General features: G+C 35.0%; 47 protein-coding genes and 1 tRNA gene (1 of these 48 running past the window's edge). 27 read left to right on the top strand and 21 right to left on the bottom strand.

Annotated features, from left to right (window positions below):
• Positions 1-329: the final stretch of a thiamine ABC transporter substrate binding subunit gene (locus X925_RS03320; protein ID WP_121959128.1), read on the top strand. Its footprint begins 649 nt before the window's first position; the window shows 329 of its 978 coding nt (coding positions 650-978); its start codon lies off the left edge, out of view; the stop codon is at positions 327-329.
• Between the two features lie 4 nt (positions 330-333).
• Positions 334-1,872, top strand: a complete 1,539-nt coding sequence (locus X925_RS03315) for an iron ABC transporter permease (RefSeq protein WP_121959127.1) — start codon at positions 334-336, stop codon at positions 1,870-1,872.
• Here X925_RS03315 and X925_RS03310 read toward each other — a convergent pair.
• Positions 1,869-2,582, bottom strand: a complete 714-nt coding sequence (locus X925_RS03310) for a hypothetical protein (RefSeq protein WP_121959126.1) — start codon at positions 2,580-2,582, stop codon at positions 1,869-1,871. The genes X925_RS03315 and X925_RS03310 overlap by 4 nt on opposite strands.
• A 197-nt stretch (positions 2,583-2,779) precedes the next feature.
• Here X925_RS03310 and X925_RS03305 point away from each other — a divergent pair, with 197 nt between their 5' ends.
• From X925_RS03305 to X925_RS03290, 4 genes are read left to right on the top strand one after another with little or no spacing between them, the layout of a single operon-like run.
• Positions 2,780-2,992 carry a DUF2281 domain-containing protein gene (locus X925_RS03305; RefSeq protein ID WP_121959125.1) on the top strand — a complete coding sequence of 71 codons (213 nt, stop codon included), beginning with the start codon at positions 2,780-2,782 and terminating at the stop codon, positions 2,990-2,992.
• Entirely contained in the window at positions 2,958-3,215 is a 258-nt protein-coding gene (locus tag X925_RS03300; protein WP_121959124.1) for a PIN domain-containing protein, read from the top strand. The genes X925_RS03305 and X925_RS03300 overlap by 35 nt, the downstream gene beginning before the upstream one ends.
• A gap of 50 nt (positions 3,216-3,265) precedes the next feature.
• Entirely contained in the window at positions 3,266-3,628 is a 363-nt protein-coding gene (locus tag X925_RS03295; protein WP_121959123.1) for an encapsulin-associated ferritin-like protein, read from the top strand.
• A 31-nt stretch (positions 3,629-3,659) separates the two neighbouring features.
• Positions 3,660-4,457 (top strand): family 1 encapsulin nanocompartment shell protein, encoded by a 798-nt coding sequence (locus X925_RS03290; RefSeq protein WP_121959122.1) that lies wholly within the window; start codon positions 3,660-3,662, stop codon positions 4,455-4,457.
• A 108-nt stretch (positions 4,458-4,565) separates the two neighbouring features.
• Here the strand turns inward: X925_RS03290 and dnaA are convergent, their stop codons facing one another.
• Positions 4,566-5,930, bottom strand: coding sequence for a chromosomal replication initiator protein DnaA (dnaA, locus tag X925_RS03285; protein WP_121514296.1), 1,365 nt, complete (start codon positions 5,928-5,930; stop codon positions 4,566-4,568).
• 286 nt (positions 5,931-6,216) lie between these two features.
• On the opposite strand from dnaA, the gene X925_RS03280 reads away from it, so the two are divergent.
• From X925_RS03280 to X925_RS03265, 4 genes are read left to right on the top strand one after another with little or no spacing between them, the layout of a single operon-like run.
• Positions 6,217-6,906 carry an ABC transporter permease gene (locus X925_RS03280; protein WP_369973993.1) on the top strand — a complete coding sequence of 230 codons (690 nt, stop codon included), beginning with the start codon at positions 6,217-6,219 and terminating at the stop codon, positions 6,904-6,906.
• Between the two features lie 13 nt (positions 6,907-6,919).
• The gene (locus tag X925_RS03275) at positions 6,920-7,795 is read left to right on the top strand and encodes an ABC transporter permease (RefSeq protein WP_012209569.1); all 876 of its coding nucleotides are present in this window, start codon (positions 6,920-6,922) and stop codon (positions 7,793-7,795) included.
• 5 nt (positions 7,796-7,800) lie between these two features.
• Positions 7,801-8,790, top strand: coding sequence for an ABC transporter ATP-binding protein (locus X925_RS03270; protein WP_121567506.1), 990 nt, complete (start codon positions 7,801-7,803; stop codon positions 8,788-8,790).
• A complete protein-coding gene (locus X925_RS03265) occupies positions 8,783-9,796 on the top strand; it encodes an ABC transporter ATP-binding protein (RefSeq protein WP_103064742.1) in 1,014 nt (337 codons plus the stop codon). Before X925_RS03270 ends, X925_RS03265 begins: the two co-directional genes overlap by 8 nt.
• A gap of 3 nt (positions 9,797-9,799) precedes the next feature.
• Here the strand turns inward: X925_RS03265 and murJ are convergent, their stop codons facing one another.
• The 4 genes from murJ to X925_RS03245 are packed head-to-tail and all read right to left on the bottom strand — an operon-like array spanning position 9,800 to position 13,812.
• On the bottom strand, positions 9,800-11,284 hold the full coding sequence (murJ, locus tag X925_RS03260) for a murein biosynthesis integral membrane protein MurJ (RefSeq protein WP_121959121.1): 1,485 nt from the start codon (positions 11,282-11,284) through the stop codon (positions 9,800-9,802).
• 20 nt (positions 11,285-11,304) lie between these two features.
• The gene (gene upp / locus X925_RS03255) at positions 11,305-11,934 is read right to left on the bottom strand and encodes a uracil phosphoribosyltransferase (protein WP_121959120.1); all 630 of its coding nucleotides are present in this window, start codon (positions 11,932-11,934) and stop codon (positions 11,305-11,307) included.
• A gap of 27 nt (positions 11,935-11,961) precedes the next feature.
• Entirely contained in the window at positions 11,962-12,897 is a 936-nt protein-coding gene (locus X925_RS03250) for a 1-phosphofructokinase family hexose kinase (RefSeq protein WP_121959119.1), read from the bottom strand.
• A gap of 18 nt (positions 12,898-12,915) precedes the next feature.
• Positions 12,916-13,812, bottom strand: a complete 897-nt coding sequence (locus X925_RS03245) for an aldo/keto reductase family oxidoreductase (RefSeq protein ID WP_012209575.1) — start codon at positions 13,810-13,812, stop codon at positions 12,916-12,918.
• A 373-nt stretch (positions 13,813-14,185) separates the two neighbouring features.
• Here X925_RS03245 and X925_RS03240 point away from each other — a divergent pair, with 373 nt between their 5' ends.
• The 7 genes from X925_RS03240 to X925_RS03210 all read left to right on the top strand — a co-directional run bounded on the left by X925_RS03240 (position 14,186) and on the right by X925_RS03210 (position 26,700).
• The gene (locus X925_RS03240) at positions 14,186-14,707 is read left to right on the top strand and encodes a vitamin B12 dependent methionine synthase activation region (protein WP_012209577.1); all 522 of its coding nucleotides are present in this window, start codon (positions 14,186-14,188) and stop codon (positions 14,705-14,707) included.
• A complete protein-coding gene (locus X925_RS03235; RefSeq protein WP_121959118.1) occupies positions 14,700-17,024 on the top strand; it encodes a homocysteine S-methyltransferase family protein in 2,325 nt (774 codons plus the stop codon). The genes X925_RS03240 and X925_RS03235 overlap by 8 nt, the downstream gene beginning before the upstream one ends.
• 302 nt (positions 17,025-17,326) lie before the next feature.
• Positions 17,327-18,652 carry a type I glutamate--ammonia ligase gene (gene glnA, locus X925_RS03230; protein ID WP_121959117.1) on the top strand — a complete coding sequence of 442 codons (1,326 nt, stop codon included), beginning with the start codon at positions 17,327-17,329 and terminating at the stop codon, positions 18,650-18,652.
• Positions 18,653-18,770: 118 nt separating this feature from the next.
• Positions 18,771-23,351, top strand: a complete 4,581-nt coding sequence (gene gltB, locus X925_RS03225) for a glutamate synthase large subunit (RefSeq protein WP_199171467.1) — start codon at positions 18,771-18,773, stop codon at positions 23,349-23,351.
• A gap of 30 nt (positions 23,352-23,381) precedes the next feature.
• Positions 23,382-24,902: a glutamate synthase subunit beta gene (locus X925_RS03220; RefSeq protein WP_121959115.1), complete on the top strand. Its 1,521-nt coding sequence runs from the start codon at positions 23,382-23,384 to the stop codon at positions 24,900-24,902.
• A gap of 135 nt (positions 24,903-25,037) precedes the next feature.
• Complete coding sequence (locus X925_RS03215) at positions 25,038-26,363, top strand: ammonium transporter (protein ID WP_121959114.1); 1,326 nt, start codon at positions 25,038-25,040, stop codon at positions 26,361-26,363.
• A 1-nt stretch (position 26,364) separates the two neighbouring features.
• Positions 26,365-26,700, top strand: coding sequence for a P-II family nitrogen regulator (locus X925_RS03210; RefSeq protein ID WP_121959113.1), 336 nt, complete (start codon positions 26,365-26,367; stop codon positions 26,698-26,700).
• Positions 26,701-26,762: 62 nt separating this feature from the next.
• On the opposite strand, the gene X925_RS03205 is transcribed toward X925_RS03210, so the two are convergent.
• The 11 genes from X925_RS03205 to X925_RS03155 form a co-directional block, all read right to left on the bottom strand.
• Complete coding sequence (locus tag X925_RS03205; protein WP_121959112.1) at positions 26,763-27,539, bottom strand: inositol monophosphatase family protein; 777 nt, start codon at positions 27,537-27,539, stop codon at positions 26,763-26,765.
• Between the two features lie 164 nt (positions 27,540-27,703).
• Positions 27,704-29,308, bottom strand: coding sequence for an alpha-amylase family glycosyl hydrolase (locus X925_RS03200; RefSeq protein WP_121959111.1), 1,605 nt, complete (start codon positions 29,306-29,308; stop codon positions 27,704-27,706).
• Between the two features lie 17 nt (positions 29,309-29,325).
• A complete protein-coding gene (locus tag X925_RS03195; RefSeq protein WP_121959110.1) occupies positions 29,326-30,399 on the bottom strand; it encodes a glucose-1-phosphate thymidylyltransferase in 1,074 nt (357 codons plus the stop codon).
• The gene (locus X925_RS03190; RefSeq protein WP_121959109.1) at positions 30,396-32,291 is read right to left on the bottom strand and encodes a nucleoside-diphosphate sugar epimerase/dehydratase; all 1,896 of its coding nucleotides are present in this window, start codon (positions 32,289-32,291) and stop codon (positions 30,396-30,398) included. Before X925_RS03190 ends, X925_RS03195 begins: the two co-directional genes overlap by 4 nt.
• Positions 32,275-33,528, bottom strand: coding sequence for a DegT/DnrJ/EryC1/StrS aminotransferase family protein (locus X925_RS03185; RefSeq protein WP_121959108.1), 1,254 nt, complete (start codon positions 33,526-33,528; stop codon positions 32,275-32,277). The genes X925_RS03190 and X925_RS03185 overlap by 17 nt, the downstream gene beginning before the upstream one ends.
• A gap of 110 nt (positions 33,529-33,638) precedes the next feature.
• Positions 33,639-34,493 carry a hypothetical protein gene (locus tag X925_RS03180; RefSeq protein ID WP_121959107.1) on the bottom strand — a complete coding sequence of 285 codons (855 nt, stop codon included), beginning with the start codon at positions 34,491-34,493 and terminating at the stop codon, positions 33,639-33,641.
• 26 nt (positions 34,494-34,519) lie between these two features.
• Positions 34,520-35,785 (bottom strand): histidine--tRNA ligase, encoded by a 1,266-nt coding sequence (gene hisS, locus X925_RS03175; RefSeq protein WP_121959106.1) that lies wholly within the window; start codon positions 35,783-35,785, stop codon positions 34,520-34,522.
• Between the two features lie 323 nt (positions 35,786-36,108).
• The gene (locus tag X925_RS03170; RefSeq protein ID WP_103078789.1) at positions 36,109-36,480 is read right to left on the bottom strand and encodes a S1 RNA-binding domain-containing protein; all 372 of its coding nucleotides are present in this window, start codon (positions 36,478-36,480) and stop codon (positions 36,109-36,111) included.
• Between the two features lie 244 nt (positions 36,481-36,724).
• Positions 36,725-36,940, bottom strand: a complete 216-nt coding sequence (gene rpmE / locus X925_RS03165) for a 50S ribosomal protein L31 (protein ID WP_103076638.1) — start codon at positions 36,938-36,940, stop codon at positions 36,725-36,727.
• Between the two features lie 84 nt (positions 36,941-37,024).
• Positions 37,025-37,453, bottom strand: coding sequence for a hypothetical protein (locus tag X925_RS03160; protein WP_103078790.1), 429 nt, complete (start codon positions 37,451-37,453; stop codon positions 37,025-37,027).
• A gap of 105 nt (positions 37,454-37,558) precedes the next feature.
• Complete coding sequence (locus X925_RS03155; RefSeq protein WP_121959105.1) at positions 37,559-40,465, bottom strand: PolC-type DNA polymerase III; 2,907 nt, start codon at positions 40,463-40,465, stop codon at positions 37,559-37,561.
• Between the two features lie 909 nt (positions 40,466-41,374).
• Between X925_RS03155 and X925_RS03145 the strand changes: the two genes are divergently transcribed.
• From X925_RS03145 to X925_RS03140, 3 genes are all read left to right on the top strand, one after another.
• Positions 41,375-44,569, top strand: a complete 3,195-nt coding sequence (locus X925_RS03145; protein WP_121959103.1) for a glycosyltransferase — start codon at positions 41,375-41,377, stop codon at positions 44,567-44,569.
• Between the two features lie 910 nt (positions 44,570-45,479).
• Positions 45,480-45,629 carry a hypothetical protein gene (locus tag X925_RS10225; RefSeq protein WP_158245393.1) on the top strand — a complete coding sequence of 50 codons (150 nt, stop codon included), beginning with the start codon at positions 45,480-45,482 and terminating at the stop codon, positions 45,627-45,629.
• Positions 45,630-45,704: 75 nt separating this feature from the next.
• The gene (locus tag X925_RS03140) at positions 45,705-45,980 is read left to right on the top strand and encodes a hypothetical protein (protein WP_146026676.1); all 276 of its coding nucleotides are present in this window, start codon (positions 45,705-45,707) and stop codon (positions 45,978-45,980) included.
• 146 nt (positions 45,981-46,126) lie between these two features.
• On the opposite strand, the gene X925_RS10590 is transcribed toward X925_RS03140, so the two are convergent.
• Both X925_RS10590 and X925_RS03130 read right to left on the bottom strand, forming a co-directional pair.
• Complete coding sequence (locus tag X925_RS10590) at positions 46,127-46,351, bottom strand: hypothetical protein (protein ID WP_369973992.1); 225 nt, start codon at positions 46,349-46,351, stop codon at positions 46,127-46,129.
• A gap of 34 nt (positions 46,352-46,385) precedes the next feature.
• A complete protein-coding gene (locus X925_RS03130) occupies positions 46,386-46,571 on the bottom strand; it encodes a hypothetical protein (protein WP_121959101.1) in 186 nt (61 codons plus the stop codon).
• 260 nt (positions 46,572-46,831) lie between these two features.
• Here X925_RS03130 and X925_RS03125 point away from each other — a divergent pair, with 260 nt between their 5' ends.
• The 4 genes from X925_RS03125 to X925_RS10220 all read left to right on the top strand — a co-directional run bounded on the left by X925_RS03125 (position 46,832) and on the right by X925_RS10220 (position 50,677).
• The gene (locus X925_RS03125; RefSeq protein ID WP_121959100.1) at positions 46,832-48,694 is read left to right on the top strand and encodes a DEAD/DEAH box helicase; all 1,863 of its coding nucleotides are present in this window, start codon (positions 46,832-46,834) and stop codon (positions 48,692-48,694) included.
• Between the two features lie 599 nt (positions 48,695-49,293).
• Positions 49,294-49,428, top strand: coding sequence for a hypothetical protein (locus X925_RS10520; RefSeq protein ID WP_255408251.1), 135 nt, complete (start codon positions 49,294-49,296; stop codon positions 49,426-49,428).
• A 384-nt stretch (positions 49,429-49,812) separates the two neighbouring features.
• On the top strand, positions 49,813-50,346 hold the full coding sequence (locus X925_RS03120) for a hypothetical protein (protein WP_103899096.1): 534 nt from the start codon (positions 49,813-49,815) through the stop codon (positions 50,344-50,346).
• 175 nt (positions 50,347-50,521) lie between these two features.
• On the top strand, positions 50,522-50,677 hold the full coding sequence (locus X925_RS10220) for a hypothetical protein (RefSeq protein WP_158245392.1): 156 nt from the start codon (positions 50,522-50,524) through the stop codon (positions 50,675-50,677).
• Between the two features lie 338 nt (positions 50,678-51,015).
• On the opposite strand, the gene X925_RS03115 is transcribed toward X925_RS10220, so the two are convergent.
• Positions 51,016-51,834, bottom strand: a complete 819-nt coding sequence (locus X925_RS03115) for a flagellin (protein ID WP_103899097.1) — start codon at positions 51,832-51,834, stop codon at positions 51,016-51,018.
• A gap of 235 nt (positions 51,835-52,069) precedes the next feature.
• Between X925_RS03115 and X925_RS03110 the strand changes: the two genes are divergently transcribed.
• The 3 genes from X925_RS03110 to gdhA all read left to right on the top strand — a co-directional run bounded on the left by X925_RS03110 (position 52,070) and on the right by gdhA (position 56,570).
• Entirely contained in the window at positions 52,070-54,706 is a 2,637-nt protein-coding gene (locus X925_RS03110) for a glycosyltransferase (RefSeq protein WP_121959099.1), read from the top strand.
• A gap of 60 nt (positions 54,707-54,766) precedes the next feature.
• A tRNA-Val gene (locus X925_RS03105) sits at positions 54,767-54,841 on the top strand.
• Positions 54,842-55,205: 364 nt separating this feature from the next.
• Entirely contained in the window at positions 55,206-56,570 is a 1,365-nt protein-coding gene (gdhA, locus tag X925_RS03100; protein WP_121959098.1) for an NADP-specific glutamate dehydrogenase, read from the top strand.
• 24 nt (positions 56,571-56,594) lie between these two features.
• Here gdhA and X925_RS03095 read toward each other — a convergent pair whose 3' ends face one another.
• Positions 56,595-57,458, bottom strand: coding sequence for a deoxyribonuclease IV (locus X925_RS03095; RefSeq protein ID WP_121959097.1), 864 nt, complete (start codon positions 57,456-57,458; stop codon positions 56,595-56,597).
• Positions 57,459-57,671 lie beyond the last annotated feature (213 nt).

Below are 57,671 nucleotides of genomic sequence, written 5' to 3'. Positions count from 1 at the left end.
ATAGTGCATACTCACAATATTACTATGGATCTAGTAAGTACAAGGTTTTTATCCCCAAAGAAGGTGCTTATGTTCAGATAGAAGGTGCCGGTATCGTTAAAGGTACTGATAATTTAGATTTGGCTCAGAAATTCATAGAATTTATATTGACAGAAGATTTTCAAAAAGAAATACCTTTAAAACAATGGATGTTCCCAGTAATTGATGTTGAACTCCCTGAGGTTTACCAATATGCAGAGGTTCCCGAAAAAATTCTGACTATTCCAGCCCAAGAAATTTCAAACAATCTAGAAAGATGGCTGAAAGAATGGGAGGCTCTATTATACTGAACTTATGAACAATAGAAGAAGCAAGAATTTACTGTTTATTTTATTTTTGTGTTTATGGTTAATACCTTTTTCTTTTTTATTTAAAGATTTTTTTCGTTTAGAAGGTTTAGCGAATTTCTTGGATCCGCGTACGTGGCGGATCCTTGGTTTTACTTTTTATCAAGCTATTCTTTCATCTGTGTTGTCATTGGTTATAACTTTAATTCCAGCGTATTTTGCTTCAAGAAATGAAGGGATCATATCCAAATTATTAGACAACACGATTTTCATCCCTTTCTTTTTCCCACCCGTCTCGGCAGTTATGGCTTTCACTCTTGTTTATTCTTCAGTTGGTATACTTTCAAAATTAGGTTTTAATTTAAATATTATGTACACGTTGAAAGCGATAATTTTAGCTCATATCTTTTATAACTCTCCCATATTTGTTCGTTACATATCGGAGGCTCTTAGAAGGGTGCCAGCAAGTTTTATTGAAACAGCCAGTATGGAAGGAGCGGGAAAATTTAAGACTTTTATAAACGTAGAATTACCTTTGATCATTCCATCCATTTCAAGGGCTTTATTTCTAGTATTTACATATAATTTCACAAGTTTCGCGATTGTTTTGAGTTTAGGTGGAGTAAGATATTCTACTTTGGAAGTAGCTATTTCTACAACATTAAGAAGCTCCTTGGACTTTCCCAAGGCTTTATCTTATGCATTAATTCAACTCATAATCCTCACGATGCTTAATATCTTTATATCAAAATTTGAACCTATATCTTTCGAATTTGAGCCATTATCTCAAAAAAAATCCGGATACCTAAGCAGGACAATATCGATATTTTACTTAATCTTTGAATATTCTATCGTCTTAATTGGTATTGCAGCTTCTTTTTTCGATTTTATAAATATGAAATTTGATATATCTTCATTTTTGAATTTATTCTCTAAAGAGTTGAATAGTGTATATCCAGTTGTTAGATCGATTTTAAATTCCTTTTTAGTATCCACGATATCAGCTTTCTTTGCTGTAATAACAGCATATTTTTTATTAAAAAATTACAGTAAGCTCATCAATGTCAGTGTAATGGCTACTTTAGGAATATCATCTGCATTTTTAGGTATGGCTTTACTTTATTTAAATATACTATTTAATATTCCGTACGTATTGTTGTTGATTTTGGGATATTTCTTGATAACCATACCTATCGCGTATTCATTTTTGTTCCAACCGATACGCGGATTTGACAATAAAATAGTTGAAGCCGCAAAGATAGATGGGGCAAACAAACTGACTATCTTTCTAAAAGTAGAATTACCTCTTCTGCTTTCTTCCATTACGAGTGCGTTTCTTCAGATATTTGCAATAATTTTTGGTGAATTTACCATCAGTTATACTATGCAAGTAAGGGATTACTTTCCTCTTGTAAGTGTGGTTAACTATTCTCTTTCCTCAGGGAGATTGTATCAGGAAGCAAATGCCTTAAGCGGGCTGAACATAATTATAATCTTCTTTATCTTTTATATTAGCAATAAATTTGCAAAAAAGTCGGAAATTTAAATATTATCTTTTTCAACTACAGCAATAGCGAACTCCGTAATAAAATATGCTTTCATCATATAATATTTTTCGTTTTCCTCATTACTTAAAACCTCTTCAAACAATTTATCGTTAGAAATATTAAGTTTATTCCTCAATATAACTAACATATTAAATTCTCTAATCTCATCTATTTCAAAATATTTTATGAGCCCGGTGGTCTTTAAATAATTATTTACGGCGGTTTTTATGTAATCATATATCTTTTGTTTTATTGGTAAAAATTTAAAAAAATTGCTTCTCATCAAACTAGCAACCTTCATTGCTCCAACTTTTCTAATAGATAAAAGTTCAAAAACGTTATCGTATTTAAAATCAATATACATTCCAAAAAATTTACCGCTCAATCTCCCTTTGGCATCTTTTTCTTTCAACATCTCACTGTTGATAGTTAATGCGAAAGGAAATATAGTTATAGTCTCTAAGAAGTTATCGAAATTAATTTCTAAATCATCGATATTATAATTTAATTTTTCCTCCACTTCCGACCTTACACTGATCTCTGCTTCTTTGAATTTATAAGCAGCCTCTTTTAGATTTTCTATAATCTCGTCCATTTCACTGGGATCTGCGTTTTTTAAAAATTCAAGATTGAACTTTTGAAGCTCTGGATGTTCCTTAAACAATCTATCTAAAAATTTTTTAAAATCTTCATCATCGTAATCGCTCATAATACATTCCTCCAAACAAAGTTTCAAAGAAAATATGTCTCATCTACGTTAATTATAACATATATTGTGATCTATCTAGGAATTTTTTGAAAAAAATAAAAAAATGGTATAATTTTAAATGAAAAAGTAAATTTGTAGGGTGCTATATAAAAAGTTTCTAGAGATAGTCAATCAAAAATAAAAAGGAGGGAAAGATTATGCATGATAAAGAAATCGAGGGAAAAATGAAAAAGCTTCCCGAAGATTTGAGGAGAGAGGTTTTAGATTATGTGGATTTTCTACTAAGTAAGTATCAAGGCAGAGAAAATTCGAGAGGTAAATTCAAGTTCGACTGGGAAGGAGGTCTATCAGAGATAAGAGAGGAATTTACTTCTGTTGAGCTGCAACACAAGGCTTTGGAGTGGAGATAATGTTTTTAGTGGATACGAACGTATTTTTAGAAATTCTCCTAACGCTAAACTTCTGTTTTTGCCAATGGAACTGTACAGGGAAGTTGTAAATGTAAGAAAAATCCTGAAATTAGATTTTGATGATACCTATCAATATAGCATAGCTAAATACCATGGATTGAAAATAGTTACAATGGACAAGGATTTTGAGAGGATAAAGGATGTAGAAACTTTGTTTTTGTAGGACGTTGCTTAAAAGAGCAATCAATCAAAAATTAAAAGGAGGGAAACTAAATGCAAGATTACCACGAACCTTATGAAGAACTAAGTGACAAAGATCGTTCTTATGTATACGCATTAAACAGTTTAAAAGAGGAGATTGAAGCAATAGATTGGTACAACCAAAGGGCGGCTGTTTCTAAAGATCCAACTATCAAAGAAATTATGGAGCACAATAGAGATGAAGAAATTGAACATGCGGTAATGCTTATCGAGTGGTTAAGAAGAAACATGGATGGATGGGATGAAGAACTGAAGACTTATCTTTTCACAGAAAAACCATTGCTAGAAGTAGAGGAAGAAGCTGTTGAAGGAGAAAGCAAAGAAGAGTCTTCTTCAAATAGAAAAGGTGATTTGGGACTAAGAGGATTGAAGTAGAAAAAATTTCAAAGATGAAGGAGGGTAAAAAATGGATTTTCTTAAAAGAGAGTTAGCTCCAATAACTGAAGAAGCTTGGGAAGAATTAGACGAAAGGGCAAAGGAGATTTTTAAGAACAAATTAAAAATAAGACCAATTATTGATGTAGAAGGTCCTTATGGATGGGAATATTCTTCATACAATTTAGGTACAAACGAACTCGTTGAAAACCCGAGAGATGGATTGGGATGGGGAATAAGACAAGTTTTACCTATAGTAGAGATTAGAAACCCATTTGTTTTGAAACAATGGGAGCTTGATAATATCGAAAGGGGTTTAAAAACTCCGGATTTGGAAGGGTTAGAAACCGCTGCTAAGCAGTTGGCTTCGTTCGAAAATAAATTAATTTTAAAAGGCATAGAAAAAGCCAATATAATTGGGTTGCAAACGCTTGCTAAACAAAATTCAGTGGAAAGTTCTAAAGAAAGCGTTAAAGATTTTGTTAAATCTTTATTTGAAGTAAAAAAGAGATTCATGGAGCAAGGGATTGAGGGACCGTATACCTTAGTGATCAACAAAGAACTATGGCAAGATTTGTTTACCATGAATCTATCTTATCCTTTGGATTTAGTTGTTAAAGAAATTATAGACGCCAAAGTTAAACCTATGCATGAAGTAGATGAAAGTTTTGTAATCTCTAACCGTGGTGGAGACTTTAAATTAATTTTAGGTCAAGATATTTCCTTAGGATATGAAAGCAAATTTGACGAGCAACTCAAATTTTTCTTCACTGAAAGTTTAACCTTCCACGTAGTAACACCGGAAGCTATAGTTGGTTTAGAAATGTAAATTACTTTTAAAAAACATTTGCTGAAACAACCTGCTTATTATAAATAAAAAAATCGGCCTCAATTTGTTCTCGGTTAAATCATAATTTGAGGCCGATTTCTTCTATTTTTATAAAGTAAGAATACCTTTTTCGTCTTCCAATTTGTTCTTGATGTTATTGATCTTATTTTTTATCATTTCATTTCCCATCAACAAAGAATGTTCTATTTTTTTGATGGAATGAATAATAGTAGAATGATTTTTATCTAATTTTTCGGAGATATCTTTAGTTTTCAACTTCATAGTAGTCTTAAAAAGATAAGCTAAAACTTGACGTGCTAATGCTATTTCTTTTTTTCTAGATGATGAGAAGATATCCTTTCTATTTATATTGAATTCAGCGGCGACCAGATCTATAACGGTATCTATTTTCACAGTTTCAAGAACTTCTGGTGACTGGAACCTAACCTTGTTTGCGTTCATTCTCATCATTGAATTGACTATCGTTTTTGCAGATTCAATATTCACTGGCGCACCCGAAATTTGACTTTGCAATAAAAGGTTCATAATGGCGCCGCGAAGTTTTCTTAAATTTGTATCGACGTGTTCAGCCAAGTAATAAGCAACATCATCGGTAAGTTGAAGAGAGATCATTTGTGCCATTTTCTTAGCTATTAAGTACTTTGTTGCCTTATCAGGTGCTTGTATATCAGTTATCAAACCCATTTCAAACCTACTAATCAATCTAGGATGAAAGGTTGCCAATTCGTCGGGCGTTCTATCGGAGCATATTACTATCTGTTTTCTTGAGTTAAAAAGAGAATTAAAGGTATGAAAAAGTTCGCTTTGTACGGTATTTTTTCCAATTAAAAATTGAACATCATCTATCAATAAAAAATCTACATTTCTTCTAAAGCGTTCTCGGAAGTTCTCCATATCACTAGCTCTTATTCCATCCATCATTTGATTCATAAAATCTTCGGCTGTTACATACTTAACCTTCAAATCAGGGGCATTTTCCATCAAAAAGTTCCCTATTGCATGTAAAAGATGTGTTTTACCTAGTCCAACATCTCCATATATAAATAAAGGATTATATTTGCCAGGATTCTTGCAAACTTCCAAGGCTGAATAATAAGCTATTCTATTGGAATTTCCCGTAACAAAGCTGTCAAAGGTGAACTCAGGATTAAATTCTGATAGTTTCAAAGGTCTGTTTTTTATTATTGGACCATTTACTGCATTTTTTTGTTCTTTGCTAATAGGGATTTCCTTAAAAACAACCTCTACAGACTTACCTAAGATATTATTTATAGTTTCTTTTATTATTGAACCGAATCTTTTCTCGACAGCTTCTTTAATAAATAAATTTCCTAATCCAACAACGACCTTTTTGTCTTCTAATTCCAAAATTTGAGCCGTTGTTAGCCAATTATTCCAGGTATCTCTAGACATGTTGGAACGAAGTTTTTCTATTAGTTCATGCTTTTCCATTATTTTCACCCCTTGGAATAAAACCCAATATATACTTTATCATAAGGGGTCAACTTAATCAAGAAAATTTTTGATTAAAAATCTGATTAAAGGCTATTTATGCTAAATCTAGAACATAAAATTTTTAGATCCCTCATCTTAAAAAGATTTAAGAGACAACTTGAAGAACAAAAATTGTTAAATCTTTGTTTTAAAAAATAAAAATGTATAATATACAAACGTATTAATTTTTGAATAATAAGAAATGTTAATATATATTATGTTAATTTAAAATAACTTAATTTAAATAATAATATTTTTTGTTATTAGGATAATTCCCGGAGATCCCGTTGCAGCGATGTTAGGTGGAAGAGCTTCTCAAGAGGTTATTGAAGCCAGGAGAGCAGAACTAGGACTTAACGATCCCATATTGGTTCAATTTTTTAAATACGTAGGGGGACTGTTCAGAGGTGACTTGGGAACTTCAACAATGACAGGAAGACCTGTACTTGATGAGATATTAGAAAGATTTCCCGCTACACTTGAATTAACAATTTTTGCGTTTATTGTAGCAGTAGTTATAGGGATCTTTTGGGGTTCAAAAGCCGCACAAAAAAGAGACAAACTTATCTCAAGTATTTTTTTAAGAATGGTTCGAAATAATACAATTTTAACGTTAACCTCTGATTATGTTAAATCTGCTAAAGCAAGGGGGATACCTGAAAATAGAATATTATACAGGCATGCTTTAAGGAACGCTTTAGTTCCTATTTTAACAGTAATGGGATTACAGCTCGCACTATTGATGGCTGGAGCTGTTTTAACTGAAACGACTTTTTCTTGGCCAGGGATAGGGAGTTACCTCATCATGAAAATCAGATACAGAGATTTTCCCGCCATTCAAGGAACGATAGTTTTTTTCGCAATTTTCGTAATTATAATTAACATCATAGTAGAAATTATCAACGCGTTAATAGACCCAAGAGTAAGGTACTGAGGAGGGTATAAAATTGGAAGAACATAAATTCATTTCATCGAAGATTGGAAAGGGCTTCTCCAGATTCTTTAGAGGTTCCAATGCATGGCTTACCTTCATAGGTATGGTTATTTTAATTTTTTACATTTTTTTAGCCATTTTTTCACCTCAAATAGCTCCTTACGACCCTACAGAAAGGGTTGGAAGATCTTTAACCCCTCCGAGTAATGAATTTTGGTTTGGAACAGACAACCTCGGTAGGGACGTATTTAGTAGGGTTGTTTATGGGGCTAGAATAGCCTTAACAATAGCTTTTGTTTCTGTGGCAATAGCTTCTGCTATTGGTATACCGTTAGGTTTATTATCTGGATTTGTGGGCGGAATATTCGATAGAATAATGACCATAGTTATGGATGCTATATATTCTTTTCCAGGTTTGATTCTTGCCATAGCGATAGCTGCATTTTTAGGGCCGGGTATCATGAATATCGCAATTTCTATAGCCGTTGTTTACATACCCACATACTTTAGGGTCATTAGAAATCAAGTATCTTCAGTTAAAAATGAACTTTATGTCGATGGAGCCAGAGCTATAGGCGCTTCAAACTTATCTATTTTGGGAAGGTACATACTTCCAAATGTACTTCCATCCGTAGTGGTTGTGCTTTCTATGAACCTGGCAGACGCCATAATGACAGAAGCTGGGTTGAGCTTTTTGGGATTAGGCATAGCTCCTCCAACTCCCGATTGGGGTTTTGATTTGAGCAACGGTCAAAGATTCATTTTGAGTGGTGCTTGGTGGGCTTTGACGTTTCCCGGTGTTGCTATAATGACTGTTACACTAGGATTTTCCATGTTCAGCGAAGGTTTGAACGAGATGCTGAATCCTACAATTAGGGAAAGAAGGTAGTAAGAGTGCTTGAAGTGAAAAATCTGAAAGTTTATTATAAAAGTGAAGAAGGGATTATAAAAGCGGTTGACGATGTTAGTTTTAAGGTAAAAGACGGAGAAACCCTGGGCCTAGTGGGAGAATCGGGCTGTGGGAAGTCTACCTTAGGACAAGCTATAATGAAAATATTACCGTTAAATGCACGATTGTACGGCGAAATTATATTAAATGGTCAAAATATTATTAAAATGAACGAAAAACAAATGCGAGAAATTCGTGGTAGAGATATTACCATGATCTTTCAAGATCCGATGACTTCTCTCAATCCCATCATGAAAGTCAAAGACCTGTTTGTTGAAATTGTAAGAGCTCATTTTCCCGATATATCTAAAGAAAAAGCTATAGAAATGGGTGGTGGTGTCCTAAAGGATGTGGGAATAGACCCAAGTAGGATGAACCAATATACATTTCAATTCAGTGGTGGTATGAGACAAAGGGTGATGATCGCCCTAGGTCTTGTTTTAAAGCCGTCCTTTGTTATTTCTGATGAGCCAACAACTTCTTTGGATGTCATAGTTCAAGCACAAATAATAGAGTTGATGAATAAATTAAGGGATGAATATCAAATGTCTATGTTGCTTATAACACATGATTTAGGTGTAGTTGCTCAACTTGCAGATAAGATTGGAGTAATGTATGCCGGTCATTTGGTGGAAATATCTTCAAAGGAAAATATTTATTACAATCCCAAGCACCCTTATACAAAAGCTCTTTTAGAGTCCATTCCAAATACGGACATCAACGACAAAGATTTAAAATATATTCCTGGAAGTCCTCCAGATTTAGGTAAACCTCCAAAAGGATGCCGATTCGCCCCTCGGTGTGAATACGCAATGGATATCTGCCATGAGCAGGAGCCCCCAAGTTTTTTAATCGAAGGATCGGAAGTTAAGTGCTGGCTTTATGAAAATTCTCAAGATTTAAATAATGTAAATGTAGGTGGTACTAATGACTGAAAATACAATCTTAAAAGTTCAAGGTTTGAAAAAATATTTTCCTCTAAAAAGAACGGTGGGGGAAGTTTTAACTAGAACTCCACCAAAATACGTAAGGGCGGTAGATGAGATTAATTTTGAAGTAAAAAAAGGTGAAACTCTTGGTTTAGTTGGTGAATCAGGAAGCGGGAAAACAACTACAGGTAGGCTGATTACAAGGTTAGAAGATCCCACTGAAGGAAAAATTTTATTCAAAGAAAAAGACATCAGTACATTAACAAAAAAAGAATTAAAACACATAAGAAAAGAGATTCAAATAATCTTTCAAGACCCACTTGCAGCCTTGAACCCTCATATGAGGATCGGTGAAGCTGTGATGCATCCTCTAGAAATACACAATATTGGCAAAGACCATTCCGAAAGACAAAAGCTTGTTATGGAGATGTTGGAAAGGGTACAGTTATCACCTGCAAGTGAGTATTATTATAGATATCCTCGTGATTTATCTGGTGGTCAAAGGCAAAGGGTTGTAATAGCAAGAGCTTTGATCTTAAAGCCTACTTTTGTTGTGGCGGATGAAGCAGTTGCGATGTTGGATGTCTCTGTTAGATCCCAATTGTTGCAACTGATGATCAACTTAAAAAACGATTTTGATCTGACTTATCTTTTCATCACACACGATTTAGCTACAACCAAATATATATGTGACAGAATCGCCGTAATGTACTTGGGCAAAATTATCGAAGTTGGAAATTTTGAGCAAATATATACAAAACCCAAACATCCGTACACTCAAGCTCTAATATCAGCCGTTCCTGAACCTGACCCCAAGAGCAAGAAAAGAAGAATAATACCTCAAGGGGAAGTTCCAAATGCCGTTAACATCCCTACAGGTTGTAGGTTTCATCCTCGATGCCCATATGCAAAAGAAATTTGTAAAATTAAAGAACCCATTTTGAAAAATGTTGAAAACCAAGAAGTTGCCTGTCATCTCTATGATTCAGAATATGAAAAGAGTGCCGTTTAGATCTTATTTTCTTTTCAAGAAAAGGTTTATTGCTAATTTTAACTTTTTAGAACCTATAAGGTACGCTGATAGGAAGTAGACGATGACACTAAGAGCAATCAGGAGAACAACTAACAATCTCGAATCGAAAAATCCTTTACAAGTCACAATAAATATGGACATAAAAGCGCTTGCGATGAAAATTTTAAATATTTCTACCCAATCTTCACCAGTCAAACCTTTAATAATATTGAAACCAGTCATAAACATGCCGATAATTCCAGAAATAGAAGTTGCAAAGGCAATTCCAACAACACCATATTTGAAAGCCAACAAAACATCGAGAATTGCGTTCACTGAAAGCATTACAACTGCGACTAAAGAAGGATACCTTGTATTTAATTTAGAGTGATAAGTCCTAATGAAGATGGTATGTAAAGAATAAAATGGAAGCCCTATAGAATAATACAACAAAGTTTTTGCTGTTATCAACGTATCTTCAAAGGTAAAACTACCATGTTGATATATCAAAGCCACGATCTCATTGTTTAAAAATATCAAACCGAACATGGAAGGAATTGCAAAGAACAAAGTTAGTTCTATACTATCTTTCAAATTCTTGTTGTATTCTTTTTCATCTTTTATACTAGAAGAATACGATAATTTAGGTAAAAGAGCGTTTGCAACGCTGATGGCGAATATGCTTAGAGGAAGCTGATAAACTCTTAGGGCGTATTGAATGGTCGAGACACCGCCAGTACCGGTCCAGGTTGCGATATTGGTATCGACCAATGTATTCAAGGAAGCTACAGCTACTCCTAATAATGCGGGACCAAACAAGTTCATTATACTTTTCAGATCTTTGAAATTAAAATCAAGTGTCATCCGGAAGTGTATCTTTCTCAAAAGATAATATACCAACAAAAACTGTAAAACTCCACCCACTGTGAATCCTATAGTAGGACCTAATATTCTTGGGGAAAAGTAAGAAGACAAAAAGATAAAAACGATACTGCAAAGGTTGGATAAAGCTGGAGCGAAAGCAGGCCCAAAATAGATATCCTTACTATTTAAAACACCGGTAGCTATTGCCCACAAAGAGATAAAAATTATAAATGGATATGTAATTTTCAACAAATAAGAGGTTAATTCCATAGTTGATTCGGCCAAACCTGTTCCCAAAACTAAAACTATTTGGTCGGAAAAGAGATATACAGGTATATATAATAAAACAGTCGTTATTAATACAAACCATATTGTGGTGCTAAGAAAAACCTGAGAATCTTTTCCTTGTTTTCTTGTAAACAAAGGAATAAAAGCTGAGGAGAGGGCTCCATCAGCGAAGATTTTCCGAAGAAAAAAAGGTAGAAGAATGGCAACTAAATATGCATCGTACTCTGCACTAATCCCAAAATAATGAGCAAAGGTAGCATCCCGCAAAAGGCCTAAAAGTCTACTTATAAGAGTTGCCAACGAGAAAAGAAATGTATGTTTCAACAATTTCGACATCCAAATGCCCCCGATATTCTTTATTTGGTCCTGTACAATCTGTCTCCAGCATCCCCCAATCCGGGAACAATATACGCTTTTGAATTGAGTTTACTATCCAAAGCAGCAGTATAAATAATCACATCTGGGTTTTCGCTTACAACCACGTTAACCCCTTCAGGAGCAGCTATCAAGGACATAATAGTGATATTTTGTCCTCCCTGTTTTTTCACTTGCTTTATAGCATGATTCATAGAATGTCCTGTGGCAAGCATAGGATCTAAGATAAAAATTTGATGGTCTTCTGTCAAAGGTGGAAACTTCACATAATACTCTATGGCATTGAGAGTTTCGGGATCTCTATAGACACCCAGAAAGCCCACACTAGCATTTGGAACCAATGAAAGAACACCATCCAACATACCTAAGCCTGCTCGCAATATAGGAACTATGGTAACTTTTTTATCTTCAACCATTTCTCCCTTTGTCTGTGCAATTGGCGTTTCAACTTCAACTTCCATCGTAGGGAGATTTCTGGCTGCTTCATAGGTTAGCAAAAGGGTTATCTCCTTCAAAAGTTCCCGGAATTCTTTAGGTCCTGTGTCTTTATTTCTCATTATAGAAAGTTTGTGTTTTATCAAAGGATGATCAACGACGTGAAGATTATTCATTTAAAATTTGCACCTCCCAAATCTTTGTTAAAATATCTTCTCGATTTTGACTTCATCTAAAAGCCTCAAAACGTCATTTTTTCTACAAAGTTCTGTTCCTGGAGTTATGACTGAGGCATTACCTGAGGCATTTGCCCATTTAAAGGCTTCTTCTACATTTGCGCCTTCTTCACGTTTTAAAACGTAAGCGGCAAGAAAGGAATCTCCGGATCCAACTGCACTTTGAACAGGGACATCTATGGAAGGAGCGTATAGGCAACTCTCCTTTGAGATAAACATAGCTCCGTTTGATCCTAGAGTAAGCAATATTTCTTTTATTCCGTACTTATCAATTAGCTCCAAACCATATTTAGCAAGTTCGTCTTGGTCAATCTCATTTATTTTTTTATCAAGAACCCTTTGAAACTCGTATAAATTAGGTTTGATACAATCAGGGTGTGATTCAATCCCCACTTTTAAATTTTCGCCATCGGCATCAAAATATACCTTAGCGTTTTTTCTTTTAAGGTAAGAAATTATTTCTGCATAAAAATTTGGGGTTACTCCTGGTGGCAAACTTCCTGAAATAACAACGGTATCATTTTCTCTGATTAAAAGTTTGAGAGTCTCATACAGTTGGTTCAAATCAGTTTTTGGAATCTTTGGGCCCTGAACACTCAGCCGGTATTGAAAATTTTGCTCCTGTAGGATGATGTTCATTCTCGTTTCTTTTGTAATTCTCACAGCTGTGTATATTACCCCTTCTTTGTCCAACATTTCCTCAATCTTTCTTCCATTTTCACCACCAAGAAAAGAAATAGCTACGGATTTACCTTCCAATTCTTTAATTGCTCTTGAAACATCTATTCCTTTTCCTGCAGGATAGTCTTTTATCTTTTTAACACGGGTAGTATCATCTGTTTTTAATTTATCTACATAAAGGTATCTATCTAAACATGGATTAAGCGTTATTGTAAATATCATATAAAATCATCGTCTCCTTTACGGTACATCATGGCCGAGGGCAGCTTCATAGATTTTAAACCATTGCTCCCTCGTCATTTCTACGTTCAGAGCTTCAACAGCGTTCTTAAGTCTTTCTAATCTACCGCTTCCAGAAACAGGGATTATCCCGACAGTATGGTTTAAAAGCCAAGCATAGACAACAGTATCTATTGAATCAATATCTAGTTCTTTGCCAACTTCTTTCAACGTTGTCAATATTCTTACTGATTTATCGTTTGAACCATCGAATAACTTCCCGCCAGCCAAAGGTGACCAAGCCATTGGATTGATATTTTTGCCTTTTAGAAAATAAATATTATCGTTTTCAAAATGTTCTAAGTTGAATGGAGAGATTTCAATCTGATTAGTCACCAAAGGAAGATTCAATTTCGATTGTAAAGCTTCAAACTGATTGATGGTGAAGTTTGACACTCCGAAGAAACGAACTTTACCAGATTTGTGTAATTCTAAGAAGGCTTCTGCAATTTCTTCTGGGTTCATGAAGGGATCTGGGCGATGTATCAGTAGTAAATCGATATAATCGGTATGAAGACTACGAAGGGAATTATCTACAGATTTCAGAATATGTTCTTTGCTAGTATCGTAATAATGAATTCTTTTTGTCTCCTTGTTAGGAAGTACTATACCACACTTGGTTACAATTTGCATCTTATCTCTTAAAGAAGGATTTGACTTTAAAACTTCTCCAAATAAGCCTTCACAAGTATAATTTCCATAAATATCGGCATGATCGAAAGTAGTTACTCCTAAATCTATCGCTTTCATAATAAATTTTTCTGTTTGTTCTGTTGAAAAATTCCAGTCTCTAAGTCTCATCATCCCTTGTACTATTCTTGATAAATACAAACCACTATTAGAAACGTTGACTTGCATTATTTCACCTCTTGATCTAAAAGAATTTGAATACTTTTTATTCCATTTATTATAACATATTTTATTCTTAGCTATCGTTTGAAATAGAAAAAAAGCAACAAACTTTTAATTTTTTGATATAATTAAATGCATAAGCAGGCCTGCGGGTCAAAAAGGTAAAGGCTCCTTTTCCTTATGGGTGGGGAAATGGATAAAAGGACAAAGAATCTTTTCCTTATGGGTGGGGAGTTGGATGAAAGGGTAAAGAACCTTTTCCTTATGGGCGGGTTGCGGGGCGAAGGGGCGCTATCGCAGGACTTTCTAAAGATGTTATTATCGAAATAACAGGAGGGGGAATTTTATTAAAATCTACATTCCAGAAACTTATGAAATAATGCCTCAAAAAAAAATATACTTACTCCGAGCAGGCTTCAATGGATCTAAATTCCAAATCAACGACAAATTAAAAGAAGAAATAAATAAAATATACAAGATCGGCTTAGAATTAGCACAACCAAAAGCCATATGTGACACATATAAAGTAGACTCACTTCCAAAAGAGCTGATTCCTAAATCTTTCGAAGGTGTTAAGTCGATCACTTTTTTTGTATCCACCTTAGGATACGAAATAGACAACTATATATCAAACGCCAATACTCTCTCTTCCATGTTAATGGATGCTTGGGCTTCAGAAGCCATAGAAGCGTTCAACGAATCTATCGATAAAAAACTTAGAAAAGATTTCGGTAAAGGTACCAGGAGATTTTCTCCTGGATATTCGGATATAGATGTGAGAAAAAATTGGGATATCGTCTGTAATTTACTCAAAACAGAGATAGTAGTTGTCAACAAAGAAACTGGTATCATAACTCCAAGAAAAAGTACTGTATGTATGATAGGGTGGTACGATGAATAGAAAAGATTTCGAAGAATTATTAAGTAAAAAGATACTTATTTTAGACGGTGGATATGGAACTGAATTTATAAAAAGAGGATATAAAGATATTCCTGCTGAGCTTTTAAACATCAGATATCCTGAGGTAGTATATGATTTACAAAGTGAATACGTAAAATCGGGAGCAGACATCCTTTTAACCAATACCTTCAGTGGAAATCGAAAAAAACTCAAGGAGTTAAATTATGAAGAAGCGTTCGTCAAAGTTAATGTCAAAGCTGTAGAAATTGCCAAGCAAGCATCGAAGGGCAAGGCTTTGGTCTTTGGAGATCTATCCTCTCTAGGAGAGTATCCAAAGCCTATGGGAATGCTTGAAATGGACGAAGCTATAGACGAGTATTATCAGCAGGCAAAAGTGTTGTTTGAAAATGGTGTAGACGGTTTTATCGTTGAAACCATGACTGATATAAAAGAATTAAAAGCAGCTGTGTATGGAATAAGAAAAGTCACAGAAGATTTACCTTTAATAGCTCATATGACGTTTGAAGAGAACGGCCGTTCCGTTACGGGGACTTCTGTGGAAATCTTTGCGAATGTTTTTAATGATTTAGATGTAGATGTACTAGGAATTAACTGTACTTTGGGTCCCGAGGATCTTTTAAAGGTTTTTGAGCGTCTATCACTCTCAACAAACAAGTTTTTATCAGTCGAACCAAACGCTGGTAAACCCATTTTTGATGGAAAAAATTTGGAATACAAAATGACGCCCGAAATATTTGGAATGTTTGTTGAAGACTATTTAGATTTAGGAGTAAATATTATTGGAGGCTGTTGTGGTACCTCTCCAGAACATATAAAGGTAATTAGGAATATGGTAAAAAGAAGACCTAAAAAAATAGTAAAAGAAATACCTATTATGTACTCTTCAAGAACGATTTTAAACAAGCTTTATCCTTTCACAGTTATTGGGGAGAGAATAAATCCTGCCGGTAACAAAAAATTTCAAAATGAAATTGAAGAATTCAACTTCGATAATGTAATAAAAAGGGCAAACAATCAAAAAAATGCAAAAGCCCATGCAATAGACGTTAACTTGGGTATCGAAAAGATTTTGAACGAAGAGCATTTCAAAAAAATTATCATAGAATTAGACAAACACTCTTCTCTTCCTATTTCTTTTGACATTCAAAATATTGGGTTTTTAGAGAGCGCTTTAAAAGAGTATCCAGGAAGACCAATAATCAATTCTTCTAAATTGAGTAAAAAAGATCTAGACAGAAAACTAGAGTTGATTAAAAAATATGGTGGGTTATTAATAGTATTAGCGCTTGAGAAAGAAATCTTAGAATCTGCAGAAGAAAGACTACAGCTGGTGCTAAGAAAATGGCCATACATAGAAAGTAAAGGAATAAGTAAAGATAGAATTATAGTTGATCCATTGGTGCTGTCCCTTGCTGCCAATAACGATCCAAACGTTACCTTGGAGACAGTAAAATTACTCTCGCAAAATGGGTTCAATACCACTATGGGTCTTTCGAATCTTAGTTTCGGTTTACCAAACAGAAATTATATAAATGCAGCTTTTCTCTCAAGGGCAAAAAGTAAAGGCTTGACTTCAGCCATCTTAAATCCAGAAGATGAGTTTCTTATGAACACGTTGAATGGCAACCTATTGTTGGATAAAAATATTGTAATACCAACTAAGGTTGAAAAACAAGATGAATTAACCGAGAAAATCCTACAAGGTGAAGAAGGTGAAGTAAAACGAATCATTGAAAATCAGTTAAAAGAGAAAAGTCCATTAGAAGTTAGTCAAGATGTGCTGGGTAAAGCGATGGAAAAGATCGGAGACCTCTATGCACAAGGGAACATATATCTTCCTGAGTTGTTGTTAGCAGCTGAAACTGTCAAACCCATTTTTGATTACCTAAACAATTTGATTCCTGAATCTCAAAACGATAAAAAAGCTAAAGTCGTACTAGCCACGGTAGAAGGAGATATACACGATATTGGTAAAAATATAGTAGCAGCAGTATTAAGAAGCGCTAACTTCAAAATTATAGATCTTGGCAAAGATGTGGAAACTTCTATAATAATCGACGCTGTACAAAAAGAAAAACCAAATATATTAGGGCTCTCGGCTATGATGACAACTACCGTGGGAAAAATAGAAGAGGTGGTAAATGAACTAAAAAGATTGAACCTTAACGTGAAAGTTATTGCCGGCGGTGCTTCGATGAACAGAAAACTAGCTGAAACTTTTGGATGTGATGCCTACGCTAAAGATGCAAGTGAAGGACTCAAGATATGTAAAAGTTGGATGAATTTGAATTCATAATTGAGCATCTTTCGATCTTTATATATCAAAAATGTTAATAAAAAGAAAATGTTTTGTGTTGTTAAAATATGATAAAATCTATCGGTCTTCTTGAAATACCTATAAATAAAAGATTTTGTGCAAATATAACGAAATTTTTTTCAAATTTTGATAAATGGAGATTTCAGTGTATAATCGCAAATAAATACTTCTAATCATAAATATTTACCCATAATTAGAAATAATGAAACATTTTTCAATTTAATCTAATTTTTGAAAACAATATCTTAGAGATTTTACTTTTACAGGAGGGAAAAAAATTTATGACAAAAGAGGAACTATTGGAACAGATAGAAAGTCAAGGAATAAAGTTTATTAGACTCCAGATTACAGATATCAACGGTGCATTAAAAAACGTAGAAATTCCATCTACTGAATTGGAATCTTCTTTGACAAACGGGACTATGTTTGATGGTTCATCAATTGAGGGACTAGTGAGAATCAACGAATCGGATATGTTACTTAAACCTGACCTAGATACATTTACAGTTTTACCATGGACAGTCGAAAGAGAAAAAGTTGGTAGATTTATTTGCGACATTTATGCTTCAGATGGGAAGCATTTCCAAGGTGACCCCAGATATGTGTTGAAGAAAGTCATGAATGAGATGAAAGAGTACGGTTATACCCCATATGCCGGTCCGGAACCAGAATTTTTTATTCTCCCAAGAGATGAGGAAACCAGGCAGCCAGTGTTATCTCCTCTTGATAAGGGAGGCTATTTTGATTTACTTCCGATAGATTTAGGGGAAAGGGTCAGAAAAAACATGGTGGAAACTCTACAAAGTATGGGTATTAGAGTGGAGGCTGCTCACCACGAAGTAGCCAATTCTCAGCACGAGATTGATTTCAGGTACGACAACGCCTTAAGAACCGCTGACAATATTCAAACTTTTAAATTGGTTGTAAGGACGATAACCCTATTGAACGGGCTGTGGGCAACGTTTATGCCTAAGCCATTTTTTGGTATGAACGGTTCAGGGATGCATACCCACTTGAGTATCTTTAAAGACGGAAAAAATATATTTTACGATCCAAACGGTACTTATCAGTTAAGTAATGAGCTTAGATGGTTTATTGGTGGTGTTTTTAAACATATTGATTCGATAACCGTTTTGGCAAATCCTACGATAAACTCATATAAAAGGTTAGTTCCGGGATACGAAGCCCCTGTTAACATCGCGTGGTCAGTATCAAACAGAAGTGCTTTAGTAAGAATACCGATGTCAAGAGGTGAAGGAACTAGATTAGAACTGAGATCTCCAGATCCAACGGCAAATCCTTATTTACTGCTAGCAAGTGTGTTTTCAGCTGGTTTAGAAGGTATAAAAAACAAGATCGAACCTCCTCAACCCGTTGATGGAAACATTTACGAAATGGACCATAGAGAAAAGAACGAAAAAAATATTAGATATTTACCGGGTTCACTCCAAGAATCCTTGGAAGCTTTGAAAAATGATGAACTTATGAAAGAAGTCTTGGGAGAACATATATTTGAAAAATTTGTAGAATTAAAAGAAAAAGAGATTGAAGAGTTCAGGATAGCGGTAACTGATTGGGAGATTAGTAGGTACATAAACCAATTTTGATAAACCTTTAACACCTATTATTATTATCTTTTTTTGTGCATAAAACCGGGGTTCCAAAAAGTATTATACAGAAACACACTGTATTGGGGCAGTCTCCAATATAGGAGGGAGGGTTAAAATGAATAAAGGACTTTACGATCCAAAATTTGAGCATGATGCTTGTGGTGTTGGATTAGTTGCAAGTACAAAAGGAGTAAAGTCACATGAAATAGTTGACAAATCGTTGACTGTTTTAAAGAATATGGCTCATCGTGGTGCACGAGGCAGAGGAGAAAATGATGGGGACGGAGCAGGGGTACTGCTGCAGATTCCTCATGATTTTTTAATAAAAGAATCAAAACACTTAGGATTCACTCTTCCAAATGAAAGTGAATATGCCGTGGGTATGATTTTCTGCCCGCGTGATAAAACTCTTACAAATATCTTCAAACAGCAATTTGAAAAAATAGCCACCAATCAAGGCCAAAAGGTGATAGGTTGGAGAGATGTACCTATCAATGAAGCATTTGTTGGCCCAACTGCATTAAAAAGTATGCCATCTTTTCTCCAAGTTTTTATCGTTAAGAATCCTACCTTGAAATCTGGAATAGAATTTGAAAGAAAATTATATCTAATTAGGAAAAAAAGTGAAAAGGAGATAAAAATACCGCACATAGATGCAAATAAGGCCTTTTATATAGCCAGTCTATCTTCTAAAACAATTGTCTATAAAGGGATGTTAACGGCGGAACAATTAAAGTACTTTTTCTCAGATTTGACTGATCCTCTTTTCAAATCAGCATTTTCTATTGTACACTCCAGATTCAGTACGAACACATTTCCCAGTTGGGAAAGGGCCCATCCTTATAGGTATATGGTTCACAACGGAGAGATAAACACTATAATTGGTAACGTTAATTGGATGAGGGCAAGGCAATCCAAGGTAAGCACTGATATCTTTGGAGAAAACATCAACGATATTTTTCCTATAATCGATGAGGATGGTAGTGATTCAGCAATGTTTGACAACAATTTAGAATTCCTTTATTTATCTGGTAGATCGTTACCACATTCGATAATGATGATGATGCCAGAACCTTGGGAAAACAATCAAACAATGGATGCAGAAAAGAAAGCTTTTTATGAATATCATAGTTGTTTGATGGAACCTTGGGATGGTCCCGCGGCGATTATTTTTACCGATGGCTTAAAGGTAGGAGCAACACTGGACAGAAACGGATTGAGACCGTTAAGATACTACATAACGGAAGATGAATTGATTCTTGCTTCGGAAGCTGGGGTTCTTGAAATACCTCCTCAAAAGATTTTAAGGAAGGGAAGGATCACCTCAGGGAACATGTTGTTGTTGGATATTGAGAGTGGTCGAATACTAAATGACGAAGAGATAAAACGACCGATAATTTCAGAAAAGCCCTATTTCTCGTGGGTAAAAGAGAACATTGTGAATCTAGAAGACCTTCCTGAGCATTCAAAAAAGGGAAATATGGAAATCGATGAGGTACCTTTAACTACAAAACAAAAATGTTTCGGATACACATTTGAAGATATTGAGATGATCATAGAACCTATGGTTATAGATGCTTCTGACCCCGTTGGGGCTATGGGGGATGACACACCTTTGGCCGTTTTATCTGAACGTCCAAAGTTGTTGTATGAATATTTTAAACAGCTTTTCGCTCAAGTAACCAATCCTCCTATAGATGCGATAAGAGAAAAAATTATCACCTCTACCCATCTTTACATAGGTTCTGAAGGTAATCTTATTGATCCATCATCCATCAATTGTAGGCAAATTAAGATCAAAAACCCTATTCTCACCAACGATGAAATGGAAAAGATAAAAAATCTTGACTTAGAAGGTTTTAAAGCGATCACCTTACCCATCTTATACAAGGTAAAAGATGGAGAAGAAGGATTAAAAAAGGCGATTACAAACCTCTTTCAAAAAGCAGATTCTGCCATAAACGATGGTGCTAACATATTGATATTGACAGATAAAGGAGTTAACCAAAATCATGCACCAATTCCAGCTTTATTGGCGGTATCGGGTCTTCATCACCATTTGGTTAGAAAAGAAAATAGAACAGAGATTGGAATAATTTTGGAATCTGCAGAACCAAGAGAAGTACACCATTTTTGTGCGCTTCTAAGTTATGGAGCCTCTGCTATCAATCCATATCTCACCTATGAAAGTATTGAAAGTTTAGTTAACAAAGGTTACATTAAAGGTTTGAAATATGAAGAAGCCGTTAAAAGGTATAAAGATGCATCTTTGAAAGGTATTCAAAAAGTGTTATCAAAGCTTGGGATATCAACCCTCCAAGGTTATCAAGGGGCTCAAACCTTCGAAATAGTAGGAATAAAAAAGTCTATCGTAGAGCAATTTTTTACAGGAACCACTTCACAAGTAGAAGGGATAGGCTTAAAAGAAATAGCTCAAGAAGTTTCTAAACGCCATTTGAGTGCATTTGATCAGGTTAATAGAGGATCGTTACTTGATTCAGAAGGTCTTATGAAATGGAGGGCAAAAGGTGAGTATCACTTGTACAACCCTAAATCCATTTATTATTTACAAAATGCTGTTAAAAACAACGATTATGAACTTTTCAAAAAGTTTTCACAATCTATAGTCGATGAAGACGCAAAATTATACAGTTTGAGAAGTCTTTTTGAGTTCAATTTCGATAAAACGAAAGCAATTCCCCTTGACGAAGTAGAACCTGTCGAATCGATTGTTAAAAGGTTCAAAACAGGAGCTATGTCTTTTGGTTCAATAAGCCAAGAAGCCCACGAAACCATAGCAATAGCTATGAATCGAATAGGTGCAAAGAGTAATACAGGTGAAGGAGGGGAGGATTCAAACCGTTTTGCAAAAGAACAAAATAGGGATTCAAAGAATAGCTCAATAAAGCAGGTGGCTTCTGGAAGATTCGGAGTCACGATCAACTACTTAAACAACGCTCAAGAGATCCAAATAAAGGTAGCCCAAGGTGCAAAACCTGGAGAAGGGGGAGAGCTACCTGGGAATAAGGTCTATCCATGGGTAGCAAAGGTAAGGAACTCTATTCCAGGAGTTACTCTCATTTCACCTCCTCCACATCACGATATCTACTCGATAGAAGATTTAGCAGAATTGATATACGACCTAAAAAACGTCAATAGAAACGCTCGAATAAACGTAAAATTGGTTTCAAAATCTGGTGTAGGGACCATAGCAGCGGGTGTAGCAAAAGCTGGAGCGGATGTAATATTGATAAGCGGTTTTGATGGTGGTACCGGAGCTTCACCACGTACTAGTATAAGGCATGCGGGTTTGCCATGGGAATTAGGATTAGCTGAAACTCATCAGACCTTGGTGTTGAACAAGTTGAGAGACAGGGTCACTTTGGAAACGGATGGTAAGTTGCTAACTGGAAAAGACATAGTGATTGCAGCACTTTTAGGCGCAGAAGAGTTTGGATTTGCCACAATTGTGTTAGTTGCCTTAGGTTGTGTCATGATGAGAGTTTGCAATTTGGATACATGTCCTGTGGGAATTGCGACACAAAACCCTGTACTGAGAAAAAATTTCAAAGGTGATCCTCAATACATTGTCAACCTCATGTACTTTCTCGCATCTGAAGTAAGGGAATATATGGCCAAGTTAGGATTCAGAACGTTTAGTGAAATGGTGGGACGTGTTGATAAATTAAGACAAAAAGAAATAAAAAGTCATTGGAAAGCACATAGTATTGATCTTTCAAAATTATTATACAAACCAGAAATAAAAGATTACTCATTCAGCCAATATCCTAAACCAATAAATAACGGATTATCAGATATCTTGGATATAACCAAATTACTTCCCATTTGCCAGAATGCATTAGAAAATGGAGAAAAGATTGAGGCCACTTTAGCTATAAAAAATGTGAATAGAACCGTTGGAACAATTTTGGGAAGCGAAATAATTAAAAGGTATGGTGAGGAAGGTCTGTCTGAAGATACAATAAAAATACATTTCAAAGGATCAGCTGGCCAAAGTTTTGGAGCCTTCATCCCCAAGGGGGAAACGTTGATATTAGAAGGCGATTCAAACGATTACATAGCGAAAGGTTTATCGGGTGGAAAAATTATAGTATACCCCCCGAAGGATTCTCGATTCTATGATGAAGAAAATGTAATTGTTGGTAACGTTGCATTGTATGGAGCAACAAGCGGTGAAACATACATCAGTGGTTTAGCGGGTGAACGCTTCGCAGTCAGAAACAGTGGCTCTACTGCTGTGGTTGAAGGTGTTGGCGAACATGGCTGTGAATATATGACTGGTGGAAAGGTTGTTATACTTGGTAAAACGGGTAGAAACTTTGCCGCAGGTATGTCAGGTGGAATAGCTTACGTATATGACAAAGACAATAGCTTTGAATCCAAATGTAACAAAGACACTGTTTTGTTGGAAAAAGTTGAAGATGAGAATGAAGAGAACGAAATAAAAGAGTTGATAAAAAAACATTACAAGTACACGAGTAGTAATGTGGCTAAAAACATTTTGAACAACTGGGGGAAAACCAAGGAAAGATTCGTTAAGGTTATACCAAAAGATTACAAAAGAATGATGGATGTTGTAAATAGGATGCATATTGAAGGAATTACTGGAGAAGAAGCTCTTATGAAGGCATTTGAAGAGAATTACAAGCAACAATCTTTGGTTCAAACGCATTGAACATTAGAAATTTGCAAAGGAGGTCACTATATGGGCGACCCACAAGGATTTCTAAAGTACGAAAGAAAAAACCCTGAAGAAAGACCCCCAAAAATGAGAATAAATGATTGGGAAGAATTATATATAGAAATGGAAAAAGACGAACTCCGAATACAAGCAGCAAGATGTATGAACTGTGGCACGCCGTTTTGTCACTCTGGTATATTGATAAATAATATGGTTTCAGGGTGCCCTTTGAATAATTTGATTCCAGAATGGAACGATTTAGTCTATAGAAACCTTTGGAGAGAAGCTTATGAAAGGTTGATCGAAACAAACAGTTTCCCGGAGTTCACAGGCAGGGTCTGTCCGGCTCCTTGCGAAAAAGCTTGTGTAAACAATTTGGTAAAGGATCCAGTTTCCATTAAAAGTATTGAATATTATATCATAGAAGAAGCGTTCAAAAATGGTTGGGTAGAAGAGGATAAACCATCTTACTCTACTGGTAAAAAGGTAGCTGTTGTAGGTTCTGGACCGGCAGGGTTGTCGTGTGCTTGGGAGTTAAACAGATATGGTCATGAAGTTACCGTTTTTGAAAAGAACGAATACCCAGGGGGCTTATTAACTTACGGCATACCAAATATGAAATTGGACAAAAAGATTGTAAAAAGGCGTATAGAATTGATGGGAAAATCAGGTATACAATTCAAAACTAATGTGGACGTTGGTAAAGATTACCCAGTTCAAAAGCTAAAAGAAGAATTTGATGCCGTTGTATTATGTGGAGGTACCGCTAAAGCGAGGGATCTAAATGTGGAAGGAAGAAATCTAAAAGGGATATACTTTGCCACAGAATTTTTGAAGAGTGCGAACGAGAGAATACTGTCTCGACTTTTAAAAAGTGAAAAAGATATTGAGGAGATCTCTGCCAAGGGTAAAAATGTTATCGTAATCGGAGGAGGCGATACAGGAACGGATTGTGTGGGAGTTAGTTTAAGGCAGGGTTGTAAAAGTGTGGTACAGTTTGAAATTATGGACAAACCTCCACTTTTAAGGAGGCAAAACAATCCTTGGCCAGAATGGCCCAAGGTTTTAACTGTTGATTATGCTCAGGAGGAATATGCCGAACAATTCGGTAAAGATCCAAGATTGTACAACATTTCAACTAGAAGATTTGTTGGAGATACAAAAGGCAAAGTTAAAGAGGTTCATACCGTTGAAGTAGAATGGGAACATGATAAAACAGGGAAATTGTTTCTAAGAGAAATAGATGGAACAGAAAAGGTATGGAAGGCAGATTTAGTTCTGTTAGCCTTGGGATTCTTAGGCCCTGAAAACTATTTAATTGAGCAATTAAATGTAGAAACAGATAAAAGATCAAACGTTAAAACCGGAGAAGGAAAATATTCGACAAATGTGGAAGGGATTTTTTCAGCTGGAGATATGAGAAGGGGACAAAGTTTGGTAGTATGGGCAATAAATGAAGGGAAACAAGCGGCTAAAGAGTGTAATGAATACTTAATTTCTTCCAATAATAACAATAATAAACAGCGTCGGCTCAAAACGCTGTAGTATTGTTGTTATAAAGCCGACGCAGAAAAATTAATGCGTCGGTTTTTTTATTTGGTAATAGGAGGTGAAAAAAGTCTAGGTTAAGCACCATATTCTGGGGTTTGTAAAAAATCAAAAAAGGAGTGTGAGGGTATTATGAAGAGAGCTTGGAAGAGTTTGTTGATGTTGTCGGTTGCCTTTATTGTTCCAACCGCCTTACTCGCAGATAGTATTACTATGGAGGAAGTGGTACGCTCCATTGATACTATGTGGACTTTACTCGCAGCGTTTTTAGTGTTTTTTATGCAAGCTGGATTTGCGCTCGTGGAAGCAGGGTTTACAAGATCAAAGAACACGGTAAACATCATCATGAAAAATTTTACGGATTTTTTGGTCGGCTCAATACTTTACTGGATAGTAGGATTTACAATTATGTTTGGACTTGGAAATGGCTTCATAGGTTGGCAAGGAAGTTTTGAATATCTGGGGTTAAACATTCCGCTCAACGCTTTTTTAATATTCCAGACGGTATTTGCTGCAACCGCTGCAACTATAGTATCCGGAGCAATGGCGGAAAGAACTAAATTCACTGGCTATCTGATTTACAGTGTTTTCATCAGTGCATTTATATATCCCATAGTTGGTCATTGGATATGGGGTGGAGGTTGGTTATCAGATATGGTCGATTTTGCAGGTTCCACAGTTGTCCATTCTGTAGGCGGCTGGGCAGCACTGATGGGAACAATGGTTTTAGGACCAAGAACCGGTAAATACAGATCAGATGGAACGCCAAACAAGATACCAGGACATAGCTTAGTTTTAGCTGCTTTGGGTGTTTTCATCCTATGGTTTGGATGGTTTGGTTTTAACCCAGGAAGTACCATTTCGGGTTTAAATCTCAAAATCGGTGATATAGCAATGACCACAAATTTAGCTGCCTCGGCAGGAGGATTAGGAGCATTGACGATAGGTTGGTTTATCTACAAAAAACCGGATGTCAACTCTACCCTAAATGGTGTTTTAGCTGGATTAGTGGGGATCACTGCCGGTTGTGCCAGCGTTACAAACGTTGGAGCTGCAATAATAGGAGCTTTATCCGGTAGTTTAGTTGTTTTAGCTATAGAATTTTTTGACAAAATACATATTGATGATCCAGTTGGAGCAATCTCTGTGCACGGGGTTGGTGGAGTATTCGGTACATTAATGGTTGGGATATTCGCTGTAGACGGTGGATTGCTCTACGGTGGAGGAGTAAACCTGTTTTTAATCCAGCTTAAAGGGGTGTTAGCTGTTGCAGGTTGGACCCTTGCAACTACTTACATTCTTTTTAAAAGTATCGATTTAACAATAGGTTTGAGGATTGATTCTACTAGTGAAATAGAGGGCTTAGATTTTGTAGAACATGGATCTGTCAGTTATCCTGATTTAACTCCGCTTAAAGGGCGAAGCGTGAGAGTAAAAATTGATGAGGAGGGTGAATAATATGGGATACAAAAAAATTGAATGCTTTATTAGGCCAGAAAAATTTGAGGAAGTCATTGTAGGATTAGAAAAAGTAGGTATCGAGGGCATTAATGTTGATAAGATCTATGGATATGGTAGTCAAAAAGGTGAGGAAAAAGAGGTAGAAAATTACAAACAAAAAAAAGAATATGAAGTAAAATTCAAGGAAAAGATCAAGCTAGAAATAGTTACCGAAGAAAGTAAAGTTGAAAAAATTATAGAAACTATAAAAACATACGCGCAAACAGGTAAGATAGGTGATGGAAAGATTTATATTACACCGGTAGAAGAAAGTATAAAAATACGAACCACTTAAATAAAAATGCGCCCTTTGGGCGCATTTGTTTCGTTTGTGGAATCAATACGAATTATTACCCTTCATTGAAATTTTTGAATATTTTTTAAATTATTTATCAGATCTTGAATAATGTAAGGATTGCAGTAAAGAGCATCCGCCTGGAAAATATTTGCATTTTTTCCATTGATATCTACAATTTCCCCGCCAGCTTCCCCTAATATTAAATGACCTGCTGCTACATCCCATGGATGAGATCTTATAGATATGAAAGCATCCAAAAAACCCGATGCCACATAAGCGATCTGCAAGGCAGCGGTACCAAACAATCTAATCCTCATAACTTTTTCTTCCAACGCTTTAAAATATTTGTATGTATTCCCTCTCTCATTTCCAAGAGAAATCATAGCATCTTCAAAATTTTTTGCCCAGTTTGGTCTCAATCTTTCATCGTTTAAATAAGCACCATTGTTTTTTGTGGCAGAGTAAAAAAGGTTCATAAAAGGTGAATAGATGATACCTATCGTTGGTTCTTTGTTTTCAACATATGCTACTGAGATACAATGTTCTGGCAAACCCCTTGAAAAATTTACCGTACCGTCTATAGGGTCTATAACCCAATATTCGTTTTTATCAGGAGTTTGGGTTAGTCCTGATTCTTCTGCTAAAAATAATGAATTTGGGAAACTTTTATTTATCTCTTCTATTAGGTATTCCTGTATTTGGTAATCTACATCGGTTACAAGATCGGTTCGAGATTTTTTTGAATTAACATGGAAATTCTCGGTGCTCCACACTTTTAATTTTTCTCCCGCATCATAAACTATTCTTTTTATTTCAATGAAATCATTTTTTGTCAATCGTTTTTCCTCCTAAAAAGGGTTTTCGGTCTTTAGAAACTCTAAAACGTGCTTTAGCGCCCCTTCGCCCCGCTTCCCACCCATTTAAGGAAGGGACCTGCGGTCCCTAACCCCCAAGGGAGAGGGTTTTTCACCTTCCACCACAATTTGACCTGGGGGCACTTTTAACTTATTTTCCAAACATATTCATGGGGTTGCAAAGTGATATTATCTAATGATTTGCTTTCAACGGTCAAGTTGTTATAAATAACAATACTTTTATTTGCTTTTTTTCTTGTAACTTTAAATACCCCGTCGATATTTTCGTAGATTGGTTTTTCTGAAAATAGATCTTCGTTTTCCTTCTTCAAATCAAGCATCTTTTTTATTCCATGAAAAATCTTATAACTATCGCTGTTAGCGTTGCTCAGAGCCTCTTTTCTTTTCTCTTCGTCGAAAGGTCCCCTGTTGAAAAATCTTGAATCTTTGTAGCCTATTTTTTCGGTCATTTTTTTATAGAATTCCTCGTCGTTCTCCATCCCTATTTCATCACCATAATAATTTATTGGTGTTCCGTCCAAAGAAAACAAAATTGAATAAGCTAAAAGCACTTTTTTATAATCCTTACCCATTTGGTTGTACAATCTTCCCGCGATCCCTTCTCCTTCTCTGAAGTTCCATCTTTCATCTAGAAGATAATATTTCAATATCTTCGCTCTTTCTTCTGGGTCAACGAATTCTAAGGTTAATTCGTCGTGGCATCTTAGAAAAACGAACCATTGGCAATCTTCTGGAATAGGCGGGGTAACTCTTTCAGAAAGAGTATTTATTATATAATTTGGTGCCCCTTCAGCAATAGACAAGAAAATTTTTGGCATAACGGGGAAATGGTATGCAACCTGGCATTCGTCAGAATTACCAAAATACGCAACGACGTCTTTAGGAGGTTGATTAGCTTCTGCTATCAATGCGGTTCCTTCTTTTAGGTAATCTAAAGCTGCCCTGAATATTTTTAAAATCCAGTGAGTTTGAATTAAATTTTCACAGCTAGTACCTTCTTCTTTCCACAAAAATGGTGCTGCATCCATTCGAAAACCATCTACACCGTGTTCTTTCCAGAAGGTAAAAACTTTTATCATCTCTATCAAAACATCAGGATTTTTGTAATTTAAGTCCGGCTGTATTTCGTAAAATCTATGAAAGTAATAGTCTTTCGTTTCAGGGTTGTAGGTCCAGTTGCTGTTTACCATCCCTTTAAAAAGCAGTCGGGCCTGGGAGTATTTTTTATCGGTGTCACTCCATATGTAATAATCCCTATACTTAGAATCTTTTGATTTTTTTGCCTCTTGAAACCATGGATGTTCATCAGAAGTATGGTTTATTGCAACATCAAAAAGGATCTTTATACCTTTTTCGTGGGCAAGGTTGATGAATTCAAAAAAACTTTCGTTACCACCCAATTCATCTCGAACTTTGTAAAAATCAGAAATATCGAATCCTTGGTCTTTCATTGGAGACTGTAAAATGGGAAGAAGCCATAAGATAGTTACACCTAAATTACTCAAATAATCTAATTTTTCTTTCATTTTGTCAAAATCACCGGCGAAAAGATCAACATAAGTTGAATAGACCAAACCTTTCTTGTACCAAAATTTATCTTTTGGCGTATATGTGAAAGAATCTTTTTTTGATTTTAAAAAGTCTAAGAGAATTTCCAATTTATAGTTATCAGAATACAGTTTGTTCCAAAGTTCGGTTATTACTTCTATTTTATTGTCTATTATTTTCACCCCCACATAATTAGCTATTATTTCGGTATTTGTATATTGCTATAATCGCCTATCACCAATTTTAGTGAATATGGTTTTCGTTCTGTAGAAAAAATCTTTGAATTTTCTCCAATAATAGATGATTCTATCCTTATATACACATTTGAAATATTTGCATAACTTAAAATTATACTGTTTTCAATCTCTGAAGAGTTTATGTATGCACTATCGCCAATACTTGTGTATGGCCCTATGTACGCATTACTTATTGTAACGTTTTCTCCAATTATTACAGGTCCTCTGATGATAGAATTCATTATCTTTGTATTTTTCCCGATGTGTACCATTCCTTGGACTGAAGAATCTGATCTTATTTCTCCTTCTATTTTTTGTTCTTTTAAGGTACTAAGAATTGTTCTATTCGCTTCGATTAAATCTTCAGGTTTTCCGGTATCTTTCCACCATCCCTCTACTATGTGAGCTCCAACGTTGTTTGAATTATCTATTAACCATTGAATGGCATCGGTTATTTCAAGTTCCCCTCTCCATGAAGGTTGAATGTTTTCAATTGCCTCAAAAACCTTTGGGGTGAATATGTAAACCCCAATTATTGCGAGATTTGATTGAGCATCTTTTGGTTTTTCGACAACTTTTGTCACTTTCGAATCTTCCATCACTGCTATTCCAAATTGTGAAGGGTTATCGACGGAAGTCAAGAGAATAAAAGATTCATAATTTCCTTGCTTAAACTGGTCTATAAAATTTTTAAGATCAAAATTTACAAGGTTATCCCCTAGATACATTATAAAGTCATCATTATCAAGGAATTCTTTTGAGACCTTTACCGCATGCGCCAAACCTTTTGGATGCTCTTGTATTATATATGATAATTTTATACCTAATTGACTTCCATCTCCTAAGACATTTTTAAAATCTTCTATATTTTCTGAATTTACTACCAAACCGATCTCTGTAACCCCTGCGTCTCTTATTTTTTCCAAGCTGTACATGATGGTTGGTTTGTTAGCTATTGGTATCAATGGTTTTGCGTTCGTGAAGGTTAGTGGTCGAAGTCTTGTTCCCTTTCCTGCACAGAGTATTAATGCTTTCATAGCTTTTTGCCTCCTTGTTTGATTGTTGTAGTTATTAGCGCCCCTTCGCTGATATTTGATATATTTGAATCTGGTATGTAATCTTTTATTATTTCAATAGCACTGTTGTAATCGTTGTTTTTTATCATAATATTTATTCGCCCTATCAATTCGTTTAGTTTCTCTTTATTTATTTCATTGTTGTTAGATTTTGAAATAAATATTCGTCTGTTTCTAGTTTTTTCGTAATCTTCATCTTCCAAGAATATTTCTTCATATAATTTCTCACCAGGCCTGATGCCTGTATAAACTATTTTTATATCTTGGTCAGGGATGTATCCGGAAAGTCTGATCAAATCCCTGGCTAATCGATCAATATTGACAGGCTCTCCCATTTCTAAAACAAATATTTCAGCCTTTTGAGCAAACTGTCCACATTGTAATACTAAAGAGACAGCCTCAGGAATGGTCATGAAATACCTTTTCATATTGGGATGTGTAACAGTAACGGGACCACCCTTTTGTATCTGTTCTTTGAAAATTGGAATTACACTCCCTCTACTTCCTAAAACGTTCCCGAACCTTACTATTCCATACTTTGTTTGATGAAAGTTAGACAATGTCTTTACTATAATTTCCCCAAGTCTCTTTGAAGCACCCATTATGGATGTTGGTTTGATGGCTTTGTCTGTGGAGATAAATACAAATCTTTCTACATTATATTCTCCTGAAAGTTTTGCTACGGTGTAAGTTCCAATTGTATTGACTCTGAAGGCCTCAGTTGGGTTTTTTTGCATGAGGGGCACATGTTTATGAGCAGCAGCATGAAAAACAACATCAAATCTATATTTTGAAAATAAATACCTCATTCTATTTTCGTCGGACACATCCGCGATAATTTCTCCTATAAATGCATCTGAGAACTTGTCTCTCAATTCATTTGATATTTCAAAAATACTGTTTTCCCCTTTTCCAAGTAAGAAAAGAGCTTTAGGCCCCATTGGTAAAACCTGTCTACATATTTCAGACCCTATACTTCCCCCTGCACCTGTAACCAGTATTTTTTTGCCTTTTATGTAATCTTTGATCTCTTTTAAATCGACACTAACTTCCTTTCTACCTAGTAAATCGGAAATATCAACCTCTCGTAGAAAGCCAAGTGATAACTTGTTATCTAAAATTTCCAAGATTCCCGGCAAAGTTTTTAATCTAACCTTTGTTGTATCAACATAATCTATGATTTTTTTTATCTGATCAGATGAAGCACTGGGAATAGCTATTAAAACCTCTTCAACGTTGTATTTTTCAACAAAATCCATAACTTGATTTATCTTCCCCAGTACGGGATAGCCTCGAATATTTCTTCCTATCTTTTCTGGATCATCATCCAAAAAGCCTACAACTGATCCCTCTTCTGGATGCCTCTCGTATTCCCCCAACAATTCTGTTCCTGCATCGCCTGCTCCTATTATGAGAACATTTTTAATTCCGTCTACTTGTTTTTTATAATTTCGAGAATACCTTGAAAACCAATATATCCTACTAGCTGAAACAAAGACCACTCCAACCACCGATGCGGTTGCTGCCACACTGAAAGGAAGAGTGAAAATGTCACTTATATATCTTCTTACAAACTCAAAAACAAAAAAGTTGATAAGAAAACCTATGAAACCACTGTTAAATACAGGTCTTAATTCGTTAAGAGTGGCAAATCTCCAAATGTATTTATATATTCCAGAGTAATAAAAAACAATTACCATAATCAAAGGAAAGAAAAAGATGGGGGAGATATACTTTCTCATCTCTACAAAGTCAAGTTGAAACCTTATGAACATTGCTACAATGTAAGAGAGGAAAAACAAAATATAGTCTATTATCATCAATCTAAAAGATCTTTTAGACAAATGTTTCATCTTTTATCTCCCTTAAGCTATCTGTTATTATTCGATATACGTAATTCTGTTCTTCAAGACTGATATTGGAGAAAAATGGGATCGCAAAAGTTAAAGATGAGATTAGCTCTGTAACAGGGTAATCTCCTTCTTCATAGCCGAACATTTTTCTATAAAAAGGTTGTAGGTGAACAGGGTAAAAATAATTTTTAGATTCTACGCCCTTTTCACTCAATTTTTTTAAGAAGGTTTGTAAGATATTTCTAATCTTATTTATTAATTCTTTCCATTCTTTTCGATTTTGTTCCCCTTCAATTTTTATTGGTAGATCAAAATTTCTAACCCATGTAGGTATATTAATTAACTCTGATACCCAATCTAAGTTCAATCTCAAAACGAAGACAAACCAACTTTGAGAAGTAACTTCTTGAGGAATGAAAGGTAGAACTACTCTTTCTTCATTTTTGAACAACTCAAAATAATTCATAGCCTTCTCTTTTCTTTTTGAACTTATTTCTTCTATCCGTTTCATTTGAGCAAAACCAAGTGCCGCAGACAATTCATCCATGCGATAATTGTATCCGAGCCTTTCACTAATTAACCACTCACCGCTTTTACCTCTACCTTGGTTACACATGGACTTACATAACTCAAATATTTCTTCATCATCAGTAACAATAACCCCGCCTTCACCGGTGGTTATCTGCTTATTTGGGTAAAAGGCGTATGTACCAGCTTTTCCAAAAGTTCCTAATTTACGCCCTTTATATTCTCCACCTAGGGCTTCGCAAGAATCTTCAATTATTTTTATTTCATCTGGAAGAATCTCAAGTATCTCATCCCATTCCAAGGGAACTCCAAAAATATCTACACCCATAAAGGTCGTAACGTCGTCTTTGTAATCTTTGTCTATGAACTCTTTTAAGTTTTTAACGGATAAGTTGTAAGTATGAGGATCTATATCAACAAAGACCGGTACTCCTTTCTCAAACAAAGCCACGTTAGCCGAAGAAATAAAAGTGAAAGGTGTTACGATCATTTTTTGATTTTGTTGAAAATCTAAGGCCCTTAAAATCAAATGTAAGGCTGATGTCCCGCTGTTTACAGCTAGAGCATATTTCGTACCAGTGTATTCTTTTATTATTTCTTGAAACTTTTCTAAATAAGGGCCCAAAGCAAGTCTTTCAGAATTCAAAACATCCATAATGGTTCGTTTCTCTAAGTCAGTAATATCTGCACCTGATAATGGGACAAACATAGTTGATATCGCCTCCACACATTAAGGGGGTTCCCCCCTTCAGATCCTATAAAAATATTCTATAATTCTTTATATAGCGTCCCTTCGCCCCGCTGCCCACCCCACAAAAATTATAAAAATTGTTGGAGTTTTTTGTATTCTTCTTCTTTAATATAACCTTCTTCTAATAACTTTTCTAATATCTCTTCGGCTTTCTTTTTGTCTGGTATAGACGTAACATGAGAAAAAATAGTACTATATCTTTCGTCTTCCCCTACATTTTTAATTTGATTGATTATTTTTTCATAAAGGTCCTCTTGTGCGGGTTTCTCGGCTGCGCCATTTGTTGAAGTTTCGTTTTGTGTTTCTTTCTCATCTTTTTTGATCAGTTCAAGATACCTTCCCGTAGCGGTTCCATCCTCAAAATAATGTATCGTTGTTTCTCTTATTAAGAAAAACAAAAGAAACCACTGGTATACATCAAGGGTAATAATTCTCAATAACATGACGACGTTTCCGTCTCTCAATTTGATGAAACGATTTTTAACTATTTTGTTGCTAATTTCAGATTCTTGAAGTTGCCATTGGTCTTTGTCAATCCTATTTATCATACTGGCATAAGAGATCCAGCTTAATATAAAACTTCCTAAAAGCAAATAAATTTGCCAACTAGGTAGGGTGAACGTTTGTATTTCTTCCAATGTTAAAGTTGCTACTTGTTGTATCAAGTATAGATAGAAAACATTCAGTACCAAAAAAGAAACCATGTACAAAATAAACCAAATTATGGGGCTCTTCTCTTTTATATCTGGAAAGGTTAAATTATTTGTTTCATAGACCTTCTTCATTCGTTCAATATGAAGATTTCTATTTCTAATCAAAACGTGATAAATAAAAAATAATAACGCCAATCCAACGAATTGCAGGACGGGTATGTATGACAATACAAAGGTTATAAAAATAATAAAAGGTCTCAGCAAAATCATTCCATTTCCTCCAGTTAAAAAAGTCTTTATTCTTCTCTAAGCTTTTCCACAATGATTTCAGTTACCCAATTTCTTTCGATCTGGGTCTGTTCACCACTTTTCATATTCTTTATTGTGACGATATCCCTAGAAATCTCTTCATCTCCTAATACAACGACATATTTCGCATTTAATCTATTGGCATGTTTAAATTGCCCCGATAAATTCCTTTTCGATAAATTTAGAAAAGTGTTTATGCCTTTCTTTCTTAGTTCTTTTGATAAAGTAACAGCTGCCATTTCACCCTTTTCACCTTGAAAAGCTATGTAAACATCTATTTCGCTTTCACTCTCAACCTCAACATTTTCTCTTTTTAATGCTTCTATTACTCTTTCAATCCCTATCGCGAAACCAACCCCAGGAGTTTTAGGACCCCCTAATTGTTCGACGAGATCATCGTACCTACCACCACCTGCTATGACAGCTTGCTCACCCAAATCAGAATGTTCTACCTCAAAGGCCGTTTTCGTGTAATAATCTAAACCTCTAACGATCTTTGGATCAACTTGAAAGGGTACATTGTAAGCCTTCAAATACTTTTGGAGACCGTCGAAATGATCACGACTTTCTTCGTCTAAATAATCCAAGATTGATGGAGCGTTTTTTGCTGCTTCGACGTCTATTTTACAATCCAACAACCTCATAATATTCGTGTTGAACCGTCTTTGACAATCTTCACATAGGTTGGGTAACAACGGTTGATAATACGTTTTCAATACTTCTTTGTATTTTTCCCTACTTTCAAAGGTGCCTATGTTGTTGATTTTCACTTTAAAATTGCTTAATTTTAGCTTGTTGAAGAAATCGTATACAAATGTGATTAATTCAGCATCAGCTAAAGGATGGTCTGTTCCAAAAATCTCTGCCCCTATTTGATAAAACTCCCTATAACGGCCGGCTTGGGGCTTTTCATATCTGAACATAGGACCTAAGTAAAATAATTTTTGAGGCGATCCAAACGTTATTAAAGAGTTTTCTATATAAGCTCTTGCTACAGAAGCGGTGCCTTCGGGCCTTAAAGTTAGTGACCGTCCTTTTTTATCATCAAAAGTGTACATTTCTTTTTGAACAATATCTGTTTCTTGGCCTATTCCTCTGCTAAAAAGTTCGGTTTTTTCAATTAATGGGGTTCTTATCTCTTTGTACCCGTATATTTTGAAAAGTTTCTTTGCGGTATTTTCAATGTATTCCCAGTACTTAACTTCTTCGCCAAAAATGTCCTTAGTACCTTTTATTCTTGTATAAGTACTCAAATGTTAATCCTCCTTAGATCTTTATTATAGTACTTGTTTGTAGACACTTTAAAACTTATTTTAGCGCCACTTCACCGCGCTCCCAGACGTTAAGGGGTTAACCCCTTAAGAACCCCATAATCAAGTTCAAAGTCAAAATTATTTTAAAAACATCGTTTGCACACCGCAGCAAACGTTCCCAGCTTTCTCAATTATTTTACCACAAAGTATGTAACTTTAAAAAGAAAAGGTCAGAGTTTAGATTTTTTTGACATAAAAAATAATTGAGAGGGAGAAAATCTCCCTCTCGGTTGTTATCCTATATATACATAACCTATAATTAATTATCTTCTTCGTGTATTCTTTTTCTTATCTAGGTGCTTTTTATACTCGGATATCTTCTTTTCGCTGTCTTTTAGATACTGGTTCAATCTTTTTTCAAAATTGTGTGATTTTCCCGTATCCTCTTTTTGCTCGTCATAATCCTTTAAAGACAGCTCATACTTTCCATCTTTTGTTCTTCCTATGACTTTTCCTTGAACTTCATCACCAATTTTTAAAAAATTGGATATCTCTCTTACATACTTTTTTGAAATCTTTGAAATGTGTACAAATCCTTCTTCACCATTTTCAAGTTCCAAAAAAGCACCAAACTTTTTGATATCGACTACTTTACCTTTCACAGAATCCCCTGTTGCTAAACTTTCATTTACCAAAATAATTACCTTGCCCTTTTTTCTTAATCACGAGAACCTTGCTAAGTCGTGATATCACCCTTCATAAAAGGATGGCCTGGGTCCAGGCGTTGGTTTTCACCTCCGAGATTTTTTGTTATGTTTCCAGCTGGATATTAGTAAAAATTTACCAATAGCAAGGACCAACTGGATAACGCTTTTCATCTCTTGATACTTTTATTCCTTAACTCTAATAAATCCCCCCCAACAAGAAAATTAGAGATTTTTAGTTTTCAAGAAAATCTTTGTATTTGTTCTTAAACTTCTGAACTCTACCTTCTGTATCCAATATTTGTGAACCTAATTCTCCTTTGTAGAAAGGATGACATTCAGAGCAGACATCTAATCTGAAATTGTCAACTGTTGAATACATAGTATGTTCAGCGCCACAGGCGCATTTTACGGTTATAAGCTTCATTTCTGGATGAATACCTTGTTTCACGTCTAACACTCCTTAATCTATATTTCTTGTCAACTTATTATATCATAAACTGATAATTATGTCAAATTAAAAGAAGAATGCACATTAAAAAGTATAAAATAAACCTAATCCTCCGCTTAAATCAAAGTTTGTTTCAGGGGTAACTTTAAAACCTGGTGCAATTTCTAAAAATGTGATCAATGGAGTTTCAGGAATAGCAAAATTCAAACCCAATGGGAAGCGTATTCCTAAATTTAAATCGTCTTTTACACCAAGATGAATACCTGCACCATAGCTAAAATCAATATCACCAAAAAGATTTGGAGAAACACCGTTAAAATCTGCCTGTATAGTGAAACTGTCGTGGGTAAAAGACCAGGCAGCCGTGATACCGGCGAAACTCGTTGAACTAGTATAACTCCTTATATACAAACCCGTTGGTTCACCAACTTTTACACCTAACCCTAAAGGAGCCGAAAAAACAACCGCAGTTAAAACTATTAAAGCGAATAAAGAAACCACTATCTTTTTCATACCGATCCCTCCTAATGTTTGATTTTTTTGAAAATGAAAAACGTAACATTAATATAATATCATAACTTTATTAAATTTGTATTAATTTCTATATGTGCGATAACATTATTTTGAAAGGAGAGTTTTCTCTGTAGACCCTCCCCTTTCTTTTAGGATTCGCTGGGCATTCTTGCTACCAATATTTCTCACTTTGGTCAGAGGTATCCTCAAATATTCCCCTTCAATTTTAAAAACCTTTGCCTCACTCTTGTAAAGATCCGGTCTTAAAAAGCCAAAACCTCTCTTTCTCATCTCGTAGGCGGTCTTAAGTGTGGAATAAAAGTTGGACTCTTCGTAATTATGTTGGTATTCGTTTCTTGAAAGCTTCTTAATCATCTGAACCGTCAATGCTTCATCCATTATAATATCAATATCAAAAAACCTTGCTCTAATAGTGAAATAAACGCTGTAAAACTCAAGAGGATAATAAAGTTTGTAAAACGCTATCTTGTACGCCATTATCATGTAGGCAACCGCATGGGCCTTTGGGAATAGATAATGAATCTTCTTCAGAGAATCAAGATACCATTCGGGAGCTTCTGAATGATCTATCGCCTTCAGTTCTTTCTCTGTAAGCTCTTTACCCTTTCTCACTTTTTCCATAATCATAAAGGCCGTTTTTGGTTCCACTCCAAAATACTCAAGCGTTGTCAAAATATCGTCTCTGCAGCTAACGATCTGATCGATACCTGCAACATTCTTCAAAACTATCTCGCGGGCGTTGTTGAACCAAATATCCGTTCCGTGTGCCAGTGAATTCGTCCTACACAGATCGTAAAAAGTTTTGGGCTTTGTCTCGGTGAGCATCTTATGGGAGAAAGGTGTCCAAACTTCTGGTACACCCAACGTTCCAATCTCCGTACCTATCTCCGAAAGATCCACTCCCAACTCCTTCGTAGAAGAGAAAAGTGAGAGAACCCGCTCATCGTGCATCGAAATATTGTTGTAATCGTAACCGGTTAGATCCTTAAGCATTTTTAAAAATGTTGGACCATCGTGAGACAACACATCTATTTTCAGCAAATCATTTTCTAAAGCCTTAAAATCGTAATGTGTCGTAACGATACCAATCTCAGGAGAATTTGCAGAATACTGATAGGGAGTAAAATCGTGAACATCGTACTCTTGAGGGATTATTATCATAGCCGATGGATGTTGACCTGTATTCAACTTTGTTCCTTTAATTTTTTGAGAAGCCCAAAAAAGATGTGCAAAATTCATATCTTCATCCTTGAAATAATTGAACGCTATCTTCAAAGCGTTGTACCTTGAGATGGTACTTATCGTACCTGCCTTGTAACAATAGTTCCTACCAAATTTCTCTTCCAAGAACCTTTGTATATCGTTGAAGATCTCAGCCGAAAAATTTACGTCTATATCTGGGATCTTCTCACCAGAATACCCCATAAAAACCTCAAACCTTATATTATGTCCGTCGGAGTTCAAAATCGCACCACAATTTGGGCATGACTTCTCTTTTAAATCAAAACCACTCAAGTTTAAATCCTCACTGAACTCTATAAACCCACAACTCTCACAAAAATAATGTGGTGGCAAAGGATTAACCTCAGTTATCCCCAAAAGAAAAGCGACAAGCGAAGAACCAACTGACCCCCTCGAACCGATCGGATAGCCCATCTCTAAAGACTTCTTGACCATATCGGCTGAGATCAAAAATATCACTGCATACCCGTTATCTATTATGCTTTTCAATTCCTTCTCTATCCTATCTATAATTATACGGTGCAACTTTTCCCCATACCTCTTTTTTGCATTGTTATAAACGATATCTCTCAAATTTTGGTCGGCAGAGGGGATATAAGGCGCCTTCAATTTAAAATCAAAAGGGGCAAACTCCTCTATCTCACCAGCGATTTTATTTGGATTTTTCACAACGATTTCCTTTGCAATGCCACGTTTTTTAAAGATCTCAAACGCCTCATCGTACATCTGAGAAGTGTTTCTAAAATAATTAACACTTCGCATAGTCTTTCTTGGTTTACTCTTTGTGGAGGTACCAACGATCATAGCGTTTAAATACTCTCGATCTTCTTCTCTCAAATAATGAACATCACCGGACATAACAACAGGCTTTTTGACAGCTTTTGCAATCTCATATACTGTTTTAGAATAATCGATAATCTTACCCTTCTCCAAACATAAATCGTTATAACAATCCATCGGGAAAAGCTCTATATAATCAAAAAAAGTTATCCATTCCTTTAAATTGTCGGTAGAATACTTATTCAGAAAGTCGTAAAGCAAAAATCCATCCAATGAAGAACCTAAAAGTAGCCCTCGTCTTAAATTCTTCAAATCAGAAAGTGAAATTATCGCACTTTTATTCACAACGTTCATATGTGAAATCGATACTATTTTATAAAGATTCTTCAACCCCTCTTTATTCTTAACCAGCACATTCACGTGTTTTACGATTCCTCTTCTCTCATCGTGCACATTCAGCTCACAACCAAAAATAGCTTTTACACCCTTTCTCTTCGCATACTCATAGAAATAAGGGATTATCTGCACATTCTCGTTATCCGTAATGGCAACCGCCTTTTGCCCAAACGAGGAAACAGCATCCACTAACTCCTCCATATCCAATATGGACAACTTTGAGCTCATCTTTGAATGTGCATGAAGTTCAACCCTCTTTTCTACCGAAAGATCATGCCAAACCGAAGGAACAGTGACTTTTATTGTGTCCACATTCAAACAATAACTTCCCATTTCGCTATCGTACTCTAATATGCCTTCAAATCTAAACCATTCACCTTTCCTTGACCCCGTTCGGGGGGTTTTCCTGCTTTCTGACTTACACAAAAAAGAATAGCTATAATCAGTGATGAACACATAATAAAAATCCTTTGTCTCATCAACATAAAAAATTTTGCCTTTTATACTAATCTTCTTGTTAAAAAACTCCTCCTCCCGCCCTTTAATATCCAAAAGATTATCAAAAAAATACATAAAACTTCCTCCTTAGGCATACGTATATATAACATTATACACAATTTTACCTAAGAAGTCAACAGTGAGTTACAGTGAGTGGGAAGCAAGGTAAAGAGCTCCTTCACTTCATCCTTATGGGTGAGCAGTTGGGTGAAGGGTTCTTTCATTCATCCTTAAAGGGTAGGCAGCGGGGCAAAGCCCTACATTTTTTCTTCCTTATGGGTGGGTTGCGGGATGAAAAAAACCTTTTATGCTTCCTTAAGGGCGGGCTGCGGGGCGAAGGGGCGCAAACTTAGATAGAATGATTATTTTAGAAACTTCATAATTCTCAAAGGATCACAGGGCGGTTTTTAATGGGGGCTCCTCTAAATGTTCGGGGGTCTTAGGGGCTGCAGGCCCTTTCCCTAGAAGGGTGGCGAGCAGGGAAAGGGCGCTAATAAAAGTAGGAGGCAGATAAATAATTATCTGCCTCCTATTCGATCAATATCACTTAACTACTTCTTTGGTTTATCTTTAGGCTTATCTTTCTTTTTCTTTTTTTCCTCTGCCATGACCCTTCCTCCTCCGGGCAAAAAGCCCTGTTAATGGAACCCTTATACCAATAACCAACACATATAAAAATCTTACAATTATTATACCATACTAAAAATTAAAAGCAACAGTTTTTAGCGAAAATTTTCGGCAGAAACATCACTTTCAAAAAACTCTATTAAAAACTTCCCAATTCCAGACGATAAAAAATAGGATAAACAATTACTTAAAAAGAAATATTAAAAGACAATGAAATACTATCATCCTTAAAGGGCGGGCTGTGGGATGAAAAGGGCCAGAGTCCTTTCTTTGGAGGGTGGGCTGCGGGGCGAAGGGGCGCTATTTATCAAGTTTTAGAACTTCTAAAGACAACTTCAAAAGCCAAGGAGGATTCCTATGTACGAAGAAATCATTGAATTGATAAACAAAGGAGAAATAAACAAAGCTCAAGAACAAATAGGAAAAATATCCGATGATGACCCAAAAAAATACAACTTCAAAGCACTAATACACTTCAACAAAAAAGAACTCGAAAAAGCCAAAGAACAATTCGAAAAAGGATTAACGATAAATCCTGTTGACTCAGATCTATTATTCAATTATGGGTATCTACTAAAAGAAATGAACCAAGAAATGGAAGCATGGAGATACCTCATGAGGATACACGATAAAGATTGGGCAACTTACGACCTATTAGGAGACATAGAATTCAAAAACAGAAGCAAATTAGCATCTTTAAGGTTCTACCTAAAAGCAGCAGAACTAACAGATAACCCACAAATGAAAAAGAAGTTCTTAGAAATAAGAAACCAGATAAAAAAAGACACAAAGATAGCCTTCCTTTGCTTACCTGGCTTAGACAACTTCCTAAAAGACATAGTAGAAACCTTCTCGCTCGGATACGATGTCAAACTCGTAGTATCAAAAGATGCAAACGAAATAACACAAGCGATAAAATGGGCAGACATAGTCTGGCTCGAATGGGCAAATGACTTAGCAGTATTTGCAACAAACAAAGTCCCTGAAATAGAAAACAAAAAAGTAATTTGTAGATTGCATGGGTATGAGGCTTTTAATGTAAATGTTCTTAACAAAATAAATTGGGATCTTATTGATAGGATGATTTTTGTCGCTGATCATGTTAGAGAAGATGCTTATGAATCCTGTCCTCAGGTAAAAAATGTTCCATATACAATGGTTTATAATGGAATTAATTTAGATAAGTTTGTCTTTAGCAAAAGGACAAAAGGTAAAAGAATATGTTTTAGTGGACACGTTAACTACAAAAAAAATCCCATGCTCATAATCCAAATATTAGATAAGCTTTTAAAAATAGATGATGGGTACAGAATAGATTGGGTAGGAGATCATCAGGATATAAGAATAAAGAAATACTTAAATTACATATTAAAAGATATGGGAATAGAGGATAAATTTACTTTTCACGATTGGACAAATGACATCAATTCATGGTTGGAAAATAAAAATTATTTTTTATCAACCAGTATTCACGAAGGTTACGGGGTAGGAATAATGGAAGCAATGGCAAGAGGGATAAAACCAATAATTCATAATTTTTACGCTGCCAGAGGATTTTATCCAGATGAATTTATATACAACACAATCGATGAAGCGGTAGAAAAAATAATCGAAGAAAGTTACGACTCAGAAAGTTACCGTAGGTTTATCGAAGATAATTACTCGTTGGAAAGGCAGATATATGAAATTGAAGAAATTCTGAACACAAATGATAAAGATAGAGTAAAAGGTCAAACAATACTTTTGAATGCCAAAGAAAAAGATATTAATCCAAATGTAATAAACGCAAATGTTTCAAAAAGGAATTTACGAGATGAAGAAAAATATAAAAACCAATTTGGGAAAATATGGGCCAAATATTCTCAAATAGATAGTTTTCAATTAATGAATGAGTCTGGGAATAAGACCTTAAGATCCGAATTTATTCGTTTATTGAATTCTTACTTTTTACTAAGAAATGCGAAAATACTGGAGGTTGGGACTGGTACAGGAAACTTTTCAATTGAGATAGCCATGAGAGAAGCTAAAGTAACAGGCATAGATATTGAAGAATCGTCTATAAGATTAGCAAAGAGAATTTCACAAGATTTTGAAATTACTGACAATATTGAATTTCTTCTAGGTGACGGATTTAATCTAAAAAAAGAAGGCTTTAAAAATTTTGACATAGTTTTCAATATGGGAGTTTTGGAACATTTTGAAGATAAGCAGCTCGTTAAAATGCTTGAAGAAATGGGGCAAGCTGGGAAATTCGTTGTAGTAGGGGTACCGTGGAGCGGTTCACAAATCTATAAACTGTCAAAACAATTTTCAATAGCAAACGGAACATGGGAATATGGTTTTGAAAGAGATTTTTATACCTTAAGAGAGCAATTTAAACGAGCTGGCTTATATTTATTAAATGAAAGCGTTATAGGAGGTATAGTAGAAGTGTATTATTATCTAAAAAGGATAAACCCAAATGCTGTAAAAACAGCTCTAGCTATTTATTTTGAAAAATTCTTTAGAGGGGAACAAACTGGAAGTTGGTTGGTAGCTATTGGAACTAGGGATAAAAAATATGCAGAACTTTTTTCAAACCTAAAAAATAATAAACGTATTTTTTTCAAGGATAATGCTATTCAAATTATGGACAAAAAACAATCTCCAATATCTGTAGTTATCCCTGTTTATAACGGTGAAAAATTTGTTAAAAATTGTTTCGAAAACGTTCTAGAAATAGATTATGAAAACTATGAAGTCGTATTTGTCAATGACGGTTCTACTGATAATACTTTGGGAATTCTTAAAGAATTAATAAAAAAACATCAACATACTTTTTCAAAAATAAAAATTATTAATTTATCAGAAAATAAGGGGATTTATACTGCTAGAGCAGAAGGTCTTCAAAATAGTAGCGGAGATTTCATTTTCTTTCATAATATCGACGATAAAATTTATACAAACAGCTTGAAATATCTTAATGAAGATTATCAAAATTTTAAATCGACCAATCCTTTGCTAACAATTTCATGTACTTTGATGCAAAATGATGAATTTCTGGGTGAAGTCCTGTATTCTTTGTTGTGGAAAAGCAAACAGCAGATATTTGCGGAAGAGTTTAATCACTTACACGGAAGCATGTCAATAATAAACACTTTATTTAAAAGACAAGATTTGGGAAATGCTTACATAGAACTTATGAAAATTCTAACAACAATAGGAGTTAAAAGAATGAGCGTTGCAGAGGATTCAATATTATCGGATTACTTGTTGGTGAATAATTATATAAATAAGACCATTCCGGTATTTTATTCTTTTCAAGGTTATGAATACAATAATCCGCTTTCTTCATCAAAACAGATACTTAAAAGATTGTCTGATATTCCAATTCATACAGCTTATTTATATTACGTTTTAAAAAAATACTTTGATGAAAATACGCTCATTAAATTAGAAGAGCAAATGCTTATGAACGCCCAGAGAATTTATGGTAGGGAATATGGAAGAGCTTTTATAGGCAATTATCTGAAATATAAAAATCTCTATGGAAAATTCATTTTTAAGGATTGACTCTTTTATGAGCATTCTTAATACATGACTATCAAGGTGCCTTTACCACTATTGTTTAATAGTATTGAAAAAATAGCGTTTTTAATGTTCGGTATTTTTCATATAGTTTCTCATTAGTAGAGTATACTTCAGCAGGATCTAAAAAGCTAAAAGATTTTAAGTTTTGGCAAAGAAATAGAAAAAAAGGCTAAAGAATTCCAACATATGCCGTTTGCATATACTAAACGAAAAAGGGTTTCTTTACTGACAATTAATTTAATTAGCCTCAAGTGATCTAATTGGCGAGAAATCATTTAAAAGAGAATTTTAGAGAAATAGAAAAACAATTCAAGATGTTTAAACAGAAAGGTCTTTTTCTTGAGAATATTGGATAGGCTTCAACAATCAGCGGGAAGAACCACTTTTCGTTTAGTAAGTGCAGAAGTATAGAATCTAATATGAACATCAAAAATTAGAGGGAAACATAGCCATATTTTTGGGAATATCCAATATAACCAAGGAACAAAAAGATATATTGTATAATGTATATGATGTCATTCAAAATACTGAAAAATATCTTCGTTAGAGAATAAAATTAATAGCATGTGTTTTTATCAAAAACAGCGGTTGACAAAGGTATCATGGATGAAATTTATTTTGAAAAAGTTTCTCTTGGAACAAAAGTAGCTTTTGGAAAAGTGTAGGGATCAGTTTTTTTTATTTTTCTAAATGATACCAGATTAGTTAATCCGTTGTTCTTATTTTATTTTTCTATACACACATTTTAAAGGAAAACCTAAAATTTTGAAAATAGGAGGTGGTTTTTATGAATGTTAGAAAATACGATAGAATGGTTCGCTTTTGAGAGAATTAATAAAAAAGAGTTTCAAACACCAAATAAAAACGCATAAGATGATAGGAGGTAAAAATAATGGTATTAGAATTTCTTAACCAAAATAGTGGAGCCTTAGCTGTGGTATTTTCAGCATTAGTAGCTATTGCAACTATAGTATATGCCAAATTAACATGGTCATTAGTAGCAGAAACCAGGAAAATGAGAGAAGCTCAAATAGAACCCTAGATTTCTCTGATTATTCAACCCAGTGAAAAATATATAAATTTTATTGAGATGATTATAGAAAATATAGGATTAGGAGTGGCACATAGTGTAAAATTTGAAGTTAGTCCTGATTTTGAATATGAAAAAGGCAAGTTTCTGTCTGACTTAGGTTTTGTGAATAATGGTTTGAAGTACCTTGCTCCTAACCAAAAATTTCGATTGTTTTTAACGAATATGGCTGAAGATTTTGATGAAAAAGCAAAAAAATCATTTACGATTAATATCACCTATGAAGACAACACAGGTAAAATACATAAAGATGAGTATCCAATCGAGTTTTCCAGCTTAATCGGTCTACGACAGTTAGGTTAACCACCCTTAGAGTAGTCAAGTATGATAGTCCCCTATTTAATTAAAAAATTTTAAATATTTTCTATTTAAAAAATCCTTATTCAGTCATGCTTCTAGGTTGAAAGTAGCGGTTGTTGTTTATTCAGGTTACTATTTTTCTTTTTAATTTATTTGCTGTATAATTGCCATGAACTCTCAGTTCTTGATTTTTGTAATTTGTAATGATAGTTAGGATCATATTTTTCTTTGTTCTTTAGCAGTGAATATATTATTCTCAACAATTTTCCCGCTACGGCTAACACAGCAACAGTATGTGATTTACCTCGAGTACGTAGTTTCGTGTAATAATTCTTGAAGTATTCATTCTTTTGAATAGCAACAGTGGCAGCGATGTAAACAGCTTTTCTTAGGTACCTGTTACCTTTTCTATTGATGAACCCAACCTTTTTTCATTTGACCTGATTCCTCTGTACGAGGAGACAGCCTCACGGCAAAAGAGGATCTGCCAACGAAAACCACCAAGGCAGAAGCAGAAAAGATTTTGGTCCTATCTGAATCAGAGACGTAGTAATGAAAAGAATTTTTAGAAATGTCAATACCTACAAAATACATATTTTTCACCTCGCTTTAGTATTGTTTAAGGATCCGCCTTTTACAATCATTCTTCTAATACGGCCTTGGAAGGTCAAACAAGTATCGGATTTATGGGCGGAAAGTGGGTAGCGAACAAACTTTTAAACGAACTTAAAAGTTCAGAGAGTATACGCGTTCTACTACCCACTCATTTTTTAAAGAAAATAATTGTTTATGCTTATATTGTATCATCAAATATTATAGAAGGCAGTATTAAATATTGAACGGGAGGAATCTATATGCCACTATCCCAAATGGATATTGAGCGCTATTTTTCAAATTGTCCAGTCGATATAATAAAGAATAGCAGATTGAGGGAGCCCCAATTAGAAGGATATATTACAACATTATGTTACTTTCGCGAAAACTCTAAAGGACATGTTCTTCTAATATTACCTGTTGGAAGCGGTAAAAGTGGCTTAATAGCCATGTTACCATACAAGATAGCAAAGGGGCGAGTGTTGATAATCACCCCTAATACTAAAATCCGTCAAACTATTGAAAATGCACTTGACCCTGCTAGTTCGGACAACTTTTATTTTAATCAAAGGGTACTAACTCGCTCTAATTGCCCCCGTGTAGTAGTACTTGGAAGTGAAGATGTAAATCGTTATGATACTGACGAAGCACATATAGTTGTCGCAAATATCCAGCAACTGCAAAATCGTACTGGTTGGCTTGAGCAGTTTCCCTCTGATTACTTCGACCTAATCATGGTTGACGAAGCTCATCATAATGTTGCCTCATCATGGCAGGAAGTCTTTCATCGTTTTAACAATGCGAAGATAATTAGTTTAACTGGTACACCTTTTAGGAGTGATGATATGCCCGTTGAAGGTGAAGAAATTTATAGGTATTCCCTTTCGCGTGCAATGGATAAAGGTTACATTAAGAGGGTAATACGAGAAGAAGCCCAACCACAGCGGATATGGTTTACCTATGAAAATTCTGACGAGGAATTGACCCTCGAACAAGTGTTAGAAATGAAAGAAAATACTTGGTTTTCACGGGGTGTTGCTTTGTCAATACCGTGTTGCGAAACAATAGTAGACAGGAGCATTGAAAAGCTTCGGCAAAAGCGAGACACAGGCTTTCACCATAAAATCATTGCGGCGGCAATGTCGATCAATCATGCAAACCAAATCAAGGCTCTTTATGAAGCTCGTGGTCTGCGTACATATATTATACATAGTAGGATGTCTGAAGACGAGCAAGACAATACAATGATAGAATTTGAACGATACGGAGACTGTATTGTGCAAGTAGGTATGCTTGGTGAAGGCTACGACCACCCACCGTTATCAATTGCGGCAGTGTTTAGACCATTTCGGACGTTATCCGCTTATATTCAGTTTGTAGGTCGTACACTTAGGAGTATTAACAATGCTCCTAACCCGGCATTAGATAATATTGCGGAAATAGTGACCCATGTGGGATTAAACCAGCAGGGAAACTGGCAGGACTTTACACGATTTGATGAGCTTGACTGGAGCAAATTTGTAGATATTGGAGATAGTAGCGAGGGGAGGGAAGAAGGAGCTTCTGAACGGATTAGAAGAGTCCGACAAGAGATGGTAGTTCATGGAGAGGAAGGCGTGTCTTTTGATACAACTGGCTACCAACCTGATTTCATCGATGCGTATCGCGAAGCTATTCAACAATTTTTGCAGAAAGAAATGAAACCCCGAGCCGAAGAGCTTGGAATTGATTTAGAAGGGATTGAGTATTTACTGGAAGAGTTCGGGGAACTCCCTGATTTTAGTGAGCAGGAAGTCCAACGAATCCCGATTCGTCCTGACCGAGCACGTAATCAGTTGAAGAAAATTCTAAATGCGAGAGTGAGGGGGGCTGGTGCACATATTTTAGTAGAATTAGGTTTTGAATTTCAGGGAAGAGATTTGATAGATATTGTTGGAGATGGTGATGAGAGAAACAACGTGCAGGTTGTTATGCGCCTACTTAACAGAGCAGTTAATGAAGCAATTGGCATAGACAGCGGACAAAGACGTGAATGCAATAAAGAACAATATGAAGAAGCTCTTAAGGCGTTGCCAGATATAGAGAATAATATCTTAGAGTTATTGCAAAGTAAACTAATGTAAAACCCTAGAATGGCCTATTAAATGGAGTAAACAGTACAGCGACCCAAAAGATAGAATGGTCGTTTAGGGGAAAAATTATATTACGAATATAGTAACTAAGCAGGGTAGGTTAACCCTATTCATTCTTGTGTACGCTCAGCATGCTCAATAACTAAGCGGTGAAAGTCCATTGTGGGTCAGGTAGCAGGAACTACTAGTTGAGGCAAGGGTATCCATCGTGAGGTGGAATCTGAAGGAAGCCCAAGGCAAAGTCCTGGTGCGATTTATAGCAAAAGAAAAACTTAAAGAGCGTATCAAGTTAAAATCAACATCTCCAATTGCTATTGCTAACTGAATTTTTTTCGTTTAGTAGTGCAGATCTTTGAAATATCAGAAAAAATTTAAAATATATTAAAGAAGCTGTAAACGCAGATAGTTTCAAAAAATTACCTTATCAAAAAGCTATAAAAGAGGAAATAGAAAATAGGAGCAGAAAATCTATACATCTCTTTGATTAAGATTGAAGATTTAAATTATTATAGGGATAAATTGGAGAATGACATAAAGAGTATAGAATCGAATATGAAAATCAAAAAATAGGGGAGAAAATAGCCATATTTTTGGAAATATCTAATATAACCGAAGAACCAAAAGATGTAATGTATAATGTATATGATGTCATTCAAAATGCTAAAAAAAGATCTTCGTTAGAGAATGAAATTAACAACAAGTGTTTTTATCAAAACAGCGGTTGACAAAGGTATCATGGATGAAAATTATTTTGAAAAAGTTTCTCCTGGAACGAAAGTAGCTTTTGGAAAAGTGTAGGGATCAGTTTTATTGTTTTTTTAAATGATACCAGATTATTTAATCATTTGTTCATATTTTATTTTTTTACGCACACTTTTTGTAAGAGAACCAAAAATTTTGAAAATGGGAGGTGGTTTTTATGAGGGTTAGAGAATACCATAAAATGTCTCGCTTTTCGGTGAATTAGTAAAAGAGAATTTCAAATACTGAATAAAAGCGTATAAAGAGAAAGGAGGTGCTTTGTAAAAAACATTTTTTAAAACCATGTTTTAATAAGTGTTTTAGAATTTCTTAAGAGACTAAAAAATATTATACGAGGAGGAAATAACATGGCCATACAGTATAAAAATCTTGATGAGCAAACACGCAAATTTATGCTGAAGGAAATGGAAAAGGATGTTAAGGAGGGAACCCTATATATAAGCCCTCGTTTGAATTCCACTGGACAATCTGAATGGGCTAAACTTCTTGAAGATGCTATTGCTGGTTACAACGATGATTGGTTAGCTACTCAGTTAAATGAGCAACAATGTATGAAATCAGATGAGGAAAGGAAATTGCGAAGTGGAGAAATAAAGAAAGCAAAAGTTCCTGTGAATGCTCCTGAAACACTAGCTGAAGGTGAATTCAATCGCTTTTACGCACGCGGTATATGTGTAAGAGCAATTGCTGAGGGGATAAGTGAAGTTATAGTGTATAGAGGGAAGCAAGTTCAACGACCACGCCAAGAGTCCCAAGCAATGATTGGAAGGAGAATTGATCCGCAAGCTTTGTTGGAAGACCTCAGAAAATCACAAGGGGTAGAACCAGCTTTAGGTATACCACCTGGACCAAATTCAGGTTTGACTATCTCCTTACCATGAAAAAAGTAGGCACTTCCGCTAACATCGGACAAACGACGACGCCTCGCACTTCTCATATGTCCATGGACGTTGTCCAAAATTGAGCCTGCCTCCTGAAAGAAGCGGAAGGTGTTGTAATTTTATTATATAACCAAAAACGAATGTTTTATATAATCAAAAGGTATAGCAGATAGGTATGGAAGATGCTAATGTTGCGTTGATACCTAAGGAGATAGAAGAGATAAAAAGGGAGATAGCATATATTAAAGAGCATATGACAGACGTGGATAGAATTTTGATGGATGAAGAGATAATAATGTTAAAAGGAGCTGAGAAAGAATACCAACTTTAAAAATAGGTAAAAGTAACGATTAACGAAAGGAAACACACCGAAAGGGGTTCAAGAAAAATAAGACAAGAGGAAAAAGAACAAAATATTGGATAATTATTCAAAATGCTCTTTGAAAATCGAAATAATTCTTCAAAAAATCGAAAAGTAACTTGAATTGTATAATTTTGCTGTAAAAATATGCATGAAAGAAAGTTATAACAAGGGAGTATTTGGAGTTTTGTGAGAAGAATTATAGAGGATGAAATTTAGAGCAAAATATAGGTGAAAAAATACTTAGTTAGTTTTAGCAATATATAAAAGAAAAAGGGGCGGTAGCCCCTTTTTAGGCATAAAAACAATTATCTTAACAATTGCAAGACGTTTTGTGGAACCGTGTTTGCTTGAGCCAACATTGCATTCGATGATTGCAATAGTATTTGTTGTTTTGTATAGTTCATCATTTCTTTTGCCATGTCTACATCTCTGATTCTTGATTCTGCAGCGGTTAAATTCTCTGAGGAAACTTGCAAGTTGTTTATAGTGTGTTCTAACCTGTTCTGATATGCACCAAGCTTGGATCTTTCTGTAGAAACTTTCACTATTGCAGCGTTTATAGTACTAATAGCGGTATTTGCACTTGCCTGATTTGCAATACTCATATTAGTACTATTTATTTCCAAAGCCCCTGCACTCATAGCTCCGATTGATAAGGTAATGTTCTGACCTATGTTTGCTCCGATGTGGAAAGTTGAGTTAGTAAAGGTTCCATCTAATAATTTCTGGGTGTTAAACTCGGTGTCACTTGCAATTCTATTGATTTCTGCTGTTAATTGGGTTACTTCGTCTTGCAATGCTTGTCTATCTGCACCAACGTTTGTGTCGTTTGCTGCTTGTACTGCTAACTCTCTCATTCTTTGCAAAATAGCGTGTGTTTCAGTTAATGCTCCTTCCGCTGTTTGTATTAAGGATATAGAGTCTTGAGCATTTTTTACAGCCATGTCTAATCCTCTAATCTGTCCTCTCATTTTCTCAGATATTGACAAACCAGCTGCATCGTCACCTGCACGGTTGATCCTAAAACCTGAAGAAAGTTTTTCAAGGGATTTTCCCATAGCGTTGTTAGCTGAATCTAACTGCCTCCATGCGTTTAAAGCGTTTAAGTTATGGTTAATTCTCATTCTACCTTCACCTCCATGTGATTTTGGTGTTATCCTTTCCTTAGATGATTTATTTCCTGGCCAGGAATATTTCATTATATTTATCGGTTAAAATTCTAATAACTTTAATTATTTTCTTTACTTTTTTGGATTCTCTTTGAGTCTTTTTAAATCGAAACTATATAATTGTAGAAGGAAATAATAAATAAAAGAAGAATGATATAATAGAATAAGCTTTGTAATGGGAGGCAAGTGTATGAGTGCTAATAATGAAAAATTGTTATCTGTTGCTATGATTGTTAAGGATGAAGAGGCTAATATTAGACGTGCCTTAGAGGCTATTAAAGATGTGGCAGATGAGATAATTGTTGTTGATACAGGTTCTATGGATAGAACGCCCCAGATAGTTAAAGAGTATACCGATAAGCTGTACTTTCATGAGTGGCAAAATGATTTTTCTGAGGCTCGAAATTATTCTTTGAAGTTTCCAACCTGTGAGTGGGTTATGAGATACGATGCTGATGAAGAAGTTTCAGAATCCTTTATAAAAAACATTAGAGAGTTTCTTAAAAAACTACCAAAAGATGTTAATACTGTTTATCTGCCCATTATCAGTTATATGGATATGGACCACACAAAAACTGAAGTTGCATCGATTCCTATAATTTTTAGAAAAGGTACCGTTGAATATCAAAACGTTGTACATAATCAAGCTATATATAAACCTAAAGTAGTCCATGCCAATTTTCCAATTTATCACTACGGATATATTTGGACCAGGAATTTGCGAAAGAAGAAACATGAAAGAACAGCAACATTGATAAGGGAACAATTGAAAAGTTCTAATAAACCTTTAGATAGGATTTATTATTTAATTCAATTATATAAAATTGAGGAAATAGGTAGATACAGTTTCAGAAGAAATGAGTTGGCATGGAAAATTATAAAAGAGATAAAAGAGATAAAAAAGGTAAATAATTTACCAACCATTACCCTTGAATTTTTATATTTGTTTGGCGTAGAATGCATTGAAAATGATATGAAAAAATTGGGGGAAGAGTTATTAAGAAACGCAATTAAGTTATCACCAAAATACCCCGATCCTTATTTTGGGATGATGCTTTTATGTGAGAAAGAGAAAAAATATGACGAACTGTTGGATTGGAGTAATAAATTTTTCCAGGTGCTAGATACTGCTATGAATGAAGTTGAAACATATTGTTGGACAATTATGTCTCTTAAGCGAATATCTACAGCCTATTTGCTTGCAGCGAAAGCCTTTTTGAAAAAAAAGGATTTTAATGACTTTAATAAATATATTTCAAAAGCTTTTAGCGAAAAAGGGAATTTTGCATTGAATAAAAGTTATGTACAGATTTTAATGAAAAATTTAGTAGATTTGGTTGAATCTAAAGAAGAAATGGGAAAGGTTCTTCCAGGAATTCAGATCATCGTTGAAGCAAGTGAAAACGAAGGGATTCAAATGTACTTCGACGAAGTTATTCAGAAGCTTGGAGAATTTAATCTGAAGGTTGAAAAGAGTTTGTTGGAGAAGTTTAAATGTAAAAACGAAATATCAAAATATGTAATAAAAAAATTTGAAACATCTGAAGATCAGCTTTTAAACTTTGTTACTAAGAACGATTATTTGAAGTTTGTAAATGAAACGGGAATATACGGTCTTTTGTTTCTTTTCCATGTTCTTGAAGAGACAAAAAGCTACGTTGAAATTTTAAAGGAGTTAGGAAGATTAAGAAAGGTTGAAAGTGAAGAGGTTAGAGGGGTTTTGTATGTTTTAATTGGAGATGCTTATCTAAAATTAGAAAAGTACAAAGAAGCAATAGAATACTACAAAAAAGCCAAAGATACTTATCCTGAGATATCGAGGTTTATAAAGCCCCTTTTAGAGGATTTATCTATGAAGTTATCCACAGAGTTTGACATTGCTTTTGATGAGATGTATACTTTTTATACCTCCAAAAATGAATTTATTTTTGATATTGTTGAATACCTCGGGGAAGACGCAGTTGAAAAATTGTATTTGATTTCGGACACTTCATTTGCTAATTATGCATCTGCTTCTTTACTAATAGAAAAAGACCCACAAAAGGCTGAGACGTTGTTGAAAAAAGTAGAAAATATCGACGAATTTCCTTTTTATTATTATAGGCTTGCTAAGATATACGAAAAAAAAGACATTAAAAAAGCTTTGGATTTACATATAAAAGCTGTAGAAGAAAATAACAAACTTGCTGATATATCGTTTGGTATATACAGTTATTCTGGACTTTATCCGAATACTCAGATTAGTTTTATGAAAAACAACGATGAAATGATTTGGGTAGGGAATATTTCTGAAAAATTTTCCACGCTGGGGATTATTCATCCCATTAGGAGTTGGAAGAAATCAGATACTTTTATGTACGCTTCGCCTTATCCCTCTGACGAGGCTTTAAGGATTTACGAAAAGCGTGAGAAAGGGGCTTACAAGTCTGTTCCTTTGGAGATCAAAAAGGAAGTTATTTTAAGGGGATTAATCGATAGTGGTTTTAAAGATGTCAAGGTTCTTGGAGTTGATAAAGAGAAGTATGAAGGTGTTTTTGAAGATTTGGGCATTTCTGTAAAAGATAATTCTAACAATCTTTTAATTGTAGGGGAGTTTGAAAAAAGTTATGATGTAACTGATATTTTAAAGAAGGCAAAAAAGGTTTTAGCCTTTGTGTATGTTCCTGATTTGAAGGATAGAGAGAATGTGGTTTGGTTTATTCCAAAGTTTAGGGTGCTTAGAACGACGAGTCAGTTGATTTCCTTATTTGAGAAAGAAGGGTTTAAGGTTTCAAAAGTTGAGGCTATCGATGGAAATTTGAGATGTATTCAAGCATATAAAGAGTAACTTTTACTTTCATTGACAAGTTTTGAAATATAATGTATAATATTTTAGAAAAGTGTTTTGGGGCGCTTAGCTCAGTGGGAGAGCGTCTGCTTCACGCGCAGAAGGTCGTAGGTTCAAACCCTACAGCGCCCACCATCTTTTTTAGTACTTCAGTAGGTTTTGGTTCAAACTTTCCGCATACCTCCTGGCACTCACTCAAGAATCTAAGAAAGATAAATTTTTTATTAAAAAAATATAAATATTTTTTTAATTTACTTTCTTCAGTAATAACTAATCACCTGAAAAATACTTTAGATAAATGATTTAAAGCATATTCAACGAAAAATTTTAAAATTTTGCGAATTTGCAAGTTTTGTGTATAATCTAAAAAACTTAGTAAATATATTCATTACCATTTATTAGTAATAATGAAATATATTTCATTGAATTGTTTACTATGAAGATAATTTCTTGTTCTTTCTTAAGTATACCGGGGAAAAGCTAAAAGGAGGAGGTAACCATGCGTAACTCTATTGAATTAACCCAAGAAAATTATGTTGACAGCATAATTGAAAGGGTAGTTGTAAGGAATCCTGGAGAAACCGAGTTTCACCAGGCGGTACGTGAAGTTCTTGAAAGTATAAAACCAGTTGTTGAACTGTATCCTGAATTTGAAGAAAACGGGATTTTAGAAAGGTTAACTGAGCCTGAAAGACAGATTATCTTTCGCGTTCCATGGGTAGATGATCAAGGGAACGTTCATGTTAATAGGGGATACAGAATAGAATTTAACTCCGCATTAGGGCCTTATAAAGGGGGATTGCGTTTTCATCCCACCGTATACCCTGGAATCATGAAGTTTCTTGCATTTGAACAAACTTTCAAAAATGCTTTAACTGGAAGGCCTATAGGTGGAGCAAAAGGTGGCAGTGACTTCGATCCAAAGGGGAAGTCAGATTCCGAAGTTATGAGATTTTGTCAAAGTTTTATGACTGAACTATATAGACATATAGGGGCACAAACGGATATTCCAGCAGGAGATATAGGTGTTGGGAATAGAGAAATTGGGTATCTCTTTGGTCAATACAAAAGAATTACCAACCGTTTTGAAGCTGGTACCCTAACAGGAAAAGGAATAGATTGGGGTGGAAGTTTGGCGAGAACAGAAGCAACAGGTTATGGATTGGTTTATTTTGTCGAAGAAATGCTTAAAGATATTGGTGAAACATTTGAGGGCAAGAAGGTTATAATTTCTGGATCTGGGAACGTGGCTATTTACACGGCTCAAAAAGTTATAGAACTTGGTGGAAAGGTTATAGCCCTTAGTGATTCAGATGGAATGGTATACGATCCAGAAGGAATAGATTTAAATTCTGTAATTGAGATAAAAGAAAAAAGAAGAGGAAGAATAGTTGAGTATCTCAAAACTCATCCATCAGCAGAGTATAACGATAATAGTAAAAATATTTGGAAAATTGAATGTGATATTGCCTTCCCATGTGCCACTCAAAACGAAATTGATATAGAAGAAGCAAAAACACTTGTGAATAACGGTGTTTTAGCGGTAGCAGAAGGTGCTAATATGCCGTGCACCCCAGAAGCTATTGAATGTTTCCAAAAAAATAACGTTTTGTTTGCCCCCGCTAAAGCTGCCAATGCTGGCGGTGTTGCTACCTCTGCCTTAGAAATGACTCAAAATAGTATGTGGGAGTCTTGGAGTTTTGAAGAGGTAGATAAAAAACTACGAGAGATCATGAAGAATATATACAGTAGTATAAAGACGACAGCTGAAGAGTACAAGAAAGACGGAGACCTTGTTTTTGGGGCTAATGTGACAGCTTTTCTAAAGGTAGCAAGAGCAATGATGGATCTAGGGATTGTTTAAAAATACCCCCTGATGGGGGTATTTTTAAAGCTTTCCTAATTCTTTGAAGATCTCTTTTACTACTTTTATATCTTGACTATGCTCTGGATCATCTCCAGGGGTTTCAAGGATCAAAGGTAGCTTCGATATTTCATCAAAAGAGAGAAAGGTTTTAAATCCTTCTTTTCCTATGTATCCTTTGCCTATAAATTCATGCCTGTCTTTAGCTGCTCCTACGTCATATTTTGAATCATTTAGATGAATCATTTTTAGTTTATTTAAGCCGATGTATTTGTCAATTTCGTCTAGTAATCTTTGTACCTCTTCTTTTTTTCTTATGTCGTAGTTTGAATCGAATCCATGGCAGGTATCATAAGTTATGCCTAATCTTTCTTTCCATGGTGATTTGTTTATTATTCTTCCTAATTGTTCCATGGTGTATCCTATGTTTGATCCTTTTTGTGCAACGTTTTCGAGCAAGATAGTTACTTTTGTATTCTGAATTTCTTTGAAGACGATATCTAACCCTTCTAATATTTTGTTTACGCCGAATTCTTCTCCTTCACCTAAATGGCTTCCTGGATGGAAGTTGTAGTGAAGTATTCCTAATTCATCTGTGGCTTTTATTTCTTCTATCATAGCTTTTATAGATTTTTCTCTGATTTCATCTTTTGGAGAGGCTAGGTTTATTAAGTAGCTTGAATGAACTAAGACGTCTTCAAAATTTATGTTGAATTCGTTCATTGCTTTTTTGAAGCCTTCTACATCGCTTTCTTTTAGCGGGTTTACTTTCCAAACCCGTGGTGAACTTGTGAAGATTTGGAAGGTGTTCCCTCCTATGTTTGCTGTATCAGCAGGGACTTTTGTGAAGCCTTTTGAGATTTTCATATGTGCGCCGATTTTTATCATTTTTTTCACTCCCAGTCGTTATTAGTTTGCGGCCCTTCCCCCCGCACCCCCACCCATCTAAGGAAGGACCTGCGGTCCTTTACAACCAACAGGGGAAGAAGGCTTCACCCTATACCCTTTTAAAATTGATATCTTATTTTTGAAAGATGAACTTTTTTGTAAGCTACGCTTAGTTTTTATTAGCGCCCTTCCACCCCGCTCCCCACCCGTGAG

Origin of the sequence: Petrotoga sp. 9T1HF07.CasAA.8.2 (genome assembly GCF_002895585.1) — a bacterium.
In the GTDB taxonomy this organism is placed as follows: domain Bacteria; phylum Thermotogota; class Thermotogae; order Petrotogales; family Petrotogaceae; genus Petrotoga; species Petrotoga mobilis.
This window is presented reverse-complemented; position numbering and strand designations above follow the sequence as displayed.

Bases quoted from the DNA above. Each gene is read 5' to 3' on its own strand.
- X925_RS03315 (WP_121959127.1), top strand. From the start codon at position 334: ATGAACAATAGAAGAAGCAAGAATTTACTGTTTATTTTATTTTTGTGT.
- X925_RS03310 (WP_121959126.1), bottom strand. From the start codon at position 2,582: ATGAGCGATTACGATGATGAAGATTTTAAAAAATTTTTAGATAGATTG.
- X925_RS03305 (WP_121959125.1), top strand. From the start codon at position 2,780: ATGCATGATAAAGAAATCGAGGGAAAAATGAAAAAGCTTCCCGAAGAT.
- X925_RS03295 (WP_121959123.1), top strand. From the start codon at position 3,266: ATGCAAGATTACCACGAACCTTATGAAGAACTAAGTGACAAAGATCGT.
- X925_RS03290 (WP_121959122.1), top strand. From the start codon at position 3,660: ATGGATTTTCTTAAAAGAGAGTTAGCTCCAATAACTGAAGAAGCTTGG.
- dnaA (WP_121514296.1), bottom strand. From the start codon at position 5,930: ATGGAAAAGCATGAACTAATAGAAAAACTTCGTTCCAACATGTCTAGA.
- X925_RS03265 (WP_103064742.1), top strand. From the start codon at position 8,783: ATGACTGAAAATACAATCTTAAAAGTTCAAGGTTTGAAAAAATATTTT.
- murJ (WP_121959121.1), bottom strand. From the start codon at position 11,284: ATGTCGAAATTGTTGAAACATACATTTCTTTTCTCGTTGGCAACTCTT.
- upp (WP_121959120.1), bottom strand. From the start codon at position 11,934: ATGAATAATCTTCACGTCGTTGATCATCCTTTGATAAAACACAAACTT.
- X925_RS03250 (WP_121959119.1), bottom strand. From the start codon at position 12,897: ATGATATTTACAATAACGCTTAATCCATGTTTAGATAGATACCTTTAT.
- X925_RS03245 (WP_012209575.1), bottom strand. From the start codon at position 13,812: ATGCAAGTCAACGTTTCTAATAGTGGTTTGTATTTATCAAGAATAGTA.
- X925_RS03240 (WP_012209577.1), top strand. From the start codon at position 14,186: ATGCCTCAAAAAAAAATATACTTACTCCGAGCAGGCTTCAATGGATCT.
- X925_RS03235 (WP_121959118.1), top strand. From the start codon at position 14,700: ATGAATAGAAAAGATTTCGAAGAATTATTAAGTAAAAAGATACTTATT.
- glnA (WP_121959117.1), top strand. From the start codon at position 17,327: ATGACAAAAGAGGAACTATTGGAACAGATAGAAAGTCAAGGAATAAAG.
- gltB (WP_199171467.1), top strand. From the start codon at position 18,771: ATGAATAAAGGACTTTACGATCCAAAATTTGAGCATGATGCTTGTGGT.
- X925_RS03220 (WP_121959115.1), top strand. From the start codon at position 23,382: ATGGGCGACCCACAAGGATTTCTAAAGTACGAAAGAAAAAACCCTGAA.
- X925_RS03215 (WP_121959114.1), top strand. From the start codon at position 25,038: ATGAAGAGAGCTTGGAAGAGTTTGTTGATGTTGTCGGTTGCCTTTATT.
- X925_RS03210 (WP_121959113.1), top strand. From the start codon at position 26,365: ATGGGATACAAAAAAATTGAATGCTTTATTAGGCCAGAAAAATTTGAG.
- X925_RS03195 (WP_121959110.1), bottom strand. From the start codon at position 30,399: ATGAAAGCATTAATACTCTGTGCAGGAAAGGGAACAAGACTTCGACCA.
- X925_RS03190 (WP_121959109.1), bottom strand. From the start codon at position 32,291: ATGAAACATTTGTCTAAAAGATCTTTTAGATTGATGATAATAGACTAT.
- X925_RS03185 (WP_121959108.1), bottom strand. From the start codon at position 33,528: ATGTTTGTCCCATTATCAGGTGCAGATATTACTGACTTAGAGAAACGA.
- X925_RS03180 (WP_121959107.1), bottom strand. From the start codon at position 34,493: ATGATTTTGCTGAGACCTTTTATTATTTTTATAACCTTTGTATTGTCA.
- X925_RS03160 (WP_103078790.1), bottom strand. From the start codon at position 37,453: ATGAAAAAGATAGTGGTTTCTTTATTCGCTTTAATAGTTTTAACTGCG.
- X925_RS03155 (WP_121959105.1), bottom strand. From the start codon at position 40,465: ATGTATTTTTTTGATAATCTTTTGGATATTAAAGGGCGGGAGGAGGAG.
- X925_RS03145 (WP_121959103.1), top strand. From the start codon at position 41,375: ATGTACGAAGAAATCATTGAATTGATAAACAAAGGAGAAATAAACAAA.
- X925_RS10225 (WP_158245393.1), top strand. From the start codon at position 45,480: ATGGTATTAGAATTTCTTAACCAAAATAGTGGAGCCTTAGCTGTGGTA.
- X925_RS03130 (WP_121959101.1), bottom strand. From the start codon at position 46,571: ATGTATTTTGTAGGTATTGACATTTCTAAAAATTCTTTTCATTACTAC.
- X925_RS03125 (WP_121959100.1), top strand. From the start codon at position 46,832: ATGCCACTATCCCAAATGGATATTGAGCGCTATTTTTCAAATTGTCCA.
- X925_RS03120 (WP_103899096.1), top strand. From the start codon at position 49,813: ATGGCCATACAGTATAAAAATCTTGATGAGCAAACACGCAAATTTATG.
- X925_RS10220 (WP_158245392.1), top strand. From the start codon at position 50,522: ATGGAAGATGCTAATGTTGCGTTGATACCTAAGGAGATAGAAGAGATA.
- X925_RS03115 (WP_103899097.1), bottom strand. From the start codon at position 51,834: ATGAGAATTAACCATAACTTAAACGCTTTAAACGCATGGAGGCAGTTA.
- X925_RS03110 (WP_121959099.1), top strand. From the start codon at position 52,070: ATGAGTGCTAATAATGAAAAATTGTTATCTGTTGCTATGATTGTTAAG.
- gdhA (WP_121959098.1), top strand. From the start codon at position 55,206: ATGCGTAACTCTATTGAATTAACCCAAGAAAATTATGTTGACAGCATA.
- X925_RS03095 (WP_121959097.1), bottom strand. From the start codon at position 57,458: ATGATAAAAATCGGCGCACATATGAAAATCTCAAAAGGCTTCACAAAA.